General features: G+C 44.5%; 68 protein-coding genes, 1 rRNA gene and 2 other annotated features. Of the genes, 68 read left to right on the plus strand and 1 reads right to left on the minus strand.

The features are described from left to right. From rrf to rpsI, 68 genes are all read left to right on the plus strand, one after another. Positions 1–80, plus strand: a 5S ribosomal RNA gene (rrf, locus tag ACFQ1X_RS08490); the annotation flags it as partial. A 145-nt stretch (positions 81–225) separates the two neighbouring features. After that, positions 226–471 carry a hypothetical protein gene (locus ACFQ1X_RS08495; protein WP_144841167.1) on the plus strand — a complete coding sequence of 82 codons (246 nt, stop codon included), beginning with the start codon at positions 226–228 and terminating at the stop codon, positions 469–471. Between the two features lie 160 nt (positions 472–631). Next, complete coding sequence (locus ACFQ1X_RS08500; RefSeq protein WP_144841166.1) at positions 632–1099, plus strand: CtsR family transcriptional regulator; 468 nt, start codon at positions 632–634, stop codon at positions 1097–1099. 14 nt (positions 1100–1113) lie between these two features. Further along, a complete protein-coding gene (locus ACFQ1X_RS08505) occupies positions 1114–1647 on the plus strand; it encodes a UvrB/UvrC motif-containing protein (protein WP_144841165.1) in 534 nt (177 codons plus the stop codon). After that, on the plus strand, positions 1637–2737 hold the full coding sequence (locus tag ACFQ1X_RS08510) for a protein arginine kinase (RefSeq protein ID WP_144841164.1): 1101 nt from the start codon (positions 1637–1639) through the stop codon (positions 2735–2737). Before ACFQ1X_RS08505 ends, ACFQ1X_RS08510 begins: the two co-directional genes overlap by 11 nt. Next, positions 2734–5172, plus strand: coding sequence for an ATP-dependent Clp protease ATP-binding subunit (locus ACFQ1X_RS08515; RefSeq protein WP_144841163.1), 2439 nt, complete (start codon positions 2734–2736; stop codon positions 5170–5172). The genes ACFQ1X_RS08510 and ACFQ1X_RS08515 overlap by 4 nt, the downstream gene beginning before the upstream one ends. 66 nt (positions 5173–5238) lie before the next feature. Then, on the plus strand, positions 5239–6615 hold the full coding sequence (gene radA / locus ACFQ1X_RS08520; protein ID WP_144841162.1) for a DNA repair protein RadA: 1377 nt from the start codon (positions 5239–5241) through the stop codon (positions 6613–6615). Positions 6616–6710: 95 nt separating this feature from the next. Then, complete coding sequence (locus tag ACFQ1X_RS08525; RefSeq protein ID WP_144841161.1) at positions 6711–7808, plus strand: PIN/TRAM domain-containing protein; 1098 nt, start codon at positions 6711–6713, stop codon at positions 7806–7808. Between the two features lie 21 nt (positions 7809–7829). Then, the gene (gene ispD, locus ACFQ1X_RS08530) at positions 7830–8525 is read left to right on the plus strand and encodes a 2-C-methyl-D-erythritol 4-phosphate cytidylyltransferase (RefSeq protein ID WP_144841160.1); all 696 of its coding nucleotides are present in this window, start codon (positions 7830–7832) and stop codon (positions 8523–8525) included. Beyond that, positions 8522–9004 carry a 2-C-methyl-D-erythritol 2,4-cyclodiphosphate synthase gene (ispF, locus tag ACFQ1X_RS08535; protein WP_144841159.1) on the plus strand — a complete coding sequence of 161 codons (483 nt, stop codon included), beginning with the start codon at positions 8522–8524 and terminating at the stop codon, positions 9002–9004. The genes ispD and ispF overlap by 4 nt, the downstream gene beginning before the upstream one ends. 58 nt (positions 9005–9062) lie before the next feature. Continuing rightward, positions 9063–10526 (plus strand): glutamate--tRNA ligase, encoded by a 1464-nt coding sequence (gltX, locus tag ACFQ1X_RS08540; RefSeq protein ID WP_144841158.1) that lies wholly within the window; start codon positions 9063–9065, stop codon positions 10524–10526. 42 nt (positions 10527–10568) lie between these two features. Next, positions 10569–10785: a binding site (T-box leader), on the plus strand. A gap of 51 nt (positions 10786–10836) precedes the next feature. Next, positions 10837–11499, plus strand: a complete 663-nt coding sequence (epsC, locus tag ACFQ1X_RS08545) for a serine O-acetyltransferase EpsC (protein ID WP_144841157.1) — start codon at positions 10837–10839, stop codon at positions 11497–11499. Continuing rightward, positions 11496–12896, plus strand: a complete 1401-nt coding sequence (gene cysS, locus ACFQ1X_RS08550) for a cysteine--tRNA ligase (protein ID WP_144841156.1) — start codon at positions 11496–11498, stop codon at positions 12894–12896. The genes epsC and cysS overlap by 4 nt, the downstream gene beginning before the upstream one ends. A 61-nt stretch (positions 12897–12957) precedes the next feature. Beyond that, complete coding sequence (locus ACFQ1X_RS08555; RefSeq protein WP_379082181.1) at positions 12958–13320, plus strand: Mini-ribonuclease 3; 363 nt, start codon at positions 12958–12960, stop codon at positions 13318–13320. Further along, on the plus strand, positions 13317–14069 hold the full coding sequence (rlmB, locus tag ACFQ1X_RS08560; protein ID WP_144841155.1) for a 23S rRNA (guanosine(2251)-2'-O)-methyltransferase RlmB: 753 nt from the start codon (positions 13317–13319) through the stop codon (positions 14067–14069). Before ACFQ1X_RS08555 ends, rlmB begins: the two co-directional genes overlap by 4 nt. Before the next feature lie 5 nt (positions 14070–14074). Continuing rightward, the gene (locus tag ACFQ1X_RS08565) at positions 14075–14584 is read left to right on the plus strand and encodes an NYN domain-containing protein (RefSeq protein WP_144841154.1); all 510 of its coding nucleotides are present in this window, start codon (positions 14075–14077) and stop codon (positions 14582–14584) included. A 70-nt stretch (positions 14585–14654) separates the two neighbouring features. Then, complete coding sequence (gene sigH, locus ACFQ1X_RS08570) at positions 14655–15305, plus strand: RNA polymerase sporulation sigma factor SigH (protein WP_144841153.1); 651 nt, start codon at positions 14655–14657, stop codon at positions 15303–15305. 70 nt (positions 15306–15375) lie between these two features. Then, entirely contained in the window at positions 15376–15522 is a 147-nt protein-coding gene (gene rpmG / locus ACFQ1X_RS08575; protein WP_117303585.1) for a 50S ribosomal protein L33, read from the plus strand. Positions 15523–15580: 58 nt separating this feature from the next. Then, on the plus strand, positions 15581–15766 hold the full coding sequence (secE, locus tag ACFQ1X_RS08580) for a preprotein translocase subunit SecE (RefSeq protein WP_058382186.1): 186 nt from the start codon (positions 15581–15583) through the stop codon (positions 15764–15766). Between the two features lie 112 nt (positions 15767–15878). Beyond that, positions 15879–16412, plus strand: a complete 534-nt coding sequence (gene nusG, locus ACFQ1X_RS08585; protein WP_144841152.1) for a transcription termination/antitermination protein NusG — start codon at positions 15879–15881, stop codon at positions 16410–16412. A gap of 165 nt (positions 16413–16577) precedes the next feature. Continuing rightward, positions 16578–17003 carry a 50S ribosomal protein L11 gene (rplK, locus tag ACFQ1X_RS08590; RefSeq protein WP_006828906.1) on the plus strand — a complete coding sequence of 142 codons (426 nt, stop codon included), beginning with the start codon at positions 16578–16580 and terminating at the stop codon, positions 17001–17003. Between the two features lie 106 nt (positions 17004–17109). Then, on the plus strand, positions 17110–17808 hold the full coding sequence (rplA, locus tag ACFQ1X_RS08595) for a 50S ribosomal protein L1 (RefSeq protein ID WP_144841151.1): 699 nt from the start codon (positions 17110–17112) through the stop codon (positions 17806–17808). 42 nt (positions 17809–17850) lie between these two features. Then, positions 17851–17998 (plus strand) — a sequence feature (ribosomal protein L10 leader region). A 33-nt stretch (positions 17999–18031) separates the two neighbouring features. After that, positions 18032–18538 (plus strand): 50S ribosomal protein L10, encoded by a 507-nt coding sequence (gene rplJ, locus ACFQ1X_RS08600; protein WP_144841150.1) that lies wholly within the window; start codon positions 18032–18034, stop codon positions 18536–18538. Positions 18539–18596: 58 nt separating this feature from the next. Continuing rightward, positions 18597–18956, plus strand: coding sequence for a 50S ribosomal protein L7/L12 (gene rplL / locus ACFQ1X_RS08605; protein WP_144841149.1), 360 nt, complete (start codon positions 18597–18599; stop codon positions 18954–18956). A 102-nt stretch (positions 18957–19058) separates the two neighbouring features. Then, the gene (locus ACFQ1X_RS08610; RefSeq protein ID WP_144841148.1) at positions 19059–19661 is read left to right on the plus strand and encodes a class I SAM-dependent methyltransferase; all 603 of its coding nucleotides are present in this window, start codon (positions 19059–19061) and stop codon (positions 19659–19661) included. 218 nt (positions 19662–19879) lie between these two features. Beyond that, positions 19880–23434, plus strand: coding sequence for a DNA-directed RNA polymerase subunit beta (gene rpoB / locus ACFQ1X_RS08615; RefSeq protein ID WP_144841147.1), 3555 nt, complete (start codon positions 19880–19882; stop codon positions 23432–23434). Positions 23435–23539: 105 nt separating this feature from the next. After that, entirely contained in the window at positions 23540–27145 is a 3606-nt protein-coding gene (rpoC, locus tag ACFQ1X_RS08620) for a DNA-directed RNA polymerase subunit beta' (protein WP_144841146.1), read from the plus strand. Positions 27146–27602: 457 nt separating this feature from the next. Continuing rightward, positions 27603–28022, plus strand: a complete 420-nt coding sequence (gene rpsL / locus ACFQ1X_RS08625) for a 30S ribosomal protein S12 (RefSeq protein WP_052654186.1) — start codon at positions 27603–27605, stop codon at positions 28020–28022. A gap of 44 nt (positions 28023–28066) precedes the next feature. Further along, positions 28067–28537 carry a 30S ribosomal protein S7 gene (rpsG, locus tag ACFQ1X_RS08630; protein ID WP_144841145.1) on the plus strand — a complete coding sequence of 157 codons (471 nt, stop codon included), beginning with the start codon at positions 28067–28069 and terminating at the stop codon, positions 28535–28537. 51 nt (positions 28538–28588) lie between these two features. Continuing rightward, on the plus strand, positions 28589–30667 hold the full coding sequence (gene fusA, locus ACFQ1X_RS08635; protein WP_144841144.1) for an elongation factor G: 2079 nt from the start codon (positions 28589–28591) through the stop codon (positions 30665–30667). A gap of 115 nt (positions 30668–30782) precedes the next feature. Further along, positions 30783–31970, plus strand: a complete 1188-nt coding sequence (gene tuf, locus ACFQ1X_RS08640) for an elongation factor Tu (RefSeq protein WP_144841143.1) — start codon at positions 30783–30785, stop codon at positions 31968–31970. 409 nt (positions 31971–32379) lie between these two features. Next, positions 32380–33279, plus strand: coding sequence for a branched-chain-amino-acid transaminase (gene ilvE, locus ACFQ1X_RS08645; protein ID WP_144841142.1), 900 nt, complete (start codon positions 32380–32382; stop codon positions 33277–33279). Positions 33280–34307: 1028 nt separating this feature from the next. Continuing rightward, a complete protein-coding gene (locus ACFQ1X_RS08650; RefSeq protein ID WP_144841141.1) occupies positions 34308–35627 on the plus strand; it encodes a Na+/H+ antiporter family protein in 1320 nt (439 codons plus the stop codon). Between the two features lie 253 nt (positions 35628–35880). Then, positions 35881–36189 (plus strand): 30S ribosomal protein S10, encoded by a 309-nt coding sequence (gene rpsJ / locus ACFQ1X_RS08655; protein WP_071152064.1) that lies wholly within the window; start codon positions 35881–35883, stop codon positions 36187–36189. A gap of 46 nt (positions 36190–36235) precedes the next feature. Then, complete coding sequence (gene rplC / locus ACFQ1X_RS08660) at positions 36236–36865, plus strand: 50S ribosomal protein L3 (RefSeq protein WP_144841139.1); 630 nt, start codon at positions 36236–36238, stop codon at positions 36863–36865. A 29-nt stretch (positions 36866–36894) separates the two neighbouring features. Then, the gene (gene rplD, locus ACFQ1X_RS08665; protein ID WP_144841138.1) at positions 36895–37518 is read left to right on the plus strand and encodes a 50S ribosomal protein L4; all 624 of its coding nucleotides are present in this window, start codon (positions 36895–36897) and stop codon (positions 37516–37518) included. Continuing rightward, positions 37518–37802, plus strand: a complete 285-nt coding sequence (rplW, locus tag ACFQ1X_RS08670) for a 50S ribosomal protein L23 (protein WP_071152061.1) — start codon at positions 37518–37520, stop codon at positions 37800–37802. Before rplD ends, rplW begins: the two co-directional genes overlap by 1 nt. A 47-nt stretch (positions 37803–37849) precedes the next feature. Further along, positions 37850–38680, plus strand: coding sequence for a 50S ribosomal protein L2 (gene rplB / locus ACFQ1X_RS08675; RefSeq protein WP_144841137.1), 831 nt, complete (start codon positions 37850–37852; stop codon positions 38678–38680). 60 nt (positions 38681–38740) lie between these two features. Further along, positions 38741–39019, plus strand: coding sequence for a 30S ribosomal protein S19 (gene rpsS / locus ACFQ1X_RS08680; RefSeq protein WP_144841136.1), 279 nt, complete (start codon positions 38741–38743; stop codon positions 39017–39019). A 19-nt stretch (positions 39020–39038) separates the two neighbouring features. Beyond that, entirely contained in the window at positions 39039–39380 is a 342-nt protein-coding gene (gene rplV / locus ACFQ1X_RS08685) for a 50S ribosomal protein L22 (protein ID WP_071152058.1), read from the plus strand. A 3-nt stretch (positions 39381–39383) separates the two neighbouring features. Further along, a complete protein-coding gene (rpsC, locus tag ACFQ1X_RS08690) occupies positions 39384–40040 on the plus strand; it encodes a 30S ribosomal protein S3 (RefSeq protein ID WP_071152057.1) in 657 nt (218 codons plus the stop codon). Position 40041: 1 nt separating this feature from the next. Continuing rightward, the gene (gene rplP, locus ACFQ1X_RS08695; RefSeq protein WP_144841135.1) at positions 40042–40476 is read left to right on the plus strand and encodes a 50S ribosomal protein L16; all 435 of its coding nucleotides are present in this window, start codon (positions 40042–40044) and stop codon (positions 40474–40476) included. Continuing rightward, positions 40466–40666 (plus strand): 50S ribosomal protein L29, encoded by a 201-nt coding sequence (gene rpmC, locus ACFQ1X_RS08700; RefSeq protein ID WP_006828936.1) that lies wholly within the window; start codon positions 40466–40468, stop codon positions 40664–40666. The genes rplP and rpmC overlap by 11 nt, the downstream gene beginning before the upstream one ends. Positions 40667–40690: 24 nt before the next feature. Further along, entirely contained in the window at positions 40691–40954 is a 264-nt protein-coding gene (rpsQ, locus tag ACFQ1X_RS08705; protein ID WP_144841134.1) for a 30S ribosomal protein S17, read from the plus strand. Between the two features lie 47 nt (positions 40955–41001). Next, positions 41002–41370 carry a 50S ribosomal protein L14 gene (gene rplN / locus ACFQ1X_RS08710; protein ID WP_112224769.1) on the plus strand — a complete coding sequence of 123 codons (369 nt, stop codon included), beginning with the start codon at positions 41002–41004 and terminating at the stop codon, positions 41368–41370. Positions 41371–41405: 35 nt separating this feature from the next. Then, positions 41406–41717, plus strand: coding sequence for a 50S ribosomal protein L24 (gene rplX / locus ACFQ1X_RS08715; protein WP_117303255.1), 312 nt, complete (start codon positions 41406–41408; stop codon positions 41715–41717). Between the two features lie 27 nt (positions 41718–41744). Further along, positions 41745–42284 carry a 50S ribosomal protein L5 gene (gene rplE / locus ACFQ1X_RS08720; protein WP_144841133.1) on the plus strand — a complete coding sequence of 180 codons (540 nt, stop codon included), beginning with the start codon at positions 41745–41747 and terminating at the stop codon, positions 42282–42284. A gap of 19 nt (positions 42285–42303) precedes the next feature. Continuing rightward, positions 42304–42489 (plus strand): 30S ribosomal protein S14, encoded by a 186-nt coding sequence (gene rpsN, locus ACFQ1X_RS08725; protein WP_084242180.1) that lies wholly within the window; start codon positions 42304–42306, stop codon positions 42487–42489. A 29-nt stretch (positions 42490–42518) separates the two neighbouring features. After that, on the plus strand, positions 42519–42917 hold the full coding sequence (gene rpsH / locus ACFQ1X_RS08730; RefSeq protein WP_112224772.1) for a 30S ribosomal protein S8: 399 nt from the start codon (positions 42519–42521) through the stop codon (positions 42915–42917). Between the two features lie 30 nt (positions 42918–42947). After that, positions 42948–43487, plus strand: coding sequence for a 50S ribosomal protein L6 (gene rplF, locus ACFQ1X_RS08735; RefSeq protein ID WP_144841132.1), 540 nt, complete (start codon positions 42948–42950; stop codon positions 43485–43487). A gap of 33 nt (positions 43488–43520) precedes the next feature. Next, complete coding sequence (rplR, locus tag ACFQ1X_RS08740; protein ID WP_144841131.1) at positions 43521–43883, plus strand: 50S ribosomal protein L18; 363 nt, start codon at positions 43521–43523, stop codon at positions 43881–43883. Positions 43884–43903: 20 nt separating this feature from the next. After that, positions 43904–44404, plus strand: a complete 501-nt coding sequence (gene rpsE, locus ACFQ1X_RS08745; RefSeq protein ID WP_144841130.1) for a 30S ribosomal protein S5 — start codon at positions 43904–43906, stop codon at positions 44402–44404. 14 nt (positions 44405–44418) lie between these two features. Continuing rightward, positions 44419–44601 (plus strand): 50S ribosomal protein L30, encoded by a 183-nt coding sequence (gene rpmD, locus ACFQ1X_RS08750; RefSeq protein WP_144841129.1) that lies wholly within the window; start codon positions 44419–44421, stop codon positions 44599–44601. Positions 44602–44634: 33 nt separating this feature from the next. Next, on the plus strand, positions 44635–45075 hold the full coding sequence (gene rplO / locus ACFQ1X_RS08755) for a 50S ribosomal protein L15 (RefSeq protein WP_144841128.1): 441 nt from the start codon (positions 44635–44637) through the stop codon (positions 45073–45075). After that, positions 45075–46370, plus strand: a complete 1296-nt coding sequence (secY, locus tag ACFQ1X_RS08760; protein ID WP_144841127.1) for a preprotein translocase subunit SecY — start codon at positions 45075–45077, stop codon at positions 46368–46370. Before rplO ends, secY begins: the two co-directional genes overlap by 1 nt. A 59-nt stretch (positions 46371–46429) precedes the next feature. After that, complete coding sequence (locus tag ACFQ1X_RS08765; RefSeq protein ID WP_144841126.1) at positions 46430–47083, plus strand: adenylate kinase; 654 nt, start codon at positions 46430–46432, stop codon at positions 47081–47083. 416 nt (positions 47084–47499) lie between these two features. Next, on the plus strand, positions 47500–47718 hold the full coding sequence (gene infA, locus ACFQ1X_RS08770) for a translation initiation factor IF-1 (protein ID WP_006828950.1): 219 nt from the start codon (positions 47500–47502) through the stop codon (positions 47716–47718). A 37-nt stretch (positions 47719–47755) separates the two neighbouring features. After that, complete coding sequence (gene rpmJ / locus ACFQ1X_RS08775) at positions 47756–47869, plus strand: 50S ribosomal protein L36 (protein ID WP_006828951.1); 114 nt, start codon at positions 47756–47758, stop codon at positions 47867–47869. 24 nt (positions 47870–47893) lie between these two features. Then, a complete protein-coding gene (gene rpsM / locus ACFQ1X_RS08780; protein ID WP_144841125.1) occupies positions 47894–48259 on the plus strand; it encodes a 30S ribosomal protein S13 in 366 nt (121 codons plus the stop codon). Positions 48260–48284: 25 nt separating this feature from the next. After that, a complete protein-coding gene (rpsK, locus tag ACFQ1X_RS08785) occupies positions 48285–48674 on the plus strand; it encodes a 30S ribosomal protein S11 (protein WP_008497448.1) in 390 nt (129 codons plus the stop codon). Positions 48675–48802: 128 nt separating this feature from the next. After that, positions 48803–49747, plus strand: a complete 945-nt coding sequence (locus tag ACFQ1X_RS08790; RefSeq protein WP_144841124.1) for a DNA-directed RNA polymerase subunit alpha — start codon at positions 48803–48805, stop codon at positions 49745–49747. 45 nt (positions 49748–49792) lie between these two features. Beyond that, positions 49793–50167 (plus strand): 50S ribosomal protein L17, encoded by a 375-nt coding sequence (gene rplQ / locus ACFQ1X_RS08795; RefSeq protein WP_144841123.1) that lies wholly within the window; start codon positions 49793–49795, stop codon positions 50165–50167. A 313-nt stretch (positions 50168–50480) separates the two neighbouring features. Then, on the plus strand, positions 50481–51329 hold the full coding sequence (locus ACFQ1X_RS08800; protein ID WP_144841122.1) for an energy-coupling factor ABC transporter ATP-binding protein: 849 nt from the start codon (positions 50481–50483) through the stop codon (positions 51327–51329). Beyond that, the gene (locus ACFQ1X_RS08805) at positions 51305–52177 is read left to right on the plus strand and encodes an energy-coupling factor ABC transporter ATP-binding protein (protein ID WP_144841121.1); all 873 of its coding nucleotides are present in this window, start codon (positions 51305–51307) and stop codon (positions 52175–52177) included. Before ACFQ1X_RS08800 ends, ACFQ1X_RS08805 begins: the two co-directional genes overlap by 25 nt. Next, complete coding sequence (locus tag ACFQ1X_RS08810; protein ID WP_144841120.1) at positions 52174–52971, plus strand: energy-coupling factor transporter transmembrane component T family protein; 798 nt, start codon at positions 52174–52176, stop codon at positions 52969–52971. The genes ACFQ1X_RS08805 and ACFQ1X_RS08810 overlap by 4 nt, the downstream gene beginning before the upstream one ends. A gap of 11 nt (positions 52972–52982) precedes the next feature. Next, positions 52983–53726 carry a tRNA pseudouridine(38-40) synthase TruA gene (gene truA / locus ACFQ1X_RS08815; RefSeq protein ID WP_144841119.1) on the plus strand — a complete coding sequence of 248 codons (744 nt, stop codon included), beginning with the start codon at positions 52983–52985 and terminating at the stop codon, positions 53724–53726. 194 nt (positions 53727–53920) lie between these two features. After that, positions 53921–54358 (plus strand): 50S ribosomal protein L13, encoded by a 438-nt coding sequence (rplM, locus tag ACFQ1X_RS08820; RefSeq protein ID WP_144841118.1) that lies wholly within the window; start codon positions 53921–53923, stop codon positions 54356–54358. A 29-nt stretch (positions 54359–54387) separates the two neighbouring features. Beyond that, positions 54388–54780 carry a 30S ribosomal protein S9 gene (gene rpsI, locus ACFQ1X_RS08825; protein WP_144841117.1) on the plus strand — a complete coding sequence of 131 codons (393 nt, stop codon included), beginning with the start codon at positions 54388–54390 and terminating at the stop codon, positions 54778–54780. Positions 54781–54849: 69 nt separating this feature from the next. On the opposite strand, the gene ACFQ1X_RS08830 is transcribed toward rpsI, so the two are convergent. Further along, on the minus strand, positions 54850–55890 hold the full coding sequence (locus tag ACFQ1X_RS08830) for a tyrosine-type recombinase/integrase (RefSeq protein ID WP_144841116.1): 1041 nt from the start codon (positions 55888–55890) through the stop codon (positions 54850–54852). Between the last annotated feature and the right edge of the window lie 241 nt (positions 55891–56131).

The raw sequence follows: 56131 nt of genomic DNA on the forward strand, positions 1-56131 counted from the left end.
ATCCCGAACACGGCAGTTAAGCTCTTTTGCGCCGATGGTAGTTGGGGGTTTCCCCCTGTGAGAGTAGGACGCCGCTGGGCAGTCAACAAGAAGGTCGTCACCGCGTAAGCGGTGGCGGCCTTTTTTGTCATTGATTTTTAGGTCGAATTATAAATAAATTAAATTACTCTGATGATGAAGATTAAAAAGCCTTAAAAAAGGGAATTTAAAATTGAGGTGGTAACGATGAAATCTGGAATATACAGAGTAGAAACCATTGATAAAAGAACGGTTTTACTAAAGGCATTGGAAGAAGAAAATGAAGAATATACTTTTCCAGTAAGTGAATTTACTCATGAAGTTTCTCCAGGAGATGTTGTTGAAATTTGGTTTGAGGGAACACAGTGGAAAACAAAATATCTTGAAGAGAAAACTAAGTCATTGCAAAGTCATATCAAGGATTTTAAAAAGCGGATGTTTGATGAAGAATGAAAAATAAAATAATGAAAAGGAAATCTCAGAATTTTTATTCTGGGATTTTTTATACTGTATTCAGTACATACTATTTGAGTTTTGTAAAAAACATGCGCTATAATTAAGTCAAATATAGTCAAAGTCAACTTTAAGTACATGGAATGAAGAGGTGAATGCGATGCGTAACATTTCTAATGTAATTGAAGGTTATTTAAAGCAAGTTATCGAAGTAAGCGAAAGAGAGTATATTGAAATTAAAAGAAGCGAAGTAGCGGAAAGATTTCAATGTGTTCCTTCACAAATTAATTATGTAATTAATACCAGATTCACTCCAGAGCGAGGTTATTTGGTTGAAAGTAAACGAGGCGGCGGCGGCTATATTCGAATTAAACGTATTCGTCTTCATCAAAAATCAGAGGTCATTACAGGCATTATCCAGCATTTGGAGAATGGTGCTACTCAAAGTATGGCTGAAGATATTGTATTCCGTCTGTTAGATGAAGATATTGTAACAAAGCGGGAAGCGAAAATGATATTAAGTGCTATCGACCGGTCTACACTCCTATTGGGTCTGCCATTGAGGGATGAGGTTCGTGCACGGATTCTCATTGCTATGCTATTCACAATTCAATTTCAGTCAAATTAATAAGGAGTGGTATGATGATTTGCAACCAATGCGGAGAACGTCCTGCATCTGTATTAGTGAAACAGAAAATAAACGGACAATTAATAGAGAGACAGTTGTGCCATGTTTGCGCAGCAGAAAATCATAATATAAGCTTAGCATTTGAACAAGATCCACTTGCTATTCACCAATTGCTTTCAAATTGGTTTCCAACTCAATCGCCATCGGTAAGTCCAGTTAAAGAGGAAGTTTCAGTCTGTCCTTCATGCGGTTTTACATTTAACGATTTCTTAAAGTTAGGCAAATTTGGTTGTAACACTTGCTATGAGGCTTTTGAATCGAATCTTGAGGAGATATTTAAGCGTCTTCATAATGGAAACAAAGAGCACACAGGAAAGATACCAGCATCATATGGAAGTACATTGAAATTAAAAAAGGAAATTGAAGAATTAAGAAAACAATTAAAGGCTTCTATAGAATCTGAAGAATTTGAAGAAGCAGCAAGGTTGCGTGACCAAGTTCGAGAATTGAATAAAGAGCTCGAAGGAAGTGCTAATTATGGCGATTGATCAGTTTTTAGTTCCCAGAGCCAGCAGTTGGATGGCAAATGATGGAGAAAACGCAGATATAGCTATGAGTACCAGGATAAGGTTGGCGAGAAATCTCAGGGAATTTAAATTTCCATATGCTTTTACCGAAGATGAGGCTTTAAAAGTTGATAAAGCTGTTTCATCTGTTTTATTGGATAAAGGAGAAGACTTGCATTTAGAATTCACGCATATTGATATACATGAAATTTCTTCTCTACAAAGGGAGTTATTAGTGGAAAAACATTTGATCAGTCCCCATTTAGCTGCAGGCATGCACTCAGGCTCTGTTCTGATTTCTAAAAATGAAGAATTGAGTATTATGATAAATGAAGAAGATCATTTGCGGATTCAAAGCTTACAGTCAGGCTTTCATTTACAGGAAGCATATGAGACTGCTAACCAGTTAGATTCAATGCTGGAACAGAGTTTACAGTATGCATTTCATGAGAAATTCGGCTATTTAACCAGCTGTCCAACCAATACTGGAACAGGAATGAGAGCTTCGGTGATGCTGCACTTGCCCGCTCTGACAATGTCACAGCAAATCACCCGTATTATTCCAGCTATATCACGCTTAGGAATGGTTGTAAGGGGTATCTATGGAGAAGGAAGCGAAGCTTTGGGGAATGTCTATCAGATTTCCAATCAATTAACACTGGGCAAATCCGAATATGAGATTCTTCAAGATTTGCAGAATATGACCGAGCAGATTATTGAGCAGGAACGGCGGGCTAGAGAAGCGATTTTGACTAATTCGCCTTTAAAATTGGAGGATCGCATTTACCGATCACTCGGTGTTCTTACTTATTCAAGGTTGTTAACGACTGAAGAGGCGGCAAAGTGCCTTTCGGATGTCAGGTTAGGAATAGATTTGAAGTTGATAGAAAATATTGATATGTCAATCCTGAATGAGTTGATGATTTTTATGCAGCCTGCGTTTCTTCAGCATTATTCAGAGAAACCGTTATCATCAAACGAGCGTGATATTACTAGGGCAAAACTTTTCAGGGAACGATTAAAACAAGAATACAAAATTAACGGAGATAAAGAAGGAGAGGATTCTGTATGATGTTCAACAGATTTACACAAAGAGCACAGAAGGTTCTTCAATTGGCTCAAGAAGAAGCGATTCGTATGAAACATGAATCTATTGGAACGGAACATATTTTACTTGGTTTAATTCGCGAAGGCGGCGGTATTGCAGCTAAAGCTTTAGAAGCGATTGAAGTGAATACGCAATTGATCGAAGAAGGTGTTACGGAACTTGTAGGAATCGGCGAGAAAGATGTAGGCCCGATTGTGCATTATACGCCGAGAGCGAAAAAAGTTATTGAACTGTCAGTTGATGAATCCAGAAAACTTGGTCATTCCTATATAGGTACAGAGCATTTGCTATTGGCACTTATCCGCGAAGGTGAAGGCGTAGCTGCACGTGTTCTGGGTAATGCGGGTGTAAGTTTGAATAAAGCCCGTCAACAAGTATTGCAATTGCTCGGCAGCAATGAACAGGCTTCTACAGGAAGCAGCCCGAATGCATCAGCAAATACACCCACACTGGATGGGTTGGCGCGTGATTTGACTCAGGTTGCACGTGAAGGCAGTCTGGATCCTGTAATTGGCAGAAGCGATGAAATCACTCGTGTAATTGAAGTATTAAGCCGCCGGACAAAAAATAACCCCGTTCTGATTGGTGAGCCGGGTGTAGGTAAAACGGCAATTGCAGAAGGCTTGGCCCAACAAATTGTAAACAATGAAATTCCAGAAACGCTGCGTGATAAACGCGTCATGGTACTGGATATGGGTACGGTTGTTGCAGGAACGAAATATCGGGGAGAATTTGAGGACCGTTTGAAAAAAGTGATGGATGAAATTCGCCAGGCAGGTAATGTAATTCTGTTTATCGATGAACTTCACACATTGATCGGGGCAGGCGGAGCAGAAGGTGCGATTGATGCTTCGAATATCCTGAAGCCGGCATTGGCAAGAGGAGAACTGCAGTGTATTGGTGCAACTACACTGGATGAGTACCGTAAATACATTGAAAAAGATGCAGCTCTTGAGCGCCGTTTCCAGCCGATTCAAGTGGATGAACCTACTGTAGAAGAATCCATCTTAATTATCAAAGGGCTTCGTGATCGTTATGAAGCGCATCACCGTGTGAAAATCACGGACGAGGCGATTGATGCAGCAGCGAAAATGTCCGACCGTTACATTTCCGACCGTTTCCTGCCGGACAAAGCGATTGATTTAATCGATGAAGCGGGTTCAAAAGTAAGACTTCGTTCATACACTACTCCACCGGATTTAAAAGAGATGGAATCGAATCTTGAAGCAGCACGTTCAGAGAAAAATGAAGCAGTGCAGAGCCAGGAATTTGAAAAAGCGGCTTCTCTGCGTGATGCAGAACAGAAACTGAAAGATCAACTGGAGAAAACCAAGAAAGAATGGAAAGAAAAACAAGGCAAGGAAGAGTCTGAAGTGACTGTGGAGGATATTGCAAAAGTCGTTTCCATGTGGACAGGCATTCCGGTATCAAAACTGGCTCAGACTGAATCCGATAAGTTATTGAACCTGGAAGAGATTCTTCATGGCCGGGTTATTGGCCAAAATGAAGCTGTTACGTCCATTTCGAAAGCGATCCGACGTGCACGTGCAGGGTTGAAAGATCCGAAACGTCCGATTGGTTCCTTTATTTTCCTTGGACCAACTGGTGTGGGTAAAACGGAATTGGCACGGGCTTTGGCTGAGTCAATGTTCGGAGACGAAGAGGCGATGATCCGTATCGACATGTCTGAATACATGGAAAGACATTCGACTTCCCGTCTGGTCGGCTCACCACCGGGTTATGTCGGTTACGATGAAGGCGGCCAGCTGACTGAGAAAGTCCGCAGAAAGCCATATTCGGTCATTCTTCTTGATGAAATTGAAAAAGCGCATCCGGATGTATTCAATATTCTTCTCCAAGTATTGGAAGACGGCCGTTTAACGGATTCAAAAGGTCGTCGCGTCGATTTCCGGAACACGGTTATCATCATGACTTCCAACGTTGGTGCGGAAGAATTGAAATACAATAAATACGTTGGTTTCAATCTGGAAGATTCAAAAACGGATTATAAGGATATGAAATCGAAAATGCTTGCGGAATTGAAGAAAGCATTCCGTCCGGAGTTCCTTAACCGGGTTGATGACATGATCGTATTCCATTCACTTGAAAAAGAGAATCTGCGTAAAATTGTGACGCTGATGACGCAACAATTAGCTGATCGACTGAGCGAGCAGGATATCAATCTTGAATTGTCTGATGCAGCTCTTGATAAGATTGCGAAAGAAGGGTATGACCCAGAGTACGGGGCACGTCCACTTCGCCGGTCATTACAGAAGCATGTTGAAGACCGCTTGTCTGAAGAGCTTTTAAAAGGTACAGCTTTGGCTGGCCAGCGCATCATCTTTGATGTAGAGAACGATGAATTTGTCGTTCGGACAAATGAACCTGTAAAGAAATAAGCAATCAGATATTCCGCTCGCCGGAGAAATTTCCGGCGAGCGGTTTTTCATTAGAAGGAGGAGCAAATGGCTAAAAAGAAATCGAAATTCGTCTGCCAGTCGTGCGGATACGAATCGGCAAAATGGATGGGGAAATGTCCAAGTTGTGGAGAATGGAATCAAATGACCGAGGAAGTTGAGATGGTAGTTCCAAAAGGTACACGCAGTACTTTTCAGCACACAGCAGCAGCACCTCAAAAAGCGACGCCTATCAATGCAATTGAAACACAGGATGAACCGCGGGTTGAAACGGAACTTAGCGAATTGAACCGGGTGCTTGGAGGCGGAATCGTACCTGGTTCACTCGTGCTGATCGGCGGAGACCCGGGAATCGGGAAATCGACATTGCTGTTGCAAGTATCGGCGATGCTCGCCAATAGCGGCAGCAAAGTGCTTTATATTTCAGGTGAGGAATCCGTTCGCCAGACAAAACTCCGCGCAGAGCGTCTGGATGCTTCCTCCTCCAATTTGTATATTTACGCTGAAACCAATCTTGAATTAATCAACCATACAATCGAAGAAGTGAACCCCGATTTCGTGATCGTCGATTCGATCCAAACAGTCCATCACCCGGAAGTCACGTCAGCTCCGGGAAGTGTGACGCAAGTCCGGGAAAGTACAGCGGAATTAATGCGTATCGCTAAGACAAAGAATATTGCCATTTTCCTGGTTGGGCATGTAACGAAAGAAGGCCAGATTGCGGGACCGAGAATTCTCGAGCATATGGTGGATACCGTCCTTTATTTTGAAGGGGAACGGCATCACACGTACCGGATCCTTCGCAGTGTGAAAAACCGTTTTGGTTCAACGAATGAAATTGCGATTTTTGAAATGTTGCAAAGCGGATTAAAAGAAGTGCTCAACCCATCCGAACTTTTCCTGCAGGAGCGTTCCAGCGGATCAGCAGGTTCGACGGTCGTTGCTTCTATGGAAGGAACCCGGCCGATTCTGGTGGAAATTCAGGCGCTGGTTACGCCGTCCAGCTTTAATTATCCGAAACGGATGGCGACAGGGCTTGATCAGAACCGTGTATCGTTATTGATGGCGGTGCTGGAAAAACGGATGGGTATGCTGCTCCAGGCACAAGATGCTTATATTAAAGTGGCTGGTGGAGTGAAATTGGATGAACCGGCAATCGATTTGGCGGTGCTTGCGAGCATTGTTTCCAGTTATCGCGATACCGCGCCGAACGGTTTTGATTGTATCATCGGCGAAGTTGGCTTGACCGGCGAAGTGCGGCGCGTATCCCGGATTGAACAGCGGGTACAGGAAGCGGCGAAACTCGGATTTAAGCGGGCAATTGTTCCCAAGTCGAATATTGGAGGCTGGGATTTCCCGGAAGGAATTCGAGTGGTCGGAGTAGAAACAGTCAGTGATGCATTAAAAGAAATTTTTCCACAATAAGGGGCTTATAGCCCCTTATAATTTTTTTCAGTTGCAGGGTCGCAACAGCGTTTTGTAAATGATATGTGTATAATTGAGTAGAAGGAGGTGGAAATATGTTAAAAAGAATTATTCAGGTTTTATTTTTATTGATTGGGGCGACTGTCGGGCTTATATTCTTACCTTACGTTTTTGGACTTATACCTATGCTGGACAATCCCTGGGTCAATAACGCAATTGTTTCCGCTATTTTAGGAGCGGTGCTGTTCTTCTTTTTATCATTGTTGTTTGCAGATACGCTGGTCCGGTTTATGAAGTGGATGGAAGAGAAATTACTTCATGCTCCGACACCGGATCTGCTTTTCGGGACGGTAGGTCTCATTATCGGCTTGATCGTTGCCTTCCTGATTGGCTTCGCACTTAGTACAATCGATATTCCGCTTGTTGCCACTGCTGCTCCGATTATCCTTTCAGTGGTTCTTGGCTATCTCGGATTCCAAGTCGGTTTTCAGAAGCGAGAGGAAATGCTCGGCATGTTGACGCCGGCGAAAATTGCGTTAACAACCAAGAAAAATGAAGATGATCACGAAATTGCGGTAATGCCGGTGAAGAAAACGGCTTATAAACTATTGGATACGAGTGTTATTATTGATGGCCGAATTGCCGATATTTCAGCCACTGGTTTTATGGAAGGCACTTTTGTCGTGCCGCAATTCGTGTTATCGGAATTGCAGCATATCGCGGATTCATCGGATACGTTGAAACGCACAAGAGGGCGTCGCGGACTCGACATTTTAAAACGGCTGCAAAGTGAACGGGAAGGCGCAATCATGATTACGGAAGAAAGCTTTGATGAAGTTGCGGAAGTGGATTTGAAATTGATGCGTGCTGCCAAGAAAATGGGCGGACAAGTCGTCACAAACGATTTTAATTTGAATAAAGTCTGTGAGCTTCACAATGTACCGGTTTTGAACATCAATGATTTGGCCAATGCTGTAAAACCGGTGGTCATACCCGGCGAAGATATGCATGTGGTCGTCATCAAAGACGGCAAGGAACAGAATCAGGGCGTCGCCTATCTGGATGACGGCACGATGATTGTCATCGAAGACGGCAAAAAATTCATCGGTGACGCAATCGATGTAACGGTTACGAGTGTGCTGCAAACTTCCGCGGGACGGATGATTTTTGCAAAACCACATGGCGGAAAATGATTGATAAAAGGATGTAAACTTATGAAATATACAGTTGTCCTGCCTGCCGCGGGAAGCGGCAAGCGGATGAAAGCGAATAAAAACAAACTGCTTCTGGAGTTATTCGATAAGCCAATCTTCATCTATACGCTGGAAGTTTTTCAGCGGGATCCAAATTGCGAGGCGATTTGGCTTGCGGTAAAAGACGATGAACAAGAGTTAATAGGAAATTTTGTGGAAAAATATGGTATTTATAAGGTGGCAGGGTTTGCAGTTGGCGGAGCTGAGAGGCAGGATAGTGTCAGAGCCTGCCTCGACATGATTCCCGCGTGTGATGTGGTGCTCGTCCATGATGCTGCGCGCCCGTTCATCGATTCTGATGTAATTTCCCGCCTGGCACTGGAAGCGGGCGAGTCTGGTGCTGCGATTGCAGGAGTGCGGGTGAAGGATACGATTAAAAAGGCGGAAGCCGGTGTGATTACCGAGACCGTTGAGCGTGATAATTTATGGATCATCCAGACTCCGCAGGCGTTTGATTATTCATTGATAAAAAGAGCGGCAACAGCGGCGTCGGAAGCAGGGTTTCTTGGGACGGATGAAGCGATGCTGGTCGAACGGCTGGGGCATCCGGTAAAGATTATTGAAAGCAATTATGAAAATGTAAAAATGACGACGCCGGATGATTTGATCTACGGCAAGGCTATCTTGGAAAGTCGCAGACAGGAGGAACAGCAATGATACGAATCGGACAAGGGTATGACGTGCATCAATTGGTTGAAGGCCGGCCATTTATCCTGGGCGGAATTGAAATCCCCCATGATAAAGGCTTGCTCGGACATTCGGATGCGGATGTTCTGCTGCATACGATTACGGACGCGGCACTTGGTGCAATTGGTGGAGGCGATATCGGCAAGCATTTTCCGGACACGGATCCGGAATTCAAGGATGCCGATTCCCGCAAGCTGTTGACGCATATCTGGCAATATGTGAAAGAACAGGGTTACGAGCTCGGCAACGTGGACTGCACAGTGATTGCGCAAAAACCGAAACTGGCACCGTATATTGAACAATTAAGAGAATCGATCGCCGAGTTATTGGAAGCGGATGTTTCGCAGGTCAACGTCAAGGCGACAACAAACGAAAAGCTTGGATTTTTAGGGCGTGAAGAAGGAATCGCAGCACTCGCAGTGATCCTATTGGTGGAGCGCAAGGTTTAAAGGGTACAGATTGAATGATAGAATAGCACAAGACTAAAGTTTTCTAGGAGGAAATCAAATGACACAAGAAGTACGCGTACGCTATGCGCCGAGTCCGACCGGTCACTTACATATCGGCGGAGCCCGGACAGCGCTTTTCAATTATTTATATGCACGCCACCATAACGGGAAGTTCATCGTTCGCATCGAAGATACGGATACGGCCCGCAATATTGAAACGGGAATCGAATCTCAGCTGGATAATTTGAAATGGCTGGGCATCGATTATGACGAATCCGTGGATGTCGGTGGCGATTACGGTCCTTACCGCCAAATGGAACGCTTGGATCTTTATAAGGGCTATGCCGATGAAATGCTGGAAAAAGGCATGGCTTTCAAATGTTTCTGTACAGCGGAAGAGCTGGAAGCAGAGCGGGAAACGCAAAAAGCGGCGGGCATTGCTGCACCGCAGTACAGCGGAACTTGTCGCAATCTGACGGCTGAAGATGTAAAAGAGCGGGAAGATGCAGGCAAAACTTACACGATTCGCGCGAAAGTGCCAACTGACGTTACGTATAAGTTTGACGATCTGGTGCGCGGGCCGATTTCATTCGAATCAAAAGATGTCGGCGATTGGGTGATGGTGAAAACCACCGGCATTCCAACATATAATTTCGCGGTGGTCGTTGATGATCATTTGATGAAGATTACGCACGTATTCCGAGGCGAAGAGCATTTGTCGAATACGCCGCGCCAGCAGATGATTTATGATGCATTCGGCTGGGACCATCCGACGTATGGCCATATGACGCTGATCATAAATGAAGAACGCAAGAAATTGTCAAAGCGTGATGAGTCGATTCTTCAGTTCATCTCTCAATACAGAGAACTTGGTTATATTCCTGAAGCGCTCTTTAATTTCTTCGCGTTGCTCGGCTGGTCGCCTGAAGGAGAAGAAGAGATTTTCTCGAAAGAGGAATTGATCCGGATCTTTGACGCCAACCGGCTGTCTAAATCTCCATCGATGTTCGATAAGCAGAAATTGACGTGGATGAACAACCAGTACATCAAACAAATGCCGCTTGAAGAAGTGGTTGGACTTGCAGTTCCGCATTTGCAGAAGGCGGGAAGACTGCCGGAAACGATGGATGCGGACCAGCAGGACTGGGCAGAACGCCTTGTCGCTCTTTACCACGATCAATTGAGCTTCGGCGCAGAAATTACAGAGCTGTCAGAACAATTCTTCTCGGACGATCTTTATTACGGCGAAGAAGAGAAGGAAGTGCTTGCCGGCGAACAAGTGCCGGAAGTTATGGCTTCTTTCAAAGAACATCTGGAAGCCTTGGAAGCATTCGAACCGGCTGAAATCAAAGCGGCGATTAAAGCCGTTCAAAAAGCGACCGGCCATAAAGGGAAAAACCTCTTTATGCCGATTCGTGTCGTGACGACCGGGCAGACACATGGCCCGGAACTTCCGGACGCTATTGCGCTGCTGGGCAAAGAGAAGACAATTGCCCGCGTGGCTCAATACGCAAGTGCATAAGATTGACTTACAGGCACAAAAGTGTAAAATGAATTTACTATCAGAAAATCGTTGACGAGAAGAAGTACATGCAGCAAGCTCTCTAGAGAAGATCCTCACCGGCTGAAAGGGATCCGGGCCGCTGCCGCATGGAAATGCCTCTCTGAGTGCTGAGTCGAACCGAGTAGACCAGACGTTTCGCCTGCGTTAAAGGTGCCGAGAGAAAAAGGGTGATCCCTTTTTAATCAGAGTGGAACCGCGCTAATGATGCGTCTCTGTCAATTTATTGACAGGGGCGTTTTTTATTTTGCAGTAAAAGGAGTTGAGTCAGATGTTAAAGACATTAAGAGAAGATGTGGCTGTTGTGTTTGAACAGGACCCGGCCGCGAGAAGTTATTTGGAAGTGATTCTTACCTATTCCGGATTACATGCCGTATGGGCACACCGCCTGGCCCATTTCTTCTTTAAGAATAAATTATTTTTTATCGCGCGGGTCATTTCGCAGATCAGCCGCTTTTTTACCGGAATCGAAATCCATCCGGGTGCCGTTATTGGCCGCCGCTTTTTCATTGATCATGGGATGGGTATTGTAATTGGTGAAACTTGTCTCATCGGCGATAATGTCACGCTGTTTCAGGGAGTGACGCTGGGCGGCACCGGGAAAGAGTCCGGAAAGCGCCATCCAACGCTGGAAGATAATGTGCTGGTGGCGACAGGAGCCAAGGTGCTCGGATCTATCACGATAGGTGAGAGTTCGAAGGTTGGTGCAGGATCGGTCGTATTGAAGGATGTTCCGCCGAATTCGACGGTGGTCGGAATCCCGGGGAAAGTAGTCATTCAGGACGGTATAAGAATCAAGAAAGATCTCAACCATCAGGATATGCCCGACCCGGTTGCAGATATCTGCAATTCGATGGAAATGAAAATCGCTGAGCTTCAGCGCGAAGTGGAACTGTTAAAACAAGCCAACAAGAAAGAAGGGAAAGCCCGATGACGATCCAGATTTTCAATTCATTATCCCGAACGAAAGAACCGTTTGTCCCGCTTGAAGAGGGCAAAGTGAAAATGTATGTGTGCGGTCCGACTGTTTATAATTACATCCATATCGGCAACGCGCGTCCGGTGATTGTGTATGATACGGTCCGCCGTTATCTCGAATACCGGGGCTTTGACGTAAAGTATATTTCCAATTTTACAGATGTCGACGATAAACTGATCAAGGCGGCTAATGAACTCGGCCAGACCGTGCCGGAAATTGCCGAACGTTTCATCAAGGCTTATTTTGATAACACAGAAGCACTCGGTTGCGCTGTGGCAGACGCGCATCCACGTGTGACGGAGCATATGGAACAGATTATCGAATTCATCGAGGCGTTGATTGAAAAAGGCTTTGCCTATGAATCGCAGGGCGATGTCTATTACCGGACACGAAAATTTGATGGCTACGGCAAGTTGTCGCATCAGTCAGTCGACGAGCTTAAAGTAGGAGCCCGCATTGAAACTGGCGATAAAAAAGAAGACGAATTGGATTTCGTACTTTGGAAAGCGGCCAAGCCGAATGAAATTTCCTGGAACAGCCCATGGGGTGAAGGACGTCCGGGCTGGCACATCGAGTGCTCGGTGATGGCACGCGAACATCTCGGTGACACAATTGATATCCACGCCGGCGGACAGGATCTGACTTTCCCGCACCACGAAAATGAAATCGCACAGTCGGAAGCTTATACAGGAAAACCATTTGCCCGCTACTGGATGCATAACGGTTATATTAATATCGACAACGAAAAAATGTCGAAGTCGTTGAATAATTTCGTGTTGGTGAACGATATTCTGAAAGAAATGGATCCACAAGTGCTGCGTTTCTTCATGCTGTCGGTTCATTACCGCCACCCGATCAATTATTCGCAGCAATTGATGGAAGATGCAGTGGCCGGACTGGAGCGGTTGCGGAATTCCTATTCAAACTTGAAGCATCGCTTGGGCGTCTCCGCAGATCTCGGTGACCATTCCGACATCTGGCTTTCAAAAATTGAAGAAATCAAAAAAGAATTCATTGTCACAATGGATGATGATTTCAATACGGCACACGGAATTTCGAAGCTGTTTGACTTGTCCCGTCTTGCAAACACTTATCTTCTGGAAAAGCAGACTTCCGTTGAAGTGATGGAAACGTTCCTTTCGGTATTCGATGAGTTGTCGGCTGTGCTCGGTCTGCCTTTCAAACAGCAGGAAGAGCTTCTGGACGCTGAAGTCGAGGCTTTATTGGAAGAGCGGATCCAGGCACGCAAGAACCGTGACTTTGCCCGCGCCGATGAAATCCGTGATTTGTTTAAGGAAAAGAATATCATTCTGGAAGATACGGCCCAGGGCACACGCTGGAAAAGGGGGTAAGGGTTTGGAAGGATTACGTTATCAGGATGTCGATCAATTGAACGCCCTTGCTCTCGCCTATATGGGAGATGCCGTTTATGAGCAGTCGGTACGCGAACATTTGCTGCGCTCGGGCAGAGTCAAGCCGAACACGCTGCACCGGATGTCGACGACTTTCGTCTCGGCCAAAGCACAGGCGGTCGTGCTGAAACGGCTGACGGAAGAAGAGTTCCTGTCAGAACAGGAGCTGGCCGTCATGCGGCGCGGGCGCAATGCCAAATCGGGTTCGGTGCCGAAAAATACCGATGTCCAGACTTATAATTTCAGCACCGCGTTCGAAGCGGTGCTAGGCTGGAACTACTTGAAAGGCCATACGGAGCGGGTCACCGAAATCATTGCGTATGCTATCGATATAATAGAAGAGTTGAGAGGAGTGATCAAATGAATGAGGAATTGGAGCCTGAAATCATTGGAGGCAAAAACCCCGTACTGGAAGCATTACGGGCAGACCGGGATATCAATAAAATCTGGATTGCTGAAGGTGTCCAGAAAAGAAGCATTACCGAACTTTTACAGCTGGCAAATGAAAAAAAGGTTATCGTCCAGTTTGTGCCGAAGAAAAAAATCGACGGCCTGACGGATTCGAACCATCAGGGGGTTGCCGCGGCGGTTGCCGCTTATAATTATGCGGAACTCGATGATTTATTCAAAGTGGCGGAGTCACGCTCGGAAGATCCGTTCTTCCTGATCCTCGATGAACTGGAAGATCCGCATAATTTGGGATCGATCATGCGGACGGCGGATGCAGTGGGTGCACACGGTTTGATTATTCCGAAGCGCCGTGCCGTTGGTTTGACCGCGGTCGTCGCCAAATCGTCGACCGGTGCCATCGAGCATATTCCGGTGGTGAGGGTCAATAACCTGTCGCAAATCGTCGACGAGTTGAAAAAGCGCGGCGTCTGGATTGCCGGAACGGATGCGAAAGAATCAGTGGATTACCGGAAAATGGACGCTTCATTGCCGCTGGCGGTCATCATTGGCAGCGAAGGCAAAGGCATGAGCCGGATTTTGCGCGAGAAATGTGATTTCCTCTATCAACTGCCGATGGTCGGCCATGTAACTTCCCTGAATGCTTCGGTGGCAGCGAGCCTGCTCATGTACGAAGTCTACCGGAAGCGCCATCCAATGGGTTAAGTGATATGGATATTCTGCTGGTTGATGGCTATAACATCATTGGGGACTGGGTGGAACTGCAGGAATTAAAGAAAGACAAGCTTGCTGATGCCAGGGACCGCCTGATTGAGCGGATGGCGGAGTATCGCGGATATAAAGGGTGGCGGGTCATCATCGTTTTTGATGCGCACCTGGTGCCGGGCATCGAAGCCCGGAATCTGAGTTCAGAAGTTGAAGTCATTTTTACGAAAGAGAGCGAAACTGCCGATGAACGGATTGAGAAACTGGCGGCAAGCCTGAACAACCGGCGCGATCAAATTTACGTGGCCACATCCGACTCGACGGAACAATCGGTGGTTTTTGCCAAAGGTGCGCTCCGGATCTCCGCTCGGGAACTGGAAATCGAAGTAGAGGAAATCCAACAAGCGATTTCGAAAAAAGTTAAGGAAATTCAGGAGCAGCAGGCCTTTTCAAAAATCACCCTGCCAACGGAAATTGCGGAAATATTTGAAAAATGGCGCCGAGGATTGAAATGAACGGTTGACGCTCAATTTTTGGTTCCTGTATACTGGTGATATTGAGGTTCGCGCGACCGGAGGGATTACCGTGGGAAATCAGGAACAAGTTCAAGCCCGACTATTTATAGAAATGACAGATGAAGAACTTGTCAGTTTGGTCCACGAAGGAAATACCGAAGCACTGGATTTTCTGATAAATAAATTTCGGCATTTCGTTCGAATGAAAGCCCGTTCCTATTTTCTGATCGGCGCTGACAAAGAAGACATTATCCAGGAGGGCATGATTGGCTTGTACAAAGCCATCCGTGACTTCCGCAGTGATAAGCTGTCTTCTTTCAGGGCGTTTGCCGAATTATGCATCATCCGGCAGATCATCACCGCCATCAAGACTGCCACGCGCCAAAAACACATTCCGTTGAATTCGTACGTGTCACTGGACAAGCCGATTTATGACGAGGAATCTGACCGGACGCTGATGGATGTCCTGACCGATAACGGGGTGGACGATCCGCAACAGCTGATGATCAATAATGAAGAGTTTATGTATATGGAAGAAAAAATGGGTGAAGTGCTCAGTGAACTCGAGCGCGAAGTGCTGGCGTTGTATCTCGACGGCCAAACTTACCAGGAGATATCGGAAAAGTTGGATCGCCACGTAAAATCAATCGATAATGCGTTGCAGCGTGTGAAGAGAAAACTGGAGCGGCATCTGCAGCCGGATGAAACCCGCACCTCCTGAAATGCTGTTGACATGGAACTTTTAAGGTGATAACCTTGAAAAAGCTGCAAACTCGAATAGGGTGAGGAAAATGGCTAAAAAAATCGTTTTAAGCTGCTCGAAATGTGCATCCCGCAATTACACGGTTCCAGCAAGAACGGAATCCAGCACACGTTTGGAACTTAATAAATTCTGTGCTCATTGCAATGGGCATACCGTGCATAAACAAACGTTATGAATTTAAGTGAATGCCGAACGATATAGAGTGATTTTTAAACTTCGGAGGTTTTTGGACAATGGGTAACATTGGCGATTTCTTTAAAAACGTCGTTTCGGAAATGAGAAAAGTAAGTTGGCCTAAACGCAAGGAATTGACACGCTATACAATCGTCGTTCTTTCCACGGTTATCTTTATGGCACTTTTCTTCGCATTGATCGATACAGGCATCTCGGAATTATTCCGTTGGTTCTTAGCGCTATAAGATAATGGCAGCGCGCAACAAGAATAATGCATAAAAAATAGCCCGTCATTCTATGAGAACGGGTTTTTTCATTTGGAAAAAAAGGAGGGATGGACGTTCAGTCCGTGCAATTATGGAAAAGAATTGGTATGTAGTCCACACGTATTCCGGCTATGAAAATAAAGTCAAAGCCAATTTGGAAAAGCGTGTTGAAACAATGGGCATGCAAGATAAAATCTTCCGCGTCATCATTCCTGAAGAGCAAGAGACCGATTTTAAAGATGGCAAAAAACGTACGGTAATGCGCAAAACCTTCCCGGGATATGTTTTGGTCGAATTGATCATGACAGATGAATCCTGGTATGTGGTCCGCAATACGCCGGGAGTTACCGGCTTTATCGGTTCTTCAGGCGGAGGAGCAAAACCTACACCATTGCTTGATGAGGAAGTTGATTTTATTCTGAAGCAGATGGGTATGACAGAACGCCGCGTCGACATTAACTTCGCGGTCAGCGATGTTGTCGAAGTTATGGAAGGGCCGTTCGCGAACTTCCAGGGTAAAGTGGAAGAGATCGACGAGACCAAAGGCAAAGTGAAAGTTTCCATCGATATCTTCGGTCGGGAAACAAAAATGGAGCTTGATTTCGAGCAAGTTCAAAAAATCTAAAAGCCGCTTGCTATTCCGTTTCATAAGTGGTATTATTTCATAGGTCAGACTGTCATACGACAATCTGTACAATTTAGCTAATTCTATCAACATAGTTGACAGACAGATATTTGAGTGGGAGGGGAAACCCTATTACCACATCACGGACTTAAGGAGGTGTGTTTCGTGGCTAAAAAAGTTGTTAAAGTTGTAAAATTGCAGATTCCTGCAGCAAAAGCAAACCCAGCTCCGCCGGTTGGTCCAGCATTGGGTCAAGCAGGTGTTAACATCATGGGCTTCTGTAAAGAGTTCAACGCGCGTACTGCTGATCAAGCAGGACTGATCATTCCAGTTGAGATTTCAGTATTTGAAGACCGTTCATTTACATTCATTACGAAAACTCCACCCGCAGCTGTTCTACTTAAAGTAGCAGCCGGTATTGAATCAGGTTCAGGCGAACCGAACCGCAATAAAGTAGCGACTGTGAAACGCGACAAAGTTCGCGAAATCGCAGAAACTAAAATGCCAGATCTAAATGCTGCTTCAGTTGAAGCTGCAATGTTGATGGTTGAAGGTACTGCCCGCAGCATGGGCATCACAATCGAAGACTAATCTAGCAGTTGTTTTTGGACGGGTTGCGCAAGTTCGTAATGGGCTGCGCAGCCTTTAATCGTGGGAGGTTTAAGACCGCTCGACCACAACAAGGAGGACGTTTAAAATGGCTAAAACAGGCAAAAAGCTGCGCGAAGCAGCAAAATCAATCGACCGCACGAAATTCTACGAAGCTAAAGAAGCTATTGAACTTGCGAAAAAAGCAAGCACAGTAAACTTCGATGCGACAGTGGAAGTGGCTTTCCGTCTAGGAATCGACCCGCGTAAGAACGACCAGCAAATCCGTGGAGCAGTAGTGCTTCCAAACGGAACTGGTAAAACTCAAAGCGTATTGGTATTCGCTAAAGGCGACAAGCTTAAAGAAGCTGAAGCAGCTGGAGCGGATTTCGTGGGCGATGCTGAATATATCCAAAAAATCCAACAAGGATGGTTTGACTTCGACGTGATCGTTGCAACTCCTGACATGATGGGTGAAGTTGGTAAAATCGGTCGCGTATTGGGACCAAAAGGCTTAATGCCAAACCCGAAAACAGGGACTGTTACATTTGATGTAGCAAAAGCTGTTCAGGAAATCAAAGCTGGTAAAGTGGAATACCGTGCAGACAAAACAGGTATCATCCACGCGCCAATCGGGAAAGTTTCTTTTGATGACAGCAAACTTGCTGAAAACCTGGAAGCGATCTACGATGTAGTTCTTAAAGCTAAGCCATCGGCTGCTAAAGGTACTTACATCAAATCACTTAACATCACAACTACAATGGGACCTGCTGTAAAAGTGGATCCATCGAAAGTTGTCGTTAAATAATTTATTGACATCACGTAATATCTCGGCTATAATAGCGGAGTTGTGAAATATACGTTTGTACCGCAGACAGCAGGGGCGCCAGTCGCTTAAATTATCCCTGCCGAGGACAATGAATTCAGTAAAAATCTCTTTTGATGCTGACTTTATGCCTCTGTGTCTGTAATGGACCAGAGGCTTTTCTTATGGAAACGGTATGAATGGAAAATCTATGGGAGGTGCCAAAATGACAAAAGCAGTTGAAACGAAAAAAGTTGTCGTGCAAACAATCGCTGAAAAATTCGGCTCTGCAGCTTCTGTAGTAGTTGTTGATTACCGCGGATTGAACGTTGCACAATTGACAGAACTTCGTAAACAGCTTCGTGAAGCAGGCGTTGAGTTTAAAGTTTACAAAAACTCAATGACTCGCCGTGCTACTGAAGTGCATGGTCTTGAAGCGATCAACGAACACTTTACAGGTCCTAACGCAATTGCATTTTCTAACGAAGATGTAGTAGCGCCGGCGAGAATCATCAACGATTTCGCGAAAAAGAACGAAGCGCTTGAAATTAAAGCGGGTGTAATCGAAGGTGCTGTATCTTCTGCGGAAGATATCAAAGCATTGGCAGAACTTCCATCACGCGATGGCCTATTGTCTATGCTACTCAGCGTACTTCAAGCTCCAGTCCGCAACTTTGCTGCTACAACAAAAGCAGTTGCAGATCAGAAAGAAGAACAAGAACAAGGCGCATAATCATTCTGCTGCCTAGCTCAGCAAGGCAAAAAATTACCTATCATAGGAGGAACTTATAATGACACAAGAACAAATCTTAGACGCAATCAAAGAAATGACAGTTCTACAACTTAACGACCTAGTAAAAGCAATCGAAGAAGAATTCGGCGTAACTGCTGCTGCTCCTGTAGCTGCAGCTGCTGGCGGCGCTGCTGTTGAAGAAGAGCAAACTGAATTCGACGTAATCCTTACTTCTGCTGGCGATCAAAAGATCAAAGTTATCAAAGCAGTACGCGAAGTTACTGGCCTAGGCTTGAAAGAAGCTAAAGCACTAGTTGACGAAGCTCCTAAAGCACTTAAAGAAGGCGTTTCTAAAGAAGATGCAGAAGAAATCAAAGGCAAACTTGAAGAAGTTGGCGCTGGAGTAGAAGTTAAGTAATTTCTGAACTCGATAGCAATATAGAAAAAGCTCGTCAGTGTATACCGACGAGCTTTTTCTTCTTTTTAATTTTAAATTCATCACTGTTAAGGAGGTCTCCGTATGTCACAGCATTATTATTCCAAAAACCCTCAAACTTCAAGCAAACCCCAAGAGTGGGCATACACATTGCGAGGCGAAAAGTTCCAGTTTCAAACAGATTCAGGTGTTTTCAGCAAGAATGAGGTGGATTTCGGTTCCCGCTTATTGATAGAGGCATTTGAAGGTTCAGCTGTGGAAGGGCCGGTGCTGGATGTCGGCTGCGGTTATGGACCGATTGGAATCGCCATCGCGAAATCATTCCCCCACAAAAAAGTGCATATGGTGGACGTCAATTCACGAGCCATTGAACTTGCCCGGAAAAATGCACTGAAAAATGGTGCGGACAATGTTGAAATTTACGAGAGTGATGGACTTTCTTCAGTAAAAGAGGAAGGGTTTTCGGCCATCCTGACCAATCCGCCGATACGGGCGGGAAAAGAAACGGTCTTCAGGTTTTATGAGGAAGCATTTGAGAAGGTAGCATCAGACGGATCGCTCTGGGTCGTTATCCAGAAAAAGCAGGGAGCTCCTTCTACACAGGAAAAATTAACAGAGCTTTTTGGCAATTGCAGCGTGGTGGATAAAAAGAAAGGTTACTTCATATTTGAGGCCAGAAAAATTTGACTTGACAAATTCCCTGTGATATTATAATGAAATGCAAAATTTATTATTTTGAGGTCGTTTGCCCTTTTTTTGGGCAGGGCATGGCGGCAGAGTAAACCACGTGTTAACCGAAAATGAGCTGATTTATTGGACTCGTTTTCTTTTTGTCTTTTCGATATCATACACTATTTTGTGGAAATCGCAAAGACCTATAATCGTTTTATTGAGGGGTGAATAAGTTGGTAGGTCAACTAGTTCAGTACGGTCAACATCGTCAACGCAGAAGCTTTTCGAGAATCAGTGAAGTTCTGGATCTTCCGAACCTGATTGAAATTCAATCATCATCTTATGAGTGGTTCCTTGAAGAAGGGCTGCGCGAAATGTTCCGCGATATTTCGCCGATTGAAGATTTCACAGGAAATCTTTCGCTCGAGTTTGTTGATTACAGTCTTGCAGAACCGAAATATCCAGTGGACGAATCAAAAGAACGCGATGTTACTTACGCAGCTCCACTGCGCGTTAAAGTGCGTCTGCACAACAAAGAAACAGACGAAGTGAAAGAGCAGGACGTCTTTATGGGAGATTTCCCTTTAATGACGGAAACCGGCACTTTTGTAATTAACGGCGCCGAACGGGTTATCGTTTCACAGCTTGTCCGTTCGCCAAGTGTCTATTTCCACGACAAGACAGACAAAAACGGTAAAAAAGGATTCGGGGCAACCGTTATTCCAAACCGTGGAGCCTGGCTTGAATATGAAACAGATGCAAAAGACGTAGTATATGTCAGAATTGACCGCACGCGTAAGCTTCCTGTAACAGTCCTTTTAAGAGCCCTTGGATTTGGTTCCGATGAGGAAATCATCGAATTGCTCGGTGATAACGAATACCTGCGCAACACGCTTGAAAAAGATAATACAGAAAGCACTGAAAAAGCGCTTCTGGAAATTTATGAGCGTCTTCGCCCTGGTGAGCCGCCGACAGTTGAAAGCGCGAAGAGTTTATTGTACTCCCGCTTTTTCGACCCAAAACGCTATGACCTGGCGAATGTGGGCCGCTATAAAATGAACAAAAAGCTTCACATCAAGAACCGTCTTTTCAATCAGACAATCGCTGAAACTTTGGTTGATCCTGAAACAGGCGAAATTCTGGTGGAAGCCGGTACGTTAATCGACCGCCGCGTCCTGGATAAAATCATCCCGAATCTTGAAAGTGGTGTGGGCTTCCATACTGTCACTCAAGTTGGAGGGGTTTTGGAAGGCGACGTTACATTACAGGCAGTTAAAATTTTCGCTCCGAATGATGAAGAGCAAAAAGAAATCACTGTGATAAGCAACGCTTATATAGAAGATAAGATCAAGCATGTTACTCCTGCTGATATTATTTCTTCCATCAGTTACTTCTTTAACCTTTTATACGGAGTTGGAAACACGGATGATATCGATCATCTTGGAAACCGCCGTCTCCGTTCAGTTGGCGAACTTCTGCAAAACCAGTTCCGCATCGGTTTATCCCGTATGGAGCGTGTGGTCCGTGAGCGTATGTCAATCAACGACACACAGGCAATCGTACCGCAGCAATTGATCAATATCCGTCCGGTTATTGCATCGATTAAAGAGTTTTTCGGAAGCTCCCAATTGTCACAGTTTATGGATCAGACGAACCCGCTTGCTGAGTTGACTCACAAACGTCGTTTATCTGCGCTTGGGCCCGGTGGTCTGACGCGTGAACGTGCAGGCTTCGAAGTGCGTGACGTCCATTATTCACATTATGGCCGCATGTGTCCGATTGAAACGCCTGAGGGGCCGAACATTGGTCTGATCAATACACTTTCAACTTTTGCGAAAGTGAATAAATTCGGTTTTATTGAAACACCTTATCGCCGCGTTGATCCTGAAAGTGGCCTTGTAACAGGTCAAATTGATTATCTGACAGCTGATGAAGAAGATAATTATGTTGTGGCTCAAGCCAATTCAGTGCTTAATGACGACGGTTCATTTGTTGAAGAAGAAGTTGTTGCCCGCTTCCGCGGTGAAAACACTCTTTACAAACGCAGCAGCGTCGATTACATGGATGTTTCGCCGAAACAGGTTGTTTCTGTTGCAACAGCATGTATTCCGTTCCTTGAAAATGACGACTCCAACCGTGCCCTAATGGGTGCGAACATGCAGCGTCAGGCTGTTCCACTTCTGAATCCGGAAGCTCCTTTTGTAGGGACCGGTATGGAGCACCTTGCAGCAAGAGATTCAGGTGCCGCAGTCATTGCCAAAAACGATGGCATCGTCGAATATGTGGAAGCGAAAGAAATTCGTGTCCGCCACATTGAAGACGTGGATGGCAATGAAGTGAAAGGTGATGTGGACACATATCGCCTTCAGAAATTCATTCGTTCAAACCAAGGTACAAGCTATAACCAACGTCCAATCGTCAAAGTCGGCGATCGGGTTTCCAGACGCGATATCCTTGCTGATGGACCTTCGATGGAACGTGGCGAAATGGCCTTGGGCCGAAATGTCTTAGTGGCATTCATGACTTGGGATGGCTTTAACTATGAAGATGCGATCATCATGAGTGAACGTCTCGTTAAAGACGATGTTTATACATCTGTTCATATCGAAGAATACGAATCAGATTCCCGCGATACGAAATTGGGACCTGAGGAAATCACTCGTGATATTCCGAACGTCGGAGAAGACGCGCTTCGCAATCTCGATGACCGTGGAATTATCCGTGTAGGGGCAGAAGTGAAAGATGGCGATATCCTCGTCGGTAAAGTAACACCTAAAGGGGTTACAGAATTGACGGCGGAAGAGCGCTTGCTGCACGCCATTTTTGGTGAAAAAGCACGTGAAGTCCGTGATACATCACTTCGGGTTCCACACGGCGCCGGCGGTATTGTATTGGATGTTAAAATCTTCAACCGTGAAGACGGGGATGAACTTCCGCCAGGCGTAAACCAATTGGTGCGCGCATACATTGTTCAGAAACGTAAAATTTCTGTCGGTGATAAAATGGCCGGCCGTCACGGTAACAAAGGTGTTATTTCCCGGATCCTTCCGGAAGAAGATATGCCTTTCATGCCGGATGGCACTCCTGTCGACATCATGTTAAACCCGCTTGGCGTTCCTTCCCGTATGAATATCGGGCAAGTATTGGAACTTCATTTGGGAATGGCTTCCCGTTCACTCGGAATTCATATGGCTTCATCTGTATTTGATGGCGCGAATGAAGATGATGTTCTGGAAACTATGGAAGAATCGGGCATGCCGCGCGACGGAAAAACCATTCTATATGATGGCCGTTCAGGAGAAGCCTTCGATAACCGTGTATCTGTCGGGATCATGTATATGATCAAACTGGCGCACATGGTTGACGATAAGCTCCACGCCCGTTCGACTGGACCATATTCACTTGTTACTCAGCAGCCGCTTGGTGGTAAAGCACAATTCGGTGGACAGCGTTTCGGTGAGATGGAAGTTTGGGCCCTTGAAGCATACGGTGCCGCACATACACTGCAGGAAATTTTGACTGTTAAGTCGGATGATGTGGTCGGACGTGTGAAAACATATGAAGCGATTGTCAAAGGTGAGAGTGTTCCGGAGCCTAGCGTACCGGAATCATTCAAAGTATTGATAAAAGAACTTCAGAGTCTTGGTATGGACGTGAAAATGCTGACAATCGACGATGAGGAAATTGAATTGCGCGATTTGGATGAAGAAGAAGATCTTCAACCGGCCGATTCATTGAACATCCTGCCGATTGTAGATCAGGAAACACCTATTGGAACAGTTGATTGATAAATAATTGGAAAAGGGCAGTCACGTGCTGCCCCAAATCCATTCACTTGGTCATAAACGAGGAAGAGCCACGTAGAAACTCGAGACAAAAGGGAGGTAGGCTCCTTGATAGATGTGAACAATTTTGAGTACATGAAAATCGGATTAGCTTCACCCGATAAAATTCGCTCATGGTCTTATGGAGAAGTCAAAAAGCCAGAAACAATTAACTACCGTACATTAAAACCTGAAAAAGACGGTTTGTTCTGTGAACGTATTTTCGGTCCTACAAAAGACTGGGAATGCCATTGCGGAAAATACAAACGCGTCCGTTATAAAGGTGTCGTCTGCGATCGTTGTGGCGTAGAAGTTACACGCTCGAAAGTCCGCCGCGAACGTATGGGCCATATCGAATTAGCTGCACCAGTATCACATATCTGGTATTTCAAAGGAATCCCGAGCCGTATGGGGTTGATCCTTGATATGTCACCACGCTCATTGGAAGAAGTTATTTATTTCGCTTCATATGTTGTTATCGATCCGGCTGATACACCGCTTGAGAAGAAACAGCTGCTGTCGGAAAAAGAATACCGTGCTTATCGCGATAAATTCGGTAAAAAATTCCAGGCTGCAATGGGAGCGGAAGCGATCAAACGACTTCTTCAGGAAATCGATCTTGAGCGCGAAACTGATTCATTAAAAGAAGAATTAAAAACAGCGCAAGGCCAACGCCGCACTCGTGCGATCAAACGCCTTGAAGTTGTGGAATCTTTCCGTAACTCGGGCAATAACCCGGATTGGATGATTCTGGATGTTCTTCCTGTAATTCCACCGGAGCTTCGCCCGATGGTTCAATTGGACGGCGGTCGTTTCGCCACTTCTGACTTGAACGATCTTTACCGTCGCGTAATTAACCGGAACAACCGTTTGAAACGTTTATTGGATCTTGGTGCACCGAGTATCATCGTTCAGAACGAAAAACGGATGCTGCAGGAAGCTGTAGATGCTTTGATCGATAATGGCCGTCGCGGTCGTCCTGTTACTGGGCCGGGTAACCGTCCATTGAAATCTCTTTCACATATGTTAAAAGGGAAACAAGGGCGCTTCCGTCAAAACCTTTTGGGTAAACGTGTCGATTATTCAGGCCGTTCCGTTATTGTTGTCGGTCCGAATCTGAAAATGTATCAATGCGGTTTGCCGAAAGGAATGGCGATTGAGCTGTTCAAGCCTTTCGTTATGAAAGAGCTTGTAGAACGCGGTCTTGCCCATAATATCAAGAGTGCAAAACGCAAAATCGAACGTCTTCATTCTGAAGTTTGGGATGTACTGGAAGACGTCATCAAGGAGCATCCGGTTCTTCTGAACCGTGCACCGACGCTTCACAGACTCGGTATACAAGCTTTTGAACCGACATTGGTCGAAGGTAAGGCGATCCGCCTTCACCCATTAGTATGTACAGCATACAATGCCGATTTTGACGGTGACCAAATGGCTGTTCACGTACCGCTTTCGTCTGAAGCTCAGGCAGAAGCAAGATTATTGATGCTTGCCGCTCAGAACATTTTGAACCCGAAAGACGGAAAACCTGTTGTTACTCCTTCACAGGATATGGTTTTGGGTAACTATTACCTTACGTTGGAGCGCAAAGGCGCAACTGGCGAAGGGGCTACGTTCTCCGGACCTGAAGAAGTTCTGGTTGCTTATCAGACCGGTCATGTTCATTTGCATACTCGTATCGCAATTAAAGCCGAATCTGTAAACAATCCGACGTTTACGGCGGAACAAAACAAAATGTTGTTGCTGACAACTGTCGGTAAAATCATTTTCAATGAAATTCTGCCGAAATCGTTCCCTTACATCAATGAACCGACCGATTATAATCTGCAAGTTGAAACGCCAGCGAAATATTTTGTGGCGACAACGACAGATATTCGCAAGCACATTGAAGAGGCTGAACTTGTAACACCATTCAAGAAAAAAATTCTTGGTGAAATCATCGCTGAAGTATTCAAACGTTTCCATATTACGGAAACCTCAAGAATGCTTGACCGCATGAAGAGCCTTGGATTCAAGTATTCCACCCAAGCTGGTATTACGGTTGGTATTTCCGATATCGTCGTTCTTCCTGATAAAGGTGAAATTCTTGTGGAAGCTCAAGATAATGTTGATAAAGTCATGAAGCAATTCCGTCGTGGTTTGATCACTGAAGAGGAGCGCTATGCACGCGTCATTTCTTTCTGGAGCAAAGCAAAAGATGTTATCCAGGAAAAATTGATGGCTTCTCTCGACAATATGAACCCGATTTTCATGATGAGTGACTCCGGAGCCCGTGGTAACGCATCCAACTTTACACAATTAGCTGGTATGCGCGGACTTATGGCCAACCCGGCAGGACGCATTATTGAACTTCCGATCAAATCTTCATTCCGTGAAGGTTTGACGGTATTGGAATACTTCATCTCGACTCACGGTGCGCGTAAAGGTCTTGCCGATACAGCACTGAAAACTGCCGATTCAGGTTACCTGACCCGTCGTCTGGTAGACGTTGCACAAGATGCAATTGTCCGCGAGAATGACTGTGGCACTGACCGCGGCTTGTTGGTTGGGGCGTTGATGGAAGGTACGGAAGTAATTGAAGAACTGGATGAGCGTATCGTTGGACGCCATGCGAAGAAAACAATTCGCCATCCGGAAACGAACGAAGTGATCGTTGCGAAAGATGAATTGATTACACAAGATTTGACGCGCCTCATTGTTGAAGCGGGAATCAAAGAAGTGACAATCCGTTCGGCGTTCACGTGTAATACGAAACACGGCGTCTGCAAAAAATGTTACGGAACGAACCTTGCGACTGGCGACGAAGTTGAAGTAGGCGAAGCAGTTGGTATTATTGCCGCTCAGTCAATCGGAGAGCCAGGCACGCAGCTTACAATGCGTACATTCCACACAGGCGGTGTAGCAGGAGACGATATTACACAAGGTCTTCCGCGTATCCAGGAAATATTTGAGTCAAGAAATCCGAAAGGCCAGGCAGTGATTTCTGAAATTACAGGAACAGTTACTGAAGTGGACGAAATTCGCGAAGGCCAGAAAGAAATCACGATTCAAGGCGACGTCGAAACCCGTAAATATTTGGCGCCTTATAATGCACGCATTAAAGTGCAGGCGGATGATGCAATCGTACGCGGCCAGGTATTAACAGATGGTTCGATTGATCCGAAACAATTATTGCAAGTTAAAGACGTTCAAGCTGTTCAAGTGTATCTATTGAAGGAAGTTCAAAAAGTTTACCGTATGCAAGGTGTGGAAATCGGTGATAAACACGTGGAAGTAATGGTTCGCCAGATGTTCCGTAAAGTCCGTGTGATTGAAGCCGGAGACACAGAATTGCTGCCAGGTTCACTGCTGGATATCCACCAATTTACAGAAGCGAATGTTAAAGCGGTTCTTGAAGGAAACCTTCCGGCAACAAGCCGTCCGGTTATTCTCGGGATCACGAAAGCTTCACTTGAAACAGAATCATTCCTTTCAGCTGCATCCTTCCAGGAAACAACGCGTGTTTTAACTGATGCTGCTATTAAAGGGAAGCGTGATGAGCTGCTCGGTTTGAAAGAAAATGTGATCATCGGTAAACTCGTTCCGGCTGGTACTGGAATGCAGCGTTACCGCCAGATCAAAATTGCTCAAAGCGAAAAAGCTCCTGCTGAAGAAATTGTGGGATCTGAGTCGTAATTAGAAAAGATGGATTTCGGGGAGTTCCAATAACTCCCCGGGATTTTTAATGAATCTAGTTGACATGAAATTCATAGAGTGATATTATGTTGAAGGTTGATGGTTAGCTATCATTCACTTTATTGGCATGAAATTGCCTGTATAAAGCTGTTGGATATGCAAATTATCTTCGGTACTAAGCAACAGTAATCGCGTTTAAAGTGGCATTGCCCAAGAATATATAAGTGAAACGATTGAACGGCCCATCAAGTTGTCCGGACATCTAAGATAAGGTCGGATCAAGCGAATTCATCAAGAACAAAGCTTGGCTAAGTAGCAGGAGCAATCCTCTGCAGCTGCTGAAGCAATTACTGGATTCCAGTTTTTGTGTAGAAAACACAAAGACTTTGTTTTTTACCCAAAAATGAACCACCTGGATATGTGGTATTAGAACACCTTTTGAGAGGAGGAAAAATCGATGCCTACAATTAACCAATTAGTTAACAAGCCTCGTAAACCAAAAAGCACTAAATCAGACTCACCAGCGTTGAACAAAGGGTATAACAGCTTTAAAAAGTCTCAGACTAACGTAAGCTCGCCTCAGAAACGTGGAGTTTGTACTCGTGTTGGTACGATGACACCGAAAAAACCTAACTCCGCATTGCGTAAGTATGCGCGTGTACGGTTAACGAACCAAATTGAGGTCAATGCATACATCGGCGGCGAAGGTCACAACCTTCAAGAGCACAGTGTAGTTCTTCTCCGCGGCGGACGCGTAAAAGATTTACCTGGTGTGCGTTACCATATCGTACGCGGAGCACTTGATACTGCTGGAGTAAACGGCCGTATGCAAGGACGTTCTAAATACGGAACTAAACGCCCTAAAGTAAAAAAATAACCAATTAATTTAACGAATAACTTTCGTTGAAAGGAGGAACATACATGCCTCGTAAAGGTCCTGTAGCAAAACGTGATGTGTTGCCAGATCCGATTTATAGTTCAAAATTGGTGACACGCTTAATTAATAAAATGATGGTTGACGGAAAAAGAGGTACTTCACAAAAGATTTTATACGGAGCGTTCGAATTAGTTAAAGAGCGCAGCGGTAAAGATCCGATTGAAGTATACGAGCAAGCATTGACTAACATTATGCCAGTTCTTGAAGTTCGCTCACGCCGTGTTGGTGGAGCTAACTATCAGGTCCCGGTTGAAGTTCGTCCTGATCGCCGTACAACTCTAGGCCTGCGCTTCTTAGTAAACTATTCACGTCTTCGTGGAGAGAAAACAATGGAAGAGCGTTTGGCTAATGAAATCATGGATGCGGCCAATAATACTGGTTCATCAGTGAAGAAACGTGAAGATTTGCATAAAATGGCAGAAGCGAACAAAGCATTCGCTCATTATCGCTGGTAAATTCTTGTAAGATCTAAAAATCTTAATCCAAGATGGAAGGAGAAAAACAACATGGCTAGAGAGTTCTCCTTAGACAAAACACGTAATATCGGAATCATGGCACACATTGATGCCGGTAAAACGACTACTACGGAGCGTATTCTATATTACACTGGTAGAATCCACAAAATTGGTGAAACGCATGAAGGTGCTTCTCAAATGGACTGGATGGAGCAAGAGCAAGAGCGTGGTATTACAATCACATCTGCTGCTACGACTGCTTCATGGAAAAACCACCGTGTAAACATCATCGATACTCCAGGGCACGTAGACTTCACTGTTGAAGTTGAACGTTCTTTGCGCGTACTTGATGGTGCAGTTACAGTTCTTGATGCTCAATCAGGTGTTGAGCCTCAAACTGAAACAGTTTGGCGTCAAGCTACAACTTACGGAGTTCCGCGTATCGTATTCATCAACAAAATGGATAAAATCGGTGCAGACTTCCTTTACTCTGTAAACACACTACATGAGCGTCTGCAAGCAAACGCTCACCCGATTCAATTGCCAATCGGCGCAGAAGACGAATTTTCAGCAATCATCGATTTGGTTGAAATGAATGCTCGTTTCTATGGTAACGATTTGGGAACTGAAATTACTGAAGGTGAAATTCCTGAAGATTACAAAGAGCTTGCGGAAGAGTGGCACACTAAATTAGTGGAAGCTGTTGCTGAGCTTGATGAAGACTTGATGGAAAAATATCTTGGTGGGGAAGAAATCACTAAAGAAGAACTTAAAGCCGGTATCCGTAAAGGAACATTGGACGTTGAGTTTTATCCAGTGGTTTGTGGATCTGCTTTCAAAAATAAAGGGGTTCAATTAACGCTTGATGCTGTAATTGATTACCTTCCATCACCGTTGGACGTACCTCCAATGACTGGTGTACTTCCTGATTCAGATGAAGAGGTATTGCGCAGACCTGACGAAGACGAGCCGTTCTCGGCTTTGGCTTTTAAAGTAATGACAGATCCATACGTAGGAAAGTTAACTTTCTTCCGCGTGTATTCTGGAACTCTTAAATCTGGTTCATATGTACAAAACTCTTCTAAAGGTAAACGTGAACGCGTAGGACGTATCCTGCAAATGCACGCTAACTCCCGTGAAGAGATCGCTGAAGTTTACTGCGGTGATATCGCAGCAGCTATCGGACTTAAAGATACATCAACTGGTGATACTTTAAGTGACGAGAAACATCAGGTTATTCTTGAGCGTATGGTATTCCCGGAACCGGTTATCTCACTTTCTGTGGAACCTAAGTCAAAAGCGGATCAAGACAAAATGGGTCAAGCCCTTGGGAAATTGCAAGAAGAGGATCCAACTTTCCGTGCGCACACTGACCAGGAAACTGGCCAAACAATCATCGCGGGTATGGGTGAACTTCACCTTGATATCCTTGTTGACCGTATGCGCCGTGAATTCAACGTAGAAGCTAACGTGGGTGCGCCTCAGGTATCTTACCGTGAGACATTCCGTGAGTCTGCTAAAGTTGAAGGTAAATTCGTACGCCAATCTGGTGGACGCGGACAATTCGGACACGTTTGGATTGAGTTCTCTCCAAACGAAGAAGGAGCAGGTTTTGAATTTGAAAATGGTATCGTTGGTGGTGTTGTTCCACGTGAATACATCCCAGCAGTTGAAGCGGGTCTTCGCGACTCTCTAGACAACGGTGTTATTGCCGGATATCCATTGATTGATATCAAAGCTCGTTTGTTCGACGGATCTTACCATGATGTTGACTCGAATGAGATGGCATTTAAAGTTGCTGCATCTATGGCACTTAAAAATGCAATTTCTAAAGTTAGACCGGTTCTTCTTGAGCCAATTATGCGCGTCGAGGTTGTTATCCCTGAGGAATACCTTGGAGATATCATGGGTGACATTACGTCACGCCGAGGCCGTGTAGAAGGTATGGACGCTCGCGGAAACGCACAAGTTGTCCGTTCTATGGTACCCCTTGCAGAAATGTTCGGTTATGCGACTTCATTGCGTTCAAACACGCAAGGCCGTGGTGTATTCTCAATGCACTTCGACCATTACGAAGAAGTACCGAAATCAATTTCTGAAGAAATCATCAAAAAAAATAAAGGTCAATAATTGAATTTTGATCTTTAATGAAGTATAAATAATTTGTATGCTGAGGATAATAGGGCCCTATTATTCCGGCACATCAAATAAAAAAATTAACTTAATTTCGAGGAGGATTTTTCTAATGGGTAAAGCTAAATTTGACCGTTCAAAAACACACGCTAATATTGGTACAATTGGTCACGTTGACCATGGTAAAACAACTTTGACTGCAGCAATCGCTACAGTACTTGCTAGAGCATCAGGCGGGGAAGCACGTTCTTACGCCCAAATCGATAACGCACCAGAAGAAAAAGAGCGCGGTATCACAATCAACACTTCTCACGTTGAGTATGAAACTGCAACTCGTCACTACGCACACGTTGATTGCCCAGGACACGCTGACTATGTTAAAAACATGATCACTGGTGCTGCTCAAATGGACGGCGGAATCTTGGTAGTATCTGCTGCTGACGGCCCAATGCCGCAAACTCGTGAGCACATCCTTCTTTCACGTCAAGTTGGTGTACCTTACCTTGTTGTATTCATGAACAAATGTGACATGGTGGACGACGAAGAACTTCTTGAACTAGTTGAAATGGAAGTTCGCGATCTTCTATCTGAATATGACTTCCCTGGCGATGACATTCCTGTCATCAAAGGTTCTGCTCTTAAAGCTCTTGAAGGAGATGCAGAGTGGGAAGAAAAAATCATGGAATTGATGAACGCTGTTGATGAGTATATTCCAACTCCACCGCGTGACACTGACAAACCATTCATGATGCCTGTTGAGGATGTATTCTCAATCACTGGCCGTGGTACGGTTGCTACAGGACGTGTTGAACGTGGACAAATTAAAATCGGTGACAATGTTGACATCATCGGTATTACTGAAGAACCAAAAGCTACAACTGTAACAGGTGTAGAAATGTTCCGTAAGTTGCTTGATTATGCTGAAGCTGGCGACAACATCGGCGCACTTCTTCGTGGGGTTTCCCGCGACGACGTACAACGTGGACAAGTATTGGCTAAACCAGGCACAATCACTCCACATACGACGTTCAAAGCTGAAGTATATGTTCTTTCAAAAGAAGAGGGTGGACGTCACACTCCATTCTTCACAAACTACCGTCCACAGTTCTACTTCCGTACAACTGATGTAACTGGTGTTTGTAACCTTCCTGAAGGTGTAGAAATGGTTATGCCTGGCGACAACATCGAAATGAATGTTGAGCTTATCTCTCCAATCGCACTTGAAGAAGGAACTAAGTTCTCTATCCGTGAGGGTGGACGTACTGTAGGCGCTGGCGTTGTAGCAACTATCACTAAATAATAATTGCGAAGCGTAAATATTAAAGCCTGTCTCATTATAAAATGAGGCAGGCTTTTTTATGTATATAATCCTGCCAAAGAATAAAGCCGTGCCCCATCACTCGAATTTCTTCACAACCTCCCATCATCTACAATGTATCTTTGGAAACATAGAATCTCTTTTCTGAATAAGCAAAGGAAATTCTCCTTGATTATAAAATTTTTAAAAATATTTAAAATTGCACTAAACCGTTTCATACTAACATTGTAAGCGGATATATAAAAAAATAATATTCTAAAAAAACTAAAAATTATAAAAAAGGATTTGACTCCCGCCAAAACAGGCGATATGATAGCAACAATTTACTTTTCAAGACTAAAATTACTTAAAGAAAACGACGAAAATACTTTAACAGAAAGAAGTGAACATCATGAGCCAACAAGTAATTTATATGAATGATGAATTTGTTAAAAAAGAAGATGCTAAGGTTTCTGTTTATGATCACGGCTTTTTATACGGAGACGGAATATTTGAAGGAATCCGCTCCTACAACGGAAACGTATTCCGTTTAGAAGAGCATCTGGAACGGCTTTATGATTCTGCAAAATCAGTAATGCTTCAAATCCCCCATACTCCGGAAGAGATGACGAATCTTGTAGTTGAAACTCTTAAAAAAAATAATTTAAAAGATGCTTACATCAGGCTCATTGTTTCACGGGGAGTCGGAAACTTAGGATTGGATCCTTTCAGCTGTGCCAAGCCTAACGTCATTATCATTGCAGAATCTTTATCTTTATTCCCGAAAGCGCTGTACGAATCAAGGATTGAAATTATTTCAGTAGCCACCCGCAGAAGCCGCTCAGATGTTTTGAGCCCGAAAGTGAAATCATTGAATTATATGAACAATATATTGGTCAAAATTGAAGCGAATCTTGCAGGCGTACCCGAAGCGCTGATGATGAATGATCAAGGCTATGTTGCAGAAGGTTCTGCTGATAATATCTTTATCGTTCGGAAAAACAAATTAGTGACACCGCCGGGTTATGTCGGTGCCCTCGAAGGAATAACAAGAAATGCAATTATGGAAGTAGCTGCTGAGAAAGGCTACGACATACAAGAGGGTGTATTTACAAGACACGATGTGTATATAGCTGACGAAGTCTTTTTAACTGGAACAGCGGCAGAAGTGATTGCGGTGGTGAAAGTCGATGGCAGAGTAATTGGTGAAGGAAAACAGGGGCCTGTGACAAATGATTTGCTTGCTTCGTTCCGGGAGCTTGTTCAAGAAGATGGAGTGAAAGTCTACAGCGAACAGTTAAATGTTGTGTAGTCCAAAAGAATAGTTAAATCATTGACGAGGTTAAAGTGGATGGAATTTGTATTTGCAGAGAGCCGGTACTGCTGTAAGCCGGTAATACTCCATTTATGACTCCCCTCCGAGAGGAATGCTGAAAGGTCTCCGTCTAAGCATTCCCAGTTGCCGGCAAATACGGCTATCGTTATCAAGGAATAAGCTTAGCTTATTCTTAAGGCTGCGGTTGCGCAGTAAAAAGCTTTTTCATCCCTGCACAAAGAACCTGTTTCTTTGCGTAGGATGAAAAAGCTTTTTTATTTGGAGCAAAATTAAGCGGCAGAGGCGAAAGAAATCAAAATAAATAAAAACAGACTGGAAACTGCATGGACATACAGGTTCAATGAAGCAGAAAAAGCGCAAGAGAAAGAGGTGGTTGCCTAGGGCTCAAATTGAGATCGCCGACAGCTTGAAAGACTTGGAGTGATAATCATCGAGTCGGGATTTCCGGCTGCTTCCCCCGGTGATTTTGATGCAGTCGGCGCAATGGCAATACAGTGAAAAATTCTATCGTCACCTCCTGAACGACCCACGTTATGCAAATATCTTCTATATAATAAATGCATCAAAAATGGCATTTTGCCCATCCGACTGAAAGAGGGGAAAGTGAATGAATTGATTGAAAAAGGCAAAGAAGCGCAGTTCTGACTGGAAGTGAATCTTGGAGAGCAGACTGTCAGAGGGCAGGATGGCAACACTTACGAATTTGGGATCGATCCATATTGGAAAGAGATGCCTTTGAAAGGCTGGGATGAAAATGCTTTGGCTTTCCAATTTTAGGACCGGATTACTGCTTTCGAAGAAAAGAGGCTACAGGCGCAATAAGCGGCCCGTTGCCGAATACATATAACGCCGAACCTGAATCCTTCGCTGAATAGCGCAGGATTTTTTATGTTGCAGTATTCTGATATCGCAGACAACAGACGCGGCGGTTGACATCCATTTTGCGATTTGTTATTTTTATAAAAGTGCTTTAGCGCTTTAGCAAACTAAAGGAGAATGAATTTATGAATGCAGTTATTTTGGCCGTCTTGGTCATGTTGATTTTAAGTCTTTTAAGAGTGAATGTAGTGTTTGCGCTGCTGATCGGTGCGCTTGCCGGAGGAGTCACTGGTGGTTTGTCGTTCATGGATACAATAACTGCCTTTACGGATGGTCTCGGGGAAGGGGCGACCATCGCTCTCAGTTATGCAATGCTTGGCGGTTTTGCAGTAGCGATCTCACGCACAGGAATACCGGAACTATTGGTGCAGGGAGTATTAAAGGTTGTTAATAAGGACGGAGAAACAAGCAGAGAAGGCCTGGCGAAAGCATTGATCATTTTCGCCCTGCTGGCAATGGCGATTCTTTCACAAAACGTGATACCGATCCACATTGCGTTCATCCCACTGCTGGTTCCTCCAATCCTTCATATATTGAATGAATTGCGGATAGACCGGCGCTTGATTGCAGCGGTGCTGACTTTCGGATTGACTGCACCTTATGTTTTATTACCGTATGGCTTTGGATTGATTTTTCATGACATTTTGGCAACTCAGATGGAACTCGCCGGATTGCCGATCGATATGGCGGATATTCCACGGGCGATGGCACTGCCAGTCGCAGGACTTGCTGTCGGACTGATCATCGCGGTGTTTTTCTCTTACCGGAAACCGCGTGATTATCATATCGCTACTTCTATAGAAGAAACTCAAAACAAAAAGGCTTCCACCAAAGATATTATCGTTACGATAATCGCGCTTGCAGCAGCGTTATATGCGCAGATTGAAACTGATTCGATGATTATCGGAGCACTTGCCGGCATCGTGGTGCTGTATGTATTCGGCGCGATGAAATGGCGGGAGGCTGACGACGTGCTGACTGAAGGGATGCGCATGATGGCGTTCATCGGATTCGTCATGATTACGGCCAATGGATTTGCTTCCGTCATCCAGGCGACCGGCGACGTTGAACCGCTGGTGAACAGCGTGTCAGAATTATTTGCAGGCAATAAAGGAATCGCCGCGTTGATGATGCTGATTGTCGGGTTGTTTGTAACGATGGGCATCGGCTCTTCGTTTGCCACGATTCCGATCATCGCCGCGATCTTTGTGCCGCTCAGCATGGAGTTCGGATTTTCAACGATGGCCATCATCGCGCTGATCGGAACAGCCGGCGCGCTCGGTGATGCAGGTTCGCCGGCATCCGACTCGACACTCGGGCCGACCGCCGGTTTGAATGTGGACGGCCAGCACAATCATATCTGGGATACAGTTGTGCCGACGTTCATCCACTACAATATTCCGCTCGTCATTTTCGGTTGGATTACAGTAATGCTGCTGGGTTAAGCTGCGAATGTTCGGACTATTAACGGATGTGTTGAATAATATATAAATCCTGCTATACTAATAAAAGCGAATTGAAAAGAATTTCGTGGAAACACTTGCGAAGTTCTTTTTTATTTTGTATAATGGTGAATGTTGGTCTTTGACTGCGATGAAGCGAGAGGTTACCGATACACCCGGCCGCTTTGCCATGGCGAGTGATTGGAAAATTTTCGTGGAGAATGTCTATCAAAATAGGCGAAAAGGAGGGAAAATAATGGCAAAACAAAAAATTCGTATCCGTTTAAAAGCATATGATCACAGAATTCTTGATCAGTCTGCAGAGAAAATTGTGGAAACTGCAAAACGTTCAGGTGCAAGTGTTTCGGGACCGATCCCGTTGCCGACTGAAAGATCTGTATACACGATCTTGCGTTCAGTCCACATTTATAAAGATGCTCGTGAGCAATTTGAAATGCGTACACATAAACGTCTGATCGATATCGTCAATCCTACACCACAAACTGTAGATGCATTGATGAAATTGGATTTACCATCCGGCGTTGACATTGAAATTAAACTTTAATCGGTAACGAAATAGAAAACACAAAAATTTGCAGGAGGTGTGACAAATGACCAAAGGAATCTTAGGTAGAAAAATCGGTATGACGCAAGTTTTTGCTGAGAACGGTGATTTAATCCCTGTAACTGTAATTGAAGCTTCTCCAAACGTAGTGCTTCAGAAAAAAACAGTTGAGGTTGACGGCTATGAAGCAGTCCAACTAGGTTTTGAAGATAAGCGCGAAAAGCTTTCAAACAAACCTTCTAAAGGACACGTCGCAAAAGCTAACACTGCTCCTAAGCGCTTCATTCGCGAACTTCGCAATGTAAACTTAGCTGATTACGAGATTGGTCAGGAAGTCAAAGTTGATGTATTCGCAGAAGGCGATGTAGTAGATGTAACAGGAACAACGAAGGGTAAAGGTTTCCAGGGTGTTATTAAACGCCACGGACAATCACGCGGACCAATGACTCACGGTTCACGCTACCACCGTCGTCCTGGTTCAATGGGTCCGGTTGCTCCCAACCGCGTATTCAAACAGAAGAAATTACCTGGTCAAATGGGTGGCACGACAATTACGATTCAAAACCTTCACATTGTGAAAGTTGATACTGAACGTAACTTGCTTCTTATTAAAGGTAATGTTCCTGGATCTCGCAAAGCATTGATTCGCGTTAAAACAGCAATCAAAGCTAATTAATTATCTTTTGAAGAAAGGAGGAAACAGGAATGCCTAAAGTAGCTTTATTAAATCAAACAGGTTCACAAGTTGGAGATATCGAGTTGAACGATTATGTATTCGGTATCGAACCAAATGAATCAGTATTATTTGACGCTGTAATCGCTCAACGCGCTTCACTTCGTCAAGGTAACCATAAAGTAAAAAACCGCTCTGAAGTAGCCGGTGGTGGTAAAAAGCCATGGCGCCAAAAAGGGACTGGACGTGCCCGTCAAGGTTCGATCCGTTCACCACAATGGCGTGGAGGTGGAGTTGTCTTCGGACCAACACCACGCAGCTACAGCTATAAATTACCTAAGAAAGTTCGTCGTCTGGCTATGCGCTCTGCTTTGTCTTCAACAGTAGTAAGCGAAAACCTGATGGTACTTGAAGGATTGGCTTTTGATGCACCAAAAACAAAGAACTTCCTTCAATTACAGGCTGATCTTTCATTGGGCAAAAAAGTATTGTTCGTAACAGCTGATGTAAATGAAAACCTTGCATTGTCTGCACGTAACGTTAAAGGAATGACAGTAATCGCAGCAACCGGCATCAATGTTCTTGATCTTCTTGGACATGATAAAGTTGTAATGACGAAAGCTGCAATCGAAAAAATTGAGGAGGTGCTTAGTTAATGGAAGCACGTGATATTTTAAAGCGTCCGGTCATTACTGAGCGTTCTTCTGAAGTAATGGCAGATAAGAAGTACACTTTTGAAGTGGACACTCGCGCAAACAAAACACAAGTTAAACAAGCGGTTCAAGAAATCTTTGGAGTGAAAGTTGAGAAAGTCAACATCATGAACTACAAAGGTAAATTCAAGCGCATGGGCAAACACGCAGGCTATACTAACAAGCGCCGTAAAGCGATTGTGAAATTGACTGCTGACTCAAAAGAAATCGAATTGTTCGAGATTTGATTTTCTAAAGTTCTGATAGGAACTAATTAAAGAAGGAGGGAAACAACGTGGGTATTAGAAAATATAAGCCGACCACAAACGGTCGTCGTAACATGACTAGTTCTGATTTCGCTGAAATCACAACGAACAAGCCTGAAAAATCGCTTTTAAGACCTGTTAAGCGTAAAGGCGGCCGTAATAACCAAGGTAAAATAACTGTACGCCATCACGGTGGTGGACATAAACGCCAATATCGTGTCATCGATTTCAAACGTAACAAAGATGGCATTCCAGGACGCGTTGCTACAATCGAGTACGATCCTAACCGTTCTGCAAACATTGCGTTGATCCATTACGCTGACGGAGAAAAACGTTACATCCTTGCTCCTAAAGGAGTAGTAGTTGGAACGCAACTCATGTCAGGCCCTGAAGCGGATTTCAAACCAGGTAATGCTATGGCGTTGTCAAGCATCCCAATGGGTTCTACAATCCATAACATTGAGATGAAACCAGGCGGAGGCGGACAATTAGTTCGTTCTGCAGGAGCTTCAGCTCAGGTTCTTGGTAAAGAAGGCAAATACGTAACAGTTCGTTTGCAATCAGGCGAAGTTCGTATGATTCTTGCTACTTGCCGCGCAACTATCGGTTCAGTAGGAAATGAACAGCACGAATTGATTAACATCGGTAAAGCAGGACGTAACCGCTGGAAGGGCAATCGCCCAACTGTCCGCGGATCTGTAATGAACCCGAACGATCACCCACACGGTGGTGGTGAAGGACGTTCGCCAATCGGACGTAAATCACCAATGTCTCCATGGGGCAAACCAACTCTTGGATACAAAACTCGTAAGAAAACGAACAAATCCGATAAATTTATCGTACGTCGTCGTAAAAAATAATTTGATTACGCTGCGGTTCGCTGAAAGAACCGTAGTGCAATCACGAAGGGAGGATCCCAAATGGGCCGCAGCTTGAAAAAAGGACCTTTTGCTGATGATCATCTTATGAAAAAAGTTGAAGCACAAAAGGACTCTGAGAAAAAACAAGTGATCAAAACTTGGTCTCGCCGTTCTACAATTTTCCCGACATTCATCGGACAAACAATCGCAGTATATGATGGTCACAAACACATTCCTGTATACGTGACTGAAGACATGGTCGGCCATAAACTAGGAGAATTTGCTCCAACACGCAAATACGCTAGTCATGGTGCAGACGATAAGAAAACAAGACGTTAATTGAGAGGAGGATTTCCCCATGCAAGCAAAAGCTGTCGCTAGAACAGTACGTATTGCTCCTCGTAAAGTCCGTTTAGTAGTAGATTTAATCCGAGGCAAGCAAATTGGCGAAGCCGTTGCAATTTTACAGCACACTCAAAAATCATCATCGATTGTTGTTGAGAAGTTGTTGAAATCTGCAGCTGCTAACGCTGAACACAATTACGAAATGGATCTGAACAACCTGGTTGTCAGTGAAGTATTCGTTGACGAAGGTCCAACATTGAAACGTTTCCGTCCAAGAGCAATGGGACGCGCAAGCGCAATCAACAAACGCACTAGCCACATTACATTAGTGGTATCTGAGAAGAAGGAGGGATAATTCGTGGGACAAAAAATACATCCAATAGGTATGCGTATCGGCATCATTCGTGACTGGGAGTCAAAATGGTACGCTGAGAAAGACTATGCGACACTTCTTCACGAAGATATTAAAATCCGTGAATATATCGAAGCACGCTTGAAAGAAGCTTCAGTTTCCAAAATCGAAATTGAACGCGCTGCAAATCGTGTAAACGTAACAATTCACACTGCGAAACCAGGTATGGTAATCGGTAAAGGTGGTTCTGAAGTAGAAGTACTTCGCAAGCAGCTTAATACGATGACTGGCAAGCGTGTACACATCAACATCATTGAAATTAAGAGAGCTGACCTTGATGCGAGACTAGTTGCTGAAAGTGTTGCACGTCAATTGGAAAACCGTGTGTCTTTCCGTCGTGCACAAAAACAGGCAATCCAGCGCACTATGCGTTCTGGCGCTAAAGGGATCAAAACTCAAGTATCTGGACGTCTAGGCGGCGCTGACATTGCGCGTGCTGAACACTACAGTGAAGGTACTGTTCCGCTCCATACGCTTCGTGCTGACATCGATTATGCGCACGCTGAAGCTGACACAACTTACGGCAAACTTGGCGTAAAAGTATGGATCTACCGCGGTGAAGTCCTTCCAACTAAGAAGAAATCTGAGGAAGGAGGCAAATAATATGTTATTGCCTAAACGCGTTAAATATCGTCGTGAGCACCGAGGCAAGATGCGCGGTGAAGCTAAAGGCGGCAAAGAAATCGCATTCGGCGAATTTGGTCTCCAAGCACTGGAATCATCTTGGATCACTAACCGTCAAATCGAAGCTGCCCGTATCGCAATGACACGTTACATGAAACGTGGCGGTAAAGTTTGGATCAAAATTTTCCCGCATAAACCATACACGAAAAAGCCTCTAGAGGTTCGTATGGGTTCTGGTAAAGGTTCACCTGAAGGCTGGGTAGCCGTAGTAAAAACTGGTAAAATAATGTTCGAACTTGGTGGAGTATCTGAAGAAGTGGCACGCGAAGCATTGCGCCTTGCATCACACAAACTTCCGGTAAGAACGAAGTTCGTAAAACGTGAAGAAATTGGTGGTGAATCGAATGAAAGCTAATGAAATCCGTGACCTAACCACTGCTGAAATCGAACAAAAAGTGAAATCACTGAAAGAAGAGCTTTTCAACCTTCGCTTCCAATTGGCTACTGGTCAATTAGAAAATACTGCTCGCATCCGTGAAGTACGTAAAGCGATTGCCCGTATGAAAACTGTGATTCATGAAAGAGTACTCAGTGGAAACAACTGATAAATCGAGAGGAGGTTTGCTAGTATGACTGAGCGTAATCAACGCAAAGTATACACAGGCCGTGTTGTGTCTGACAAAATGGACAAAACCGTTACAGTAATGGTTGAAACTCAAAAGAAGCATGCATTTTACGGCAAACGTGTAAAATACTCGAAGAAATATAAGGCTCATGATGAGCAAAACGAAGCTAAAATCGGCGATGTTGTTCGCATCATGGAAACTCGCCCACTATCAGCTACGAAACGCTTCCGTTTGATGGAAGTTGTAGAAAAAGCGGTTATCATTTAATTTAAATAATTTCGGAACTTTAGAAATTCCGAAGGGAGGTTACCTAAGTGATCCAACAGGAAAGTCGTTTAAAAGTTGCAGACAACTCGGGTGCTCGTGAAGTACTAACGATTAAAGTACTTGGTGGTTCTGGTCGCAAGACAGCAAGCATCGGTGACGTAATCGTTTGTACCGTGAAAAAAGCAACACCAGGTGGCGTTGTTAAGAAGGGTGAAGTCGTAAAGGCTGTTATCGTTCGCACGAAAAGCGGGGCTCGCCGTAAAGACGGTACTTATATCAAATTTGATGAGAACGCATGCGTCATTATCCGTGACGACAAAGGTCCACGCGGAACTCGTATTTTCGGACCTGTTGCACGTGAACTGCGTGACAACAACTTCATGAAAATCGTTTCACTTGCTCCTGAAGTTCTTTAATAAATCAATGTGCCATACCAAGGAGGTGCGACAGAATGCATGTTAAAAAAGGTGATAAAGTTAAGGTAATCTCAGGCAAAGACAAAGGCAAAACAGGCGTTGTTTTGACTGCTTTACCTAAAAAAGACCGTGTGCTTGTTGAAGGTATCAATATCATCAAGAAACACACAAAACCGAACCAGGCAAGCCCGCAAGGCGGAATTGTCAGCCAGGAAGCAGCGATCCACGTTTCAAACGTAATGCTGCTTGATCCTAAATCAGGTGAACCGACTCGCGTTGGATACAAGGTTGAAGATGGTAAAAAAGTTCGTGTTGCAAAAAAATCCGGTGAAAAATTAGACAACTAAAACTCTTGAATGAAGGGAGGTACACACATGAACCGCCTAAAAGAAAAATATGTGAATGAAATCACGCCTGCTCTAGTGAGCAAGTTTGAATATAAATCAGTCATGCAGGCTCCACAAGTTGATAAAATCGTTATCAACATGGGTGTCGGCGAAGCAGTACAAAACACTAAATCACTTGATTCAGCTGTTGAAGAATTGCAGACACTTGCTGGTCAAAAACCAGTAATCACCAAAGCTAAGAAATCTATCGCTGGCTTCCGTCTTCGTGAAGGTATGCCAATCGGATGTAAAGTTACATTACGCGGAGAGCGTATGTATGACTTCCTGGATAAATTGATTGCTATCTCTCTTCCACGTGTACGTGACTTCCGTGGGGTATCGAATAAATCATTCGACGGCCGCGGTAACTACACACTTGGTGTGAAAGAACAATTGATCTTCCCTGAAATCGATTATGATAAAGTTTCGAAAGTACGCGGGATGGACATCGTAATTGTAACAACTGCGAACTCTGATGAAGAAGCTCGTGAGTTATTGACACAATTCGGAATGCCGTTCCAAAAGTAAACGTGAGGGAGGCGTAAACGTGGCTAAAAAATCTATGATCGCAAAACAAAAACGCACGCCAAAGTTTAAAGTACAAGAGTATACACGCTGTGAACGATGCGGACGACCGCATTCAGTAATACGCAAATTTAAACTTTGCCGTATTTGTTTCCGTGAACTTGCATATGTGGGACAAATTCCTGGCGTCAAAAAAGCCAGCTGGTAATCCCCTAATTTGGGAAGGAGGTAAATGTAATGACAATGACTGATCCGATTGCAGATATGCTGACTCGCATTCGTAATGCGAACATGGTTCGTCACGAGAAATTAGAGCTTCCGGCTTCTAATGTGAAAAAAGACATCGCTGAAATTCTTAAGCGTGAAGGTTTCGTTCGTGACGTGGAATATGTTGAAGATGATAAACAAGGCATGATCCGGATTTTCTTAAAATATGGATCGAACAACGAACGCGTTATTACTGGATTGAAACGTATTTCAAAACCAGGACTACGTGTTTACGCTAAAACTGACGAGGTGCCGCGTGTACTAAACGGTTTAGGAATCGCTTTAGTCTCGACATCACAAGGTTTGGTAACTGATAAAGAAGCCCGCGCGAAACAAATCGGCGGAGAAATAATAGCATACGTTTGGTAATAAGCAACAAACGAATGGAGGTGCAATAGAATGTCACGTGTAGGTAAAAAACCAATCGAGGTACCAGCTGACGTTACAATCACTTTTGGTGACAAAAATGAAGTAACAGTTAAAGGTCCTAAAGGCGAGTTGACTCGCACATTTAACCAAGATATTACTATTTCTCTAGAAGATAACGTGTTAACTTTGACACGCCCTTCTGATTCAAAAGATCACCGCACAAACCACGGAACAAGCCGTGCATTGCTGGCGAACATGGTTACAGGCGTTTCACAAGGCTTCGAGCGTACGCTTGAACTAGTGGGTGTCGGTTACCGTGCTCAATTGCAAGGCAAGAAATTGGTTCTTAACGTTGGTTACTCTCACCCGGTTGAATTCACTCCGGAAGAGGGCGTTGAAGTTGAAGTCCCAGGAAATACGAAAGTCGTAGTAAAAGGCATCAACAAAGAACGTGTTGGAGCTCTTGCTTCAAACATCCGTGCTACGCGTCCACCAGAGCCGTATAAAGGCAAAGGGATTCGTTACGAAGGCGAAAAAGTTCGTCGCAAAGAAGGTAAAACAGGTAAATAATGCTGCTTAGGCAGGCTGAAAGGAGTGACCTCAGTGATTACGAAACTCGATAAAAATGCATCTCGTAAAAAACGTCATGCACGCGTACGTTCAAAAATTACGGGTACAACAGAACGCCCGCGTTTAAACGTATTCCGTTCAAATAAATACATTTACGCTCAATTGATCGACGATACGAATGGTGTAACACTTGCAAGTGCTTCATCAATGGATAAAGATTTTTCCGGTGATTCAACTGGCAACGTGGACGCAGCATCTAAAGTCGGCGAAACAATCGCTAAAAAAGCTACTGAAAAAGGTTTGAAATCGGTTGTTTTCGACCGCGGTGGTTATTTATATCATGGACGTGTCAAAGCTCTAGCAGAAGCAGCACGTGAAAATGGCTTAGAATTTTAAAAGAAGGAGGGACACATTTCATGCGTCGTATTGATCCAAACAAACTTGAACTTGAAGAACGCGTAGTTACGATTAACCGCGTAGCGAAAGTTGTAAAAGGTGGACGTCGTTTCCGTTTCTCCGCATTAGTTGTTGTAGGCGACAAAAATGGTAATGTCGGTTTTGGTACTGGGAAAGCACAAGAAGTTCCAGATGCAATCCGTAAAGCTATTGAAGATGCGAAGAAAAACTTGATTGAAGTACCTATGGTTAAAGGTACTACTCCACATCTAGTAACAGGACGTTTTGGCGCAGGCCAAATCCTTATCAAACCTGCTTCACCAGGTACTGGTGTAATTGCCGGCGGACCTGTTCGTGCGGTACTTGAATTAGCTGGAGTACAAGATATTTTATCTAAATCTCTAGGTTCAAGCACACCAATCAACATGGTACGTGCAACTATTAACGGATTAACTCAACTGAAAAGTGCTGATGAAGTTGCAAAACTTCGCGGTAAAACTACAGAAGAGCTATTCAACTAGGGGAGGGAAAATACATGGCTACTAAATTAGAAGTTACCCTCACAAAATCAGTGATCGGTTCTAAACCGGCACAACGCAAAACTGTCCAGTCATTGGGTTTACGCAAAATGCATCAAACAGTTGAGCACCAGGACAATGCTGCTATTCGCGGTATGCTTGATAAAGTCGCTCACTTAGTAACTATTAAAGAAGTTTAATCCCTGATTTCTATAGAAGGAGGTGCCAACCAAATGAAACTTCATGAATTAAAACCAGCAGAAGGTTCACGCAGCTCAAGAAAGCGCGTCGGACGCGGTATCGGTTCAGGTACTGGTAAAACAGCAGGTAAAGGTCATAAAGGTCAAAATGCTCGTTCAGGCGGAGGAGTTCGTCCTGGATTTGAGGGTGGCCAAAACCCATTATTCCGTCGTTTGCCAAAACGTGGATTTACAAACATCAACCGTAAAGACTATGCAGTCGTGAACGTGGATGTATTGAACCGTTTCGATGAAGGCACAGAAATTACACCTGCATTGCTTATTGAATCAGGTGTTGTCAGCAACGAAAGATCCGGAATCAAAATCCTTGGCAACGGTAGCTTGAACAAGAAACTGAATGTTAAAGCTCACAAATTCTCTGGATCAGCTAAAGAAGCTATAGAAGCTGCCGGTGGACAAGCAGAGGTGCTTTAATGTTTCAGACAATCTCAAATTTTATGCGCGTGACTGATATTCGAAATAAAATCATCTTTACATTAGTGATGCTCGTCATTTTCCGCATCGGAACTTTTGTTCCAGTGCCGAATGTCGATGCATCAGTTTTGCAAGCTACTGATCAGATGGGTCTGATCGGATTCTTAAATACATTCGGTGGGGGCGCCCTTGCTAACTTTTCGATTTTAGCAATGGGAATCATGCCTTACATTACAGCATCGATCATTGTGCAATTATTGCAGATGGATGTTGTACCGAAATTTGCTGAGTGGGCGAAACAAGGTGAAGTCGGAAGACGGAAACTTGCTCAATTCACTCGCTATTTCACAATCGCACTTGCCTTCATCCAAGCAATTGGTATGTCCTACGGGTTCAACCAAATGAATAACGGGATGTTAATTCAAAATGATTCAATTTCAACTTACATTGTTATTGCAATCGTTTTGACAGGCGGTACGGCGTTTCTATTGTGGCTTGGTGAGCAGATTACGGCAAATGGTGTGGGGAACGGTATTTCGATTATCATCTTCGCAGGGATTGTCGCTGCAGTACCAGGTGCAATCAACCAACTTTATGCACAGCAGATCCAGGGAGCTGGAGATCAGCTTCCGATCAACATCGCTATTATGGCGTTGCTTGCATTAGCAGTTGTTGCCATTACTGTTTTGGTCATTTACGTTCAACAAGCGTTGCGTAAAATACCGATTCAATATGCTAAACGTGTTGCTGGCCGCGGTCAGTCAACTGGCGGGCAACAAACGCACTTACCTTTAAAAGTAAACGCGGCCGGCGTTATCCCGGTAATCTTTGCAGTAGCGTTTATGATTACGCCTCAAACCATTGTTACTTTCTTTGGAGCCAATGCGTTTACGGAAGCGGTTCAGAATACATTTGATTACACTCAGCCAGTCGGCATGATCATTTATGTCGCACTGATTATTGCATTCACGTATTTCTACGCATTCATTCAGGTTAATCCTGAAAACGTGTCGGACAACTTGAAAAAACAGGGTGCATATATCCCGGGAATCCGGCCGGGTAAAAATACACAGGATTATTTAACAAGTGTGCTTTACCGATTGACATTTGTCGGAGCTATTTTCCTTGCAGTCATTTCTGTTCTGCCGATTTTCTTCATTAATGTGGCGAACTTGCCGCAATCAGCACAAATCGGTGGTACCAGCCTGTTGATCGTAGTAGGGGTAGCGCTTGAGACAATGAAACAATTGGAATCGCAGCTTGTAAAACGTCATTACAAAGGCTTTATGAAATAAGATAGTTGTGGTGGGAACGTGAGAACGTTCCTTATCCGCTTGTCTGAGGGGGCATCCGTATGAATATCGTATTAATGGGTCTGCCTGGTGCCGGTAAAGGCACTCAAGCAGACAAAATAGTTGAGAAGTACGACATCCCTCATATTTCTACAGGTGATATGTTTCGTGCAGCCATCAAGGACGGCACGGAACTGGGCTTGAAAGCAAAATCGTTCATGGATCAAGGCGCTTTGGTGCCTGATGAAGTGACTATCGGTATCGTCCGTGAGCGCCTTAGCAAAGCGGATTGTGAAGATGGCTTTCTATTAGATGGCTTTCCGAGAACAGTCCCTCAAGCTGAAGCTCTAGAATCTCTTCTTGCCGATATTGGCAAGAGAATCGAGCATGTCGTAAATATCAAAGTTGATCAAGACGAATTGATTGCACGTTTGACTGGCCGCTGGATCTGTAAAGTTTGTGGAACTGCTTACCATACTGTGTTCAACCCGCCGCAAGTTGCTGGCGTATGCGACAAAGATGGTGGAGAGCTCTACCAGCGTGAAGATGACAAGCCTGATACCGTCAAGAATCGTTTAGAAGTTAATATGGAACAAACACAGCCGCTTCTTGACTTTTACGGAAGCAAAGGCGTGCTGGAAAATATAAATGGACAGCAGGACATTCAAAAAGTATTTGCTGACATTGATGCTCTTCTAAAGGGCGACCGAGGATAATTCCCGGCGCCGGGCGCAGTTAGTTGCCTCCATGCGGCTTTAAGGAGCACCGGAGATATGAATTTTCGAGAGCTGCAAAAGCTTGATGCCTTATTATATGAAAGCCGGTGCCGTTTGCTCCAGACCTAGTCTGAACCGTGCAATTCAGCACTGGAAATAGTATAATGGGTTTCGTGGAAGCATCTGTGTAACGGGTTTGGAACTCATCCTAAGCAGTCCGGGCGCTCGAGGATACGTGAGGCTGTAGGGCTTGACCGGATAATCCCGACCTGCAAAGTCGCAGGAACCGGAACTCGGAAGATGTCTTTTATATGTTACTCATGCAATCCTGGTGAATGAATAGAAAACAATTATTCAATCAGCATTTACTGTTTGAAGATGAGGGCTGACTTGTATACAGAAGGGAGACTGGGTCGATGGCGAAAGACGATGTAATTGAAATCGAAGGAACAGTCGTTGAGACTTTGCCTAACGCGATGTTTAAAGTAGAATTGGAAAATGGCCATACGATTCTTGCGCATGTATCCGGCAAGATCCGCATGCACTTTATCCGCATTCTACCGGGAGACAAAGTTACAGTTGAACTATCTCCTTACGATTTAACACGCGGTCGTATCACATACCGTTTTAAATAATCTTTTGCACTCCGGACTACTAAGGAGGTTGGGTTAGATGAAAGTGAGACCATCTGTGAAACCGATCTGCGAAAAATGTAAAGTTATTCGCAGAAACGGAAAAGTCATGGTAATCTGTGAAAATCCGAAACACAAACAAAGACAAGGCTAATATTGAAGGAGGTGCATCGAACACATGGCACGTATTGCTGGTGTTGACATTCCGCGCGACAAACGCGTAGTTATTTCATTAACTTACATTTTCGGTGTTGGTAAAACAACTGCTCAGAAGGTTCTTACTTCTGCAGGTATCTCTGAAGATACACGAGTTCGTGATCTTACAGAAGATGAGTTGAACAATATCCGTGAACAATTGGATCAATACAAAATCGAAGGTGACCTTCGCCGTGAAGTATCAATGAACATCAAACGCTTGATGGAAATTGCTAGCTTCCGGGGTATCCGCCATCGCCGTGGACTACCTGTACGCGGTCAAAATACGAAGAACAATGCGCGTACGCGTAAAGGTCCTCGTAAAACTGTTGCGAACAAGAAAAAATAATCAGTAAAGGAGGTTTCTTCTTAACATGGCACGTAAACAACAAACTCGTAAGCGTCGTGTGAAAAAGAATATCGAATCAGGTATTGCTCACATCCGCTCAACATTTAACAACACAATTGTTACGATTACAGATATGCAGGGAAATGCAGTATCTTGGTCAAGCGCAGGTGCATTAGGATTTAGAGGATCACGTAAATCTACACCTTTCGCTGCTCAAATGGCTGCAGAAGCCGCTGCTAAAACTTCGATTGAACACGGTCTTAAAACTTTGGAAGTTACAGTTAAAGGTCCTGGTTCAGGTCGTGAGGCTGCTATCCGTGCACTTCAAGCTGCCGGACTAGAAGTTACAGCTATCAAAGATGTAACTCCAGTTCCTCACAACGGTTGCCGTCCGCCAAAACGCCGTCGCGTATAATCGTTAATCTGAATAGGGTTTTTGAACATCACGACTTACTGAATGTGTTCTGAATCGTTGCGAAAGTCTGTGACTATCGAATTCTTGGTTTAACGAAAATACCGACGTTGTGAAGGAGGGTAAAATGAATGCTCGAAATAGAAAAACCAAAGATTGAAACGGTTGAGATCGATAGCAATGCCAAATTCGGCAAATTTGTTATTGAACCTCTTGAGCGTGGATATGGTACCACTTTAGGAAACTCCTTACGTCGAATCTTACTTTCATCTTTACCAGGCGCTGCTGTTACTTCAATTCAAATTGATGGTGTTTTGCATGAATTCTCCACTGTTGAAGGTGTAGAAGAAGATGTAGCATCAATCATCCTGAATATTAAGAAACTGGCTCTGAAAATTTACTCTGACGAAGAAAAAGTCATTGAAATTGATGTAAAAGGTGATGGAACGGTTACGGCTGCAGATATTACACACGACAGTGATGTAGAAATTCTGAATCCGGATCTATATATCGCAACAATCGCTAAAAACGGCCACCTGCGTATGCGTATGTATGCCAACAGAGGCCGTGGATATGCTCGTGCAGATCAGAACAAACGTGAAGATCTTCCGATCGGCGTTATCCCGATTGATTCTATTTATACTCCAGTTTCCCGCGTTAATTTCCAGGTTGAAAATACTCGTGTGGGCCAGTTGGCGCATTTCGATAAACTTTCACTCGATGTCTGGACAGATGGCAGCATCGGTCCAAAAGAGGCAATTGCGCTGGGAGCAAAAATCTTTACTGAGCATTTGAACATCTTCGTCGGTTTGACGGATGAGGCACAAACTGCTGAAATCATGGTTGAAAAAGAAGAAGACCAAAAAGAGAAAGTCTTGGAGATGACCATCGAAGAGCTGGATCTTTCAGTCCGTTCTTACAACTGCTTAAAACGTGCGGGTATCAACACGGTACACGAACTGGCGAGCAAGTCGGAAGACGACATGATGAAAGTACGCAACCTCGGACGCAAATCACTTGAAGAAGTCAAAGTGAAGTTGGAAGATTTGGGATTGGGCCTTCGTAAAGAAGACTGAGTTCAAAATCGGATCCGAACTATTTAACGAAGGAGGGAAACTTCAATGAGAAAGCTTCAACGTACAAGTTCTCAACGTAAGGCACTATTGCGTGATCTTACAACAGACTTAATCGTACACGAACGCATTCAAACGACTGAAGCTCGTGCGAAAGAAGTGCGTTCAACTGTTGAAAAAATGATCACTCTTGGTAAACGTGGGGATCTTCATGCTCGCCGTAAAGCTGCAGCATACATCCGCCGTGAACTAGTGACAACTGCTGACGAAGAAGGCAACGAAAACACAATCTTTGCTTTGCAAAAATTGTTTGATGATGTTGCACCACGTTACGCAGAACGTCAAGGCGGCTACACGCGCATCATGAAAATGGGGCCTCGTCGCGGAGATGGCGCACCGATCGTAATTATTGAATTAGTTTAATTTTCATCTTCTGAATCAATTTTTGCTTCGGCAAGGTTGGTTCTTCTGAAGAGGGTTCACGCCCTCTTCTTTTAGCATAATGATTTATACGACAATATGAAAAGCTGAGTGTTATGATGAGCGAGCCTTTATGAGGCGGCGTCTCGTCTAGCTCTACGCACCTCATTCAACCCCGGCTTAAGCAACTGGGGAGCTATAGAGACAGAAAAGCGCATTTCTCTGAATGAGGTGCGCGCTTTTTTTTATTTATTTTACATATGCTTGTTCTACCGAGTAGAGTAGAGACGAGATGAGTCAGGGGAGGTCAGCTGAGATGAATTCGGAAATTTTGTCATTCGAAAACGTGACATTCACATATAATGCAGAAGATGAAGGAGTACAGCCGGCAGTGTCGGGTGTGTCCTTTTCCATACAAGAAGGAGAATGGATCGCCCTGGTCGGACATAATGGTTCAGGAAAATCGACCATAGCGAAATTAATGAATGGCCTGCTGTTTCCAGGAAAGGGAGAAGTGAAGGTTTTCAGTCAGACAATGACTGAAGACACCTTATGGGACATCCGGTCACAAATGGGAATGGTTTTTCAGAATCCGGACAATCAATTTGTCGGAGCTACAGTGCAGGACGATGTAGCTTTCGCTTTGGAAAATAACGGCGTTCCGCATAAAGAAATGGTGGAACGGGTACACGAGGCACTGAGCCAGGTGAAAATGGAAGATTATAAGGACCATGAACCTCACCATCTATCGGGTGGGCAAAAACAGCGGGTGGCGATTGCCGGTGCACTCGCCATGCGGCCTAAATTGCTGATTCTCGACGAGGCCACGTCAATGCTTGATCCGCAGGGCCGGAGAGAAGTCATTGAGACAATCCGCCGGTTGAGAGAGTCTGCAGGACTTACAGTTATTTCGATTACGCATGACTTGGAAGAAGCGGCTTTGGCTGAACGGATCATCGTCATGAATCAAGGCGGAAAACACGTGGAAGGCTCGCCGAAAGACGTTTTTCAGCGTGGCAGCGAATTGACGGAAATGGGATTGGACCTGCCTTTTGCAATGCGGATGACGCATTTATTGCAGGAAGCGGGAGTGGGGCTTCAGGAAGAACATATGACAGAAGATGAGTTGGTGGATGAACTGTGGAAATTTTACTCGAAGGCGTAGGCTATAGTTATGCTGAAGATACGCCATTTGAAAAAAGAGCTTTAACGGATGTTAATCTTCATATTCCTTCCGGCTCCTATACAGCAATCATCGGCCATACCGGTTCGGGCAAGTCGACAGTTCTTCAGCATTTGAACGCACTATTAAAGCCTACGGAAGGTACAGTCATGATCGGAGACCGAAAGATAGAAGCCGGCGTAAAGGCAAAAGATCTTCGGAACGTCCGCCGCCGGGTCGGTATAGTTTTCCAGTTTCCTGAGCAGCAGCTTTTTGACGAGACGGTGCTGAAAGATATCATGTTCGGCCCGCTCAATTTCGGTGTTCCCGAAGAAGAAGCTGAAAGGCGGGCGCGAGAACTTGTCGTGCAGCTCGGATTGCCGGAGGGAGTGCTGGAGAAATCGCCATTCGATTTATCTGGCGGCCAGATGCGCCGCGTCGCCATAGCGGGTGTTCTGGCGATGGAACCGGAAGTTCTGGTGCTGGATGAACCGACGGCCGGATTGGACCCGAGAGGGCGCAGGGAAATTATGGATCTTTTTTATGAGCTGCACCGGAGCAAAAACCTTACAACGGTTCTGGTGACCCACAGCATGGAAGATGCGGCAAAATACGCCGATCGTGTGGCCATTATGCATAAAGGCCGTTGTGTGGTTACTGGAGATCCGGAAGAGATTTTCTCAAATGAAGAGCAATTAGGCGATTACAGCCTCCAGGCGCCGCGCAGTGTAAGACTTCAGCGGGATTTTGAAGAACGAACAGGTGTAAAGCTCAGCGATATTTCATTGACTGAGGAAGCGCTGGCGCAGAACATTGCCTCGATCTTGGCGGAAGGACGTGGATCCCTATGATGGAGAAAATGATTTTCGGCCGGTTTATACCGGGTGATTCAGTCATACACCGGATGGATCCGCGGGCGAAAATTCTTTTTGTGTTTCTATTTATCGCCATTGTTTTTGTCGCCAATAATGCAATAGGTTATGCCATCTTGCTCGGCTTTACGCTATTAGTGGTGTTCCTTTCTAAAATCCGGCTGTATTTTTTGATAAACGGCTTGAAACCGGTCTTTATTCTATTGATATTTACCTTTTTCCTGCACCTCTTCTTTACCAGGGAAGGGGATGTAATATTCAGTTTCTGGTTTATAGAAGTTTACGAGGAAGGTCTAAGACAGGGGATTTTCATTTCCATCAGATTTCTGGTGCTGGTGTTCATCACCAGTGTCCTGACATTGACTACTTCCCCGATCTCGATAACGGACGGCATTGAAATTCTGCTGGGACCATTTAAGAAATTAAAATTGCCTGTGCATGAGCTCGCGCTGATGATGTCGATTTCGCTGCGTTTCATCCCGACATTGATGGATGAAACCGGTAAAATCCTGAAAGCGCAGATGGCCCGTGGATCTGACATTGGCTCGGGTCCGATGAAAGAGCGGGTCAAAGCTGTCGTCCCACTCTTGATTCCGTTGTTTGTCAGCGCCTTTAAACGTGCTGAAGATCTGGCGACCGCCATGGAAGTCAGAGGCTACCGCGGGGGAGAAGGACGAACGCGCTATCGCCAGCTGAACTGGCGGGTAGCGGACACTCTCAGTTTGCTGATGCTCGCAGGGCTGACGGCGATCCTTTGGTATTTCCGGGCATAAGGAGAGAAATTATGAAACGAATGAAAGCGGTCATCGCATATGACGGTTCCGGGTTTGCGGGCTATCAGATACAGCCGGAATCACGGACCGTCCAAATTGAATTGCTGAAAGTGCTGAAGAATATCCATAAGGGGCGCGATGTCCAAGTGGTGGCAAGCGGCCGCACCGATGCGAAAGTTCATGCCACAGGCCAGGTGATTCATTTTGATACGGATTTCAACATTCCGGTCGAGGGGTGGCTGAAGGCATTGAATGTGCTGTTGCCGGAAGATATTCGGGTACTCGGCATCCAGGAAGCAGAGGCCGGATTCCACGCGCGTTACCATACGATCGGAAAAACGTATCGCTATAAATGGGACCTCAGCAATATCATCAGTCCATTCACAAGGAATTATATGGTCCATATAAAACAGCGCCCGGATGTCGCATCGATGCGCAAAGCGGCAAAAGCGATTCTGGGCACGCACGACTTTTCCAGTTTCTGTGCTGCGAACACAGGAGTGGTTGATAAAGTGCGGACGATCCGGCGCCTGGACTTTGAAGAACACGGGGAAGAATTGCATATGGTTATCGAAGGATCCGGTTTCCTCTATAATATGGTGCGCATTATTGCGGGCACATTGTTTGAAGTGGGTATCGGCAAACGGACGCCGGAAGAAGTGGCGGAAATTATCCGTTCCGCAGACCGGGGAGCAGCCGGGAAGACCGCTGCAGCGCATGGTTTATATCTCGAAAACGTCGAGTATGAAAACTGAAGCAACCATTCCTGGTGTTTTTAGAAAAACGCTTGACTTTTTAGCGCTGGCGTTATAACATGATGTATGGTATTTTCATTACCCCCACGATATGCCCCGGAAGGTTATTTGTGCTAGGGATAACGAAAAAACGGAACAGCGGAACACTGTATTTTTAATTTCAAACGAGATGATTTATTAGGAGGACAATATACATGCGTACAACATTCATGGCTAAAGGTCACGAAGTAGAGCGTAAATGGTTGGTTGTCGATGCAGAAGGGCAAACTCTTGGACGTTTAGCTTCTGAAGTCGCTTCAATCTTACGCGGGAAATACAAACCAACATTCACACCAAACGTTGACACAGGTGATCACGTGATCATCATCAACGCTGACAAGATCCACCTTACAGGTAAAAAACTTACGGACAAAATCTACTATCGCCACACACAATTCACTGGCGGTTTGAAACAGCGTACTGCACTTGAAATGCGCACGAAATATCCGCAAAAAATGCTTGAATTGGCTATCAAAGGGATGCTTCCTAAGAACTCTCTTGGACGTCAAACTTTCAAGAAACTTCACGTATATGCAGGACCGGAACATAACCACCAGGCACAACAACCGGAAGTTTACCAACTTCGCGGCTAATAATCAGTAAATTAGAGGAGGATACACCTTTGGCACAAGTTCAATATTTAGGTACAGGTCGCCGTAAAAATTCAACAGCACGTGTCCGTTTAGTACCAGGAGACGGCACAATTACAATCAACAACCGTGACGTATCGGATTACGTTCCATACGAAACTCTTGAGCAAATCATCAAACAGCCACTAGTAGCTACTGAAACTCTTGGAAGCTATGATGTGCTTGTAAACGTAAGAGGCGGAGGCTTCACAGGTCAAGCTGGAGCAGTACGCCACGGAATTGCACGCGCTCTACTAACTGTAGACCCTGCTTTCCGTCCAGCACTTAAAACTGCTGGCTTGTTAACTCGTGACCCACGCATGAAAGAACGTAAGAAACCAGGTTTGCGTTCAGCTCGTCGTGCACCACAGTTCTCGAAACGTTAATAGACTTGTTGATGTACCAGCGTTTACGAACCATTTTTGGTTCAAGTTGGTGCAAATCAATAATTTTTATTACAACGAATTTAACAGATTTAAAGCATCGGCATCCTGCTGGTGCTTTTTTTCTGGCATTAATTCGAGGTAATAGTTTTGAGTCGTTTGAATATTGATATGTCCAAGTCTTTGGGAAACGTAGGCAATATCAATGTTTTGGGAAAAAAGGAATGATGCATGTGTATCCCGTAAGCCATGGAAGGTCGTTTTCGGAATCTCTAACTGCTCTAATAGATCAGAGAGTAATTCAGACTGTTTAAAGCCGCTGAAACCGAAGGTATAGCCGTTATCCTTGGGCGGTATATTGTTTATTAGGTTGTATACTTCTTGATTTATGGAGACATCACGTTTAGCATTTTGAGTTTTTAGTGAAGTATCAGTAGAGGTAGGACTAATTGAATGTCTAACTTCAATACCGTATTCATATAGACTCTCAGGACGTATAGCTAATAATTCACCACGTCGCATGCCGGTTTCTAAGGCAAGTAGTACCAATAGGTTAAATTCGTCTTCAGGGTGCTGTAAGAGGTGATTTCGCAACTTCTTAAGGTTAGTGATGGATATTGCTTTATTACGCTTAGGAGGAGTCTCGCCACGTGTTTTTACTAAACGTGCGAAATCATTTGCAATGTAACCACGAGCGTATGCATCACGTAAAGAAGTTTTTATCTTAAGAAGCACTTCGTGTGTTGTTTTACGTGAATGTGTTTTAGCGTATTCGTCAATTTTTTTCTGAACAACAATATCGTTTAAATCTTTTAAACGAATATCTTTGAACAAATTTTTTACTACTTGAGATGTCCTAAGATAATTTTGAAACGTAGTTTCTTTGACATCATTAACTTTTACTAGGTAAATCCATCGCTCAAAAAAGTCCGCAAATGTCGTTGTTCTCTCCGCCAGTTCTTTACCTCCTCCTTTAGCTAATTCCATCTCTAACGCCCAAAGTTGTGCTTCTTTCTTCGTTAAAAATGTTTGAGATAGCTTATTGTGTTTTCCTTGCTTATATAAGGAAATTTGCGCTCGATATGCTTTTCCTCTTTTTACGATACTAGCCATACTATCAAATCCTCTCATAAAAATAGTTGATAGGATGCTAGTTGAATACAACTGAATTGTATTCGGAAACTAGCATATTATCAACTGGCGGTAATTTAAACGGATTGTTTCTCGATGAACTGCATTAAAGATTTTATAGTGTATCGTTCTTGCCGCCCGATCATAAAGCGGATAAGGTCATTATGAGGTCGTATATATTTATCGAATGATTTTGGGTCTACACCTAGAAAACTGGATGCCT

The organism is Metaplanococcus flavidus (assembly GCF_042675885.1).
Classification (GTDB): domain Bacteria; phylum Bacillota; class Bacilli; order Bacillales_A; family Planococcaceae; genus Planococcus; species Planococcus flavidus.

What these genes read in the sequence shown, in the direction of transcription:
- ACFQ1X_RS08495 (WP_144841167.1), top strand. Translation starts at nt 226, where the DNA reads ATGAAATCTGGAATATACAGAGTAGAAACCATTGATAAAAGAACGGTT.
- ACFQ1X_RS08500 (WP_144841166.1), top strand. Translation starts at nt 632, where the DNA reads ATGCGTAACATTTCTAATGTAATTGAAGGTTATTTAAAGCAAGTTATC.
- ACFQ1X_RS08505 (WP_144841165.1), top strand. Translation starts at nt 1,114, where the DNA reads ATGATTTGCAACCAATGCGGAGAACGTCCTGCATCTGTATTAGTGAAA.
- ACFQ1X_RS08510 (WP_144841164.1), top strand. Translation starts at nt 1,637, where the DNA reads ATGGCGATTGATCAGTTTTTAGTTCCCAGAGCCAGCAGTTGGATGGCA.
- ACFQ1X_RS08515 (WP_144841163.1), top strand. Translation starts at nt 2,734, where the DNA reads ATGATGTTCAACAGATTTACACAAAGAGCACAGAAGGTTCTTCAATTG.
- radA (WP_144841162.1), top strand. Translation starts at nt 5,239, where the DNA reads ATGGCTAAAAAGAAATCGAAATTCGTCTGCCAGTCGTGCGGATACGAA.
- ACFQ1X_RS08525 (WP_144841161.1), top strand. Translation starts at nt 6,711, where the DNA reads ATGTTAAAAAGAATTATTCAGGTTTTATTTTTATTGATTGGGGCGACT.
- ispD (WP_144841160.1), top strand. Translation starts at nt 7,830, where the DNA reads ATGAAATATACAGTTGTCCTGCCTGCCGCGGGAAGCGGCAAGCGGATG.
- ispF (WP_144841159.1), top strand. Translation starts at nt 8,522, where the DNA reads ATGATACGAATCGGACAAGGGTATGACGTGCATCAATTGGTTGAAGGC.
- gltX (WP_144841158.1), top strand. Translation starts at nt 9,063, where the DNA reads ATGACACAAGAAGTACGCGTACGCTATGCGCCGAGTCCGACCGGTCAC.
- epsC (WP_144841157.1), top strand. Translation starts at nt 10,837, where the DNA reads ATGTTAAAGACATTAAGAGAAGATGTGGCTGTTGTGTTTGAACAGGAC.
- cysS (WP_144841156.1), top strand. Translation starts at nt 11,496, where the DNA reads ATGACGATCCAGATTTTCAATTCATTATCCCGAACGAAAGAACCGTTT.
- ACFQ1X_RS08555 (WP_379082181.1), top strand. Translation starts at nt 12,958, where the DNA reads ATGGGAGATGCCGTTTATGAGCAGTCGGTACGCGAACATTTGCTGCGC.
- rlmB (WP_144841155.1), top strand. Translation starts at nt 13,317, where the DNA reads ATGAATGAGGAATTGGAGCCTGAAATCATTGGAGGCAAAAACCCCGTA.
- ACFQ1X_RS08565 (WP_144841154.1), top strand. Translation starts at nt 14,075, where the DNA reads ATGGATATTCTGCTGGTTGATGGCTATAACATCATTGGGGACTGGGTG.
- rpmG (WP_117303585.1), top strand. Translation starts at nt 15,376, where the DNA reads ATGGCTAAAAAAATCGTTTTAAGCTGCTCGAAATGTGCATCCCGCAAT.
- secE (WP_058382186.1), top strand. Translation starts at nt 15,581, where the DNA reads ATGGGTAACATTGGCGATTTCTTTAAAAACGTCGTTTCGGAAATGAGA.
- nusG (WP_144841152.1), top strand. Translation starts at nt 15,879, where the DNA reads ATGGAAAAGAATTGGTATGTAGTCCACACGTATTCCGGCTATGAAAAT.
- rplA (WP_144841151.1), top strand. Translation starts at nt 17,110, where the DNA reads ATGGCTAAAACAGGCAAAAAGCTGCGCGAAGCAGCAAAATCAATCGAC.
- rplJ (WP_144841150.1), top strand. Translation starts at nt 18,032, where the DNA reads ATGACAAAAGCAGTTGAAACGAAAAAAGTTGTCGTGCAAACAATCGCT.
- rplL (WP_144841149.1), top strand. Translation starts at nt 18,597, where the DNA reads ATGACACAAGAACAAATCTTAGACGCAATCAAAGAAATGACAGTTCTA.
- ACFQ1X_RS08610 (WP_144841148.1), top strand. Translation starts at nt 19,059, where the DNA reads ATGTCACAGCATTATTATTCCAAAAACCCTCAAACTTCAAGCAAACCC.
- rpsL (WP_052654186.1), top strand. Translation starts at nt 27,603, where the DNA reads ATGCCTACAATTAACCAATTAGTTAACAAGCCTCGTAAACCAAAAAGC.
- rpsG (WP_144841145.1), top strand. Translation starts at nt 28,067, where the DNA reads ATGCCTCGTAAAGGTCCTGTAGCAAAACGTGATGTGTTGCCAGATCCG.
- fusA (WP_144841144.1), top strand. Translation starts at nt 28,589, where the DNA reads ATGGCTAGAGAGTTCTCCTTAGACAAAACACGTAATATCGGAATCATG.
- tuf (WP_144841143.1), top strand. Translation starts at nt 30,783, where the DNA reads ATGGGTAAAGCTAAATTTGACCGTTCAAAAACACACGCTAATATTGGT.
- ilvE (WP_144841142.1), top strand. Translation starts at nt 32,380, where the DNA reads ATGAGCCAACAAGTAATTTATATGAATGATGAATTTGTTAAAAAAGAA.
- ACFQ1X_RS08650 (WP_144841141.1), top strand. Translation starts at nt 34,308, where the DNA reads ATGAATGCAGTTATTTTGGCCGTCTTGGTCATGTTGATTTTAAGTCTT.
- rpsJ (WP_071152064.1), top strand. Translation starts at nt 35,881, where the DNA reads ATGGCAAAACAAAAAATTCGTATCCGTTTAAAAGCATATGATCACAGA.
- rplC (WP_144841139.1), top strand. Translation starts at nt 36,236, where the DNA reads ATGACCAAAGGAATCTTAGGTAGAAAAATCGGTATGACGCAAGTTTTT.
- rplD (WP_144841138.1), top strand. Translation starts at nt 36,895, where the DNA reads ATGCCTAAAGTAGCTTTATTAAATCAAACAGGTTCACAAGTTGGAGAT.
- rplW (WP_071152061.1), top strand. Translation starts at nt 37,518, where the DNA reads ATGGAAGCACGTGATATTTTAAAGCGTCCGGTCATTACTGAGCGTTCT.
- rpsS (WP_144841136.1), top strand. Translation starts at nt 38,741, where the DNA reads ATGGGCCGCAGCTTGAAAAAAGGACCTTTTGCTGATGATCATCTTATG.
- rplV (WP_071152058.1), top strand. Translation starts at nt 39,039, where the DNA reads ATGCAAGCAAAAGCTGTCGCTAGAACAGTACGTATTGCTCCTCGTAAA.
- rplP (WP_144841135.1), top strand. Translation starts at nt 40,042, where the DNA reads ATGTTATTGCCTAAACGCGTTAAATATCGTCGTGAGCACCGAGGCAAG.
- rpmC (WP_006828936.1), top strand. Translation starts at nt 40,466, where the DNA reads ATGAAAGCTAATGAAATCCGTGACCTAACCACTGCTGAAATCGAACAA.
- rpsQ (WP_144841134.1), top strand. Translation starts at nt 40,691, where the DNA reads ATGACTGAGCGTAATCAACGCAAAGTATACACAGGCCGTGTTGTGTCT.
- rplX (WP_117303255.1), top strand. Translation starts at nt 41,406, where the DNA reads ATGCATGTTAAAAAAGGTGATAAAGTTAAGGTAATCTCAGGCAAAGAC.
- rplE (WP_144841133.1), top strand. Translation starts at nt 41,745, where the DNA reads ATGAACCGCCTAAAAGAAAAATATGTGAATGAAATCACGCCTGCTCTA.
- rpsH (WP_112224772.1), top strand. Translation starts at nt 42,519, where the DNA reads ATGACAATGACTGATCCGATTGCAGATATGCTGACTCGCATTCGTAAT.
- rplF (WP_144841132.1), top strand. Translation starts at nt 42,948, where the DNA reads ATGTCACGTGTAGGTAAAAAACCAATCGAGGTACCAGCTGACGTTACA.
- rpsE (WP_144841130.1), top strand. Translation starts at nt 43,904, where the DNA reads ATGCGTCGTATTGATCCAAACAAACTTGAACTTGAAGAACGCGTAGTT.
- rpmD (WP_144841129.1), top strand. Translation starts at nt 44,419, where the DNA reads ATGGCTACTAAATTAGAAGTTACCCTCACAAAATCAGTGATCGGTTCT.
- rplO (WP_144841128.1), top strand. Translation starts at nt 44,635, where the DNA reads ATGAAACTTCATGAATTAAAACCAGCAGAAGGTTCACGCAGCTCAAGA.
- secY (WP_144841127.1), top strand. Translation starts at nt 45,075, where the DNA reads ATGTTTCAGACAATCTCAAATTTTATGCGCGTGACTGATATTCGAAAT.
- ACFQ1X_RS08765 (WP_144841126.1), top strand. Translation starts at nt 46,430, where the DNA reads ATGAATATCGTATTAATGGGTCTGCCTGGTGCCGGTAAAGGCACTCAA.
- infA (WP_006828950.1), top strand. Translation starts at nt 47,500, where the DNA reads ATGGCGAAAGACGATGTAATTGAAATCGAAGGAACAGTCGTTGAGACT.
- rpmJ (WP_006828951.1), top strand. Translation starts at nt 47,756, where the DNA reads ATGAAAGTGAGACCATCTGTGAAACCGATCTGCGAAAAATGTAAAGTT.
- rpsM (WP_144841125.1), top strand. Translation starts at nt 47,894, where the DNA reads ATGGCACGTATTGCTGGTGTTGACATTCCGCGCGACAAACGCGTAGTT.
- rpsK (WP_008497448.1), top strand. Translation starts at nt 48,285, where the DNA reads ATGGCACGTAAACAACAAACTCGTAAGCGTCGTGTGAAAAAGAATATC.
- ACFQ1X_RS08790 (WP_144841124.1), top strand. Translation starts at nt 48,803, where the DNA reads ATGCTCGAAATAGAAAAACCAAAGATTGAAACGGTTGAGATCGATAGC.
- rplQ (WP_144841123.1), top strand. Translation starts at nt 49,793, where the DNA reads ATGAGAAAGCTTCAACGTACAAGTTCTCAACGTAAGGCACTATTGCGT.
- ACFQ1X_RS08800 (WP_144841122.1), top strand. Translation starts at nt 50,481, where the DNA reads ATGAATTCGGAAATTTTGTCATTCGAAAACGTGACATTCACATATAAT.
- ACFQ1X_RS08810 (WP_144841120.1), top strand. Translation starts at nt 52,174, where the DNA reads ATGATGGAGAAAATGATTTTCGGCCGGTTTATACCGGGTGATTCAGTC.
- truA (WP_144841119.1), top strand. Translation starts at nt 52,983, where the DNA reads ATGAAACGAATGAAAGCGGTCATCGCATATGACGGTTCCGGGTTTGCG.
- rplM (WP_144841118.1), top strand. Translation starts at nt 53,921, where the DNA reads ATGCGTACAACATTCATGGCTAAAGGTCACGAAGTAGAGCGTAAATGG.
- ACFQ1X_RS08830 (WP_144841116.1), bottom strand. Translation starts at nt 55,890, where the DNA reads ATGGCTAGTATCGTAAAAAGAGGAAAAGCATATCGAGCGCAAATTTCC.